We start from the raw sequence: 56,725 nt of genomic DNA, 5'->3' as shown, positions 1-56,725 counted from the left end.
ATCCGGACGCCCGGGCCGAGCTGGACTTCACGACGCCGCTGGAGCTGCTGATCGCGACGGTCCTCAGCGCGCAGACCACCGACGTCCGCGTCAACGCGACCACGCCCGAGCTGTTCGTGATGTACCCGGACGCCCAGGCGTACGCGGAGGCGAACCCGGAAGAGCTCGAGGAGATCCTGCGGCCGCTGGGCTTCTTCCGGGCCAAGGCGAAGGCGGTGATCGGGCTGGGCAAGGCGCTCGTCGAGCGGTTCGACGGCGAGGTCCCCGGCCGGCTGAAGGACCTGGTGACCCTGCCTGGGGTAGGGCGCAAGACGGCGAACGTGGTGCTCGGCAACGCGTTCGGCGTCCCGGGGCTGACCGTGGACACGCATTTCGGCCGGGTGGCGCGCCGGCTGGGCTTCACCGCCGAGGAAGACCCGGTGAAGGTCGAGACCGAAGTGGGGAAGCTGTTCCCGAAGAAGGACTGGACCATGCTCAGCCACCACCTCGTGTGGCACGGGCGCCGGGTGTGCGTCTCCCGCAACCCGGCGTGCGGGGCCTGCAGCATCTCGCACCTGTGCCCGTCGTACGGGGCGGGCGAGACCGACCCCGGCAAGGCGGCGAAGCTGGTGCGACCGGCACCGGACCGCTCGCCGACGGCGGGCCTACCCCTCGTCAGATGACTTCGGCGCGGGGGATACGCGGGACAGCCAGGTCAGGAGGATCTGGTTGACCTCGTCCGGGGCCTCCTCCGGCAGGTAGTGGCCGGCGCCCGGGATCAGCTCGTAGCTCAGGTCCGGTGCGAGGGCGATCGCATCGAGGTCGGCGCGCTCGGGGCGGACGAACCCGTCCCGGCCGCCCTGCAGCTGCAGCGCGGGAACGTCGAGCGGACGGCGCAGCGCGGTGCCGAAGCGGCGTCCGTCCATCCGGGGCGTGGACCGCACGGCCCAGCGCAGCGCCTCGGCGGCGGAGTGGGCGGCGAACGGGATGCGCATGACGCTCTTGTACAGCTCGACCGCGTCGTCGGGCAGCGGGGTGGCCGCGCCCAGCGCGAGGGTGTGCTGCACGAGGTCGCCCCGGGCCAGCGCACGTTCCGGCAGTGTCGGGAGCTGCAGGTACGCGAGCTCACGCAGGGCCGCCGTCGTGAACGCGGCCCGGCTGCGCAGCCGCACGCGGGCGGGGTGCGGGCTCGCCAGGACGGCGACTGCCGACGTCGTGCCGGGGTGCAGGGCAGCCATGGCCCAGGCGATGGTGCCGCCCGTTCCGTGCCCCACGACCACCGCGCGCTCGCGCCCCAGGGAGCGCACGACGCCCGCGACGTCCGCCGCCCGGGCCGGAACCGCGTAGCCCGACGGCGGCTTGTCCGAACCGCCCGCACCGCGCACGTCCATCGCGGCGACGCGGTAGCCGGCGTCGGCGAGCGCGGGGATCTGCGCGCGCCACGCCCACCAGAACTGTGGGTACCCGTGCAGCAGGAGCACCAGGGGAGCGGAGCGGCTCTCGGGACCGGCGACCGCCACGTGGAAGCGGGAACCACCCGACGAGACGAACTCGTGCCGCCACGGCCCTTCGACCAGGGCGCATGTGTAGTCACTGGTGGCTGCCGTGCGTACGGCCGGTCTGGCCGAGAGTGCGGTCACAGGTAAGAACCTACGCGCTCCCGGTTGGGTCCGCGCGGTACCGCGGGCCCGGCCTGCGCGCCGCCTCAATGGCCCGTCTGCGCGACCCGCTTCCCCGCGGGACCCGCGTTGGGGTCGTCAGTGGGGTTCGTGTCCGACGCCGAGGCGGCGGCTGCCGAGGTGTCGGCGGAGCCGCCCGGCAGGACCGCGGCCGCCGCGGGTGCGGGCGGCATCGGAGGCTCCTCGACCGGACGCTGCTCCTTGGGCGGGTCGAACCGGTAGCCGACGTTGCGCACCGTGCCGATGAGCTGCTCGTGCTCCGGCCCCAGCTTGGCCCGGAGCCGCCGTACGTGAACGTCCACGGTCCGGGTGCCGCCGTAGTAGTCGTAGCCCCAGACCTCCTGCAGGAGCTGGGCGCGGGTGAACACGCGGCCCGGGTGCTGCACCAGGTACTTGAGGAGCTCGAACTCCTTGTAGGTGAGGTCGATGGGGCGGCCGCGGAGCCGGGCGGTGTACCCGCCGGCGTCGATCGCGAGCTCGCCCGCGGAGATCTCCTGCTGCGACTCCTCCGCGGGGCCGCGCGCCGAGCGCTCCACCACCAGGCGCAGGCGGGCCTCGACCTCGGCCGGCGACGCCGACTCCAGCAGCAGGTCGTCCGCGCCCCACTCGTGGGTGACCACCGTGAGGCCGCCCTCCGTGAGGATCAGTACGAGCGGCACGGTGAGCCCCGTGGCGTGCAGCAGGCGGCACGTCGTGCGGGCAGCGACCAGGTCGCGGCGAGCGTCCAGCAGGACGACGTCCGCATCTGGGGCGTCGACGAGTGCCGAGGGCTCCATCGGGAGCACCCGCACCCGATGGGACAACAGTCCCAGTGCGGGCAGTACCTCGGCAGACCCGCCGGTGGCGGGTGTGAGGATCAACAGCTCTGCCATTGACGCACCTCCTCTCGGAACCGGCGTCTTGCAACCGTCCCTGGCTCGGGTCTCGCTGTCACGAGACGTCCCGTCGCGTCCAACTGGCTTTGCGGAAGTCTGCCCTGTTGCTTGTTGCGTGCATGTTACACGCCCTTTTCCTGGACACCACCATGCTGCTCAGCCCCCGTGACACTCACATGACGCGAGTGTTGCTCGTCTCTCTCCTGCCCCGGAATCAGCCGCGAAAGGGCTGCTGAAGGGCTGCGATTGAAGGAACATGGACAGACTCTGGAAAACTCTGGATCGTGTCCGTCTCCACTCGCGCCGTGACGACTGCTGCCCTCGCGGCCCTCGTCGCCGCCGCGTCCTACGTCCAGCCCCGGCCGCTGCCCCTCGTGGCGGCGGTGGTGGTCCTGGTGATACTCGTCGCGCTGGGCTGGCCGTCGCTGCTGCGGCTCCCGGCGGCGGGGAGCACGCGCGTGGTCGTGGCGCTCTGCGGTATCGGCGGCACGGCTGCCACCTACTTCACTCAGGGCGAGCCGGTGCTGCGGCACCTGCCGACGGTCCTGGGCGGGGCGGTGCTGCTCTCGTTCATCGCGCAGATGCTGCGGCGTGACGGGCGGCCCCAGCTCACCGAGTCCGTGTCGGGCACGGTCGCGGGGGTGGTCGCCGCGATCGTCACCTCGGGCTGGATCGCAGCCGCCCGGTCCGACGCCGGGGCCGCACTTGTCGTGACGAGCGCCGTGGCGCTGGCGGTCGCGGCAGCCGTGTCCGCGCTGCCGGTACGGGGCTGGGTGGCGCTGGGCATCTCCGCGGTCGCCGCCGTCGTGGTGGGTGGCGCGGTGGGGACGCTGCTGCCGAACATCGACACCGTGAGCGGCCTGTGGTGCGGGCTCGTCGCGGGCATCGTCGTGGGTGCGCTGCACCTGCTGCTGGAACGGTTGCCGGCGCGCGGAGCGCGGCTGGCCGGGCTCGCGGCGAGCGCGCTGCCCGTGGCGGTGTGCGGCATCTTCGTGTTCGTCGTGGGCCGCATGGTCATCCTCTGACGCGACCACGACGCCGTCCGGCCCGGGTCAGGACTGGCGGATCATCTCGCCGGCGATCTCGATCCGGACCTTCTTGGCGACCAGGACGCCGCCCGCCTCGAGCGCGACGTTCCAGAGCAGGCCCCACTCCTCGCGGTCGATGTCGCAGCTGCCGTGGAAGCCGAAGATGTCCTGGCCGTAGGGGTCGTGGCCCACTCCGCCGAACTCGCACTCGAGCGTGACCGGGCGCGTGACGCCGCGCACCGTGAGCAGGCCGTCCATCACGAACTTCGTGAACGAGCCGTCGGGCTGCTGTGGGTCGTGCGGACGCCGGCCCGCGGTGCCGGCCTTGAGCCGGGCCCAGGAGAAGATGGGGTCCACCTGCGTCTGCATCCGGAAGCCGGTGCTGCGGAACTCGATGGTGGGGTGGTTCTCGACGTCGAGGAAGTCCGGGCCGGACAGGTGAGTGTCGCGGTCCACCACATGCGTGTTGATGGACGCCGCCTGGATGGTGCAGCTGACCCGCGACAGGAGGGGGTCGTCGCCGACGACGACCGTCGCCTCACCCTCGGCGAACTCGCCGCGCACCGGGCTGACCATCATGTGCATGGCGAGAAAGCCGAGCCGCTTGTGGTTCTGGTCGAGTGTGTACATACCGGCGGCCGGAATGGTGATGCCATTCCAGGTGCGAGTTGGCAAAACTTCCATCTTAGCAAATTCTCCCATATATGCGGATGCATCAACGCTACCACCGGGACGGCATGGACTTGGTAGACATTTCGGCACGAGAAATACTGCTCGGGTCGGTGGTCCTGTCAAGGAAGTCACCCGTCCCGGTCAGCGAGGAAGCCGGCCGCCCGCGGTGTGACGGGCGTCATTGCAGGTGAGGACTTGTCTGGACGAGCAACTCACGGCATCGTGGGTTAAATGTTGGGACAGGTGATAGCGCTGGTCGTGCTCGTGCTGGGTACTGCCGCGCTCGGAGTGTGGTGGTCAGCACGTCAGGGTGCTGTGCGCGCGCCCCGGGAAACGCCGGCCGGAATCGATTGGGTGGGGTCAGGGGTCGCGCTCGCCGACCGGGTGACGTTCGTCCAGTTCTCGGCCGAGGTGTGTGCCGCGTGCCGGTCCACCTCCCGCGTGCTCGGGGGCCTCACGGGGTCGAGCGCCGACGTCGGGCACCGTGAGCTGCTCGTGGACGACCACCTCGACCTCGTTCGCGCCCTGGGCGTGCTGCGCACACCCACGGTGCTCGTCGTCGACGGCGGCGGGCGCGAGGTGGCCCGCATGAGCGGCGTCGTCTCCGACACACAGGCACGTCAGGCACTGAACCGGGTCCCCACTGCGGTGGCCGAAGCGGACGGGGAAGGGCAGTCATGAACATGAGCAAGGGGATCGACCCGCGCGGACCGCGCGTGGGGGCAAGCATCACTGCGGTGCTGCTTGCGGCCGTAGTGCTGCTCGGCGCGAGCACCGCCGGCCTGTGGCTGCTGACGTTCATCATGCTGAGCTTCCTGCTCGGCACGCTGCGTGGCTCCGAGGGCTCGTGGCAGGGCCTGCTGTTCAAGAAATTCATCCGCCCGCGCCTGGGCCCGCCCGCCGAGATGGAGGACCGGCGCCCGCCGCGCTTCGCGCAGGCAGTCGGCCTATTCGTCACGGCGGTGGGCGTGATCCTCGGCTTCTTCGGGGTGCTCCCGGCGGTGCCGATCGCGGCGGCTGTGGCGTTCGTCGCCGCGGCGCTGAACGCAGTCATCGGGCTGTGCCTCGGGTGCGAGCTGTACCTGCTGATGCGCCGAACGGGCCTGGTCCGGGCCTGACGGGTCAGTACACGAGCGCCTGGGCGCCGTCCCGCAGGATCTCCTCCGTGAAGAGGGCCGAGCCCGCTATGCGGATGCCCGGGAGCACGTCCGCCTCGGTGATGTCCCGGCGTGCGGCGCACTGGGTGCAGAGCGTGACGGTCCCGGCGGTCAGGACGACGTCCAGCAGGTCGGGCAGCGGCGTCGCGTGCTCCAGTGCGAGGCCCGCCGCCCGGCCGGGCAGCGCGAACCAGGCCGACTCGCCGGTGAGCCAGAGGCTCACCTCGGCCCCGGACGCTACGGCGGCCGACGCGACGGTGAATGCCTGGTTGGTGGCCTCGGGCCGGTCCAGGCCTGCAGTGGTCTTGATCACGAGCTGGCGCATGCCGCTGACTGTATGCCGTGGACCGTTAGGATCGACAGCATGTCGATCCATGCCCTTGAGCTCATCTTCACCGGCCTCATCGTTGCCGTGGCCGTCGCTGTCGCCTGGTTCGCCGGCTACGTCGTCTACAAGCTGTACACCGGCCAGCGCTGATGACGTTCACCTTCCCTGACGGCCTCTCGCCCGAGGTATATCCGCTGGCCTGGCTGGTGGGCCGATGGCGCGGTGAGGGTGTGATCGAGTACCCGACCATCGGCAAGAAGACGTTCGTGCAGGACCTCGTCTTCGACCACGACGGCGGGCCGTACCTGCGGTTCGAGTCCACCCTGCGGGTGCTCGACGGCGCCGTCCCGGACAAGCTGCCCGACCCCGGCGAGTGGCCGGCCCCCGTGCCGGACCCGACGGAGTCCGAGGCCGAGCTCGCGGAGGCTGCCGGGGCTCCCGACGTCGCCGCCACCGGCACCGTCTGGTCCACCGAGACCGGCTACTGGCGGGTCTCCACCGACCGCCCCGACGGGCTCGAGGACGACAAGCACGCGCTCGAGGTACTCGTGGCCGACGCCTCCGGGCGGATCACGGTCTACATCGGCGCCGCGGGCAACGGGCGGATCGACCTGGCGTCGGACGCGATCGCGCGGACGTCGACGGCGTCCGAGGTGCGGGCGTCGAAGCGGCTGTACGGCCTGGTCCAGGGCCGCCTGCTGTGGGTGGAGGAGCTCGCCGCGTTCGGTGAGCCGCTGCGCTCGTACGCGTCGGCGGAGCTGGACCGGCAGTAACGACGCGGGCGGGAATGCCTCGCCCGCCCCCAACGCTGCACCTGAGGTGAGCATGGATTACGAGAGCCCCCTGTTGAGCCGGCGCGGCGCGGTCGCCGCCTCCGGCCCCGACGCCGGCGTCGCCTGGCACTACGGTGACCCGACGGCCGAGCAGCGCGCGCTGTCGCGCGGCGGTGCCGTGGTCGATCAGTCGCACCTCGGGATCGTGCGGGTCGCCGGCCCGGACCGGCTGAGCTGGCTGCACTCGATCACGTCGCAGCAGCTGGAGGGCCTGGCCCCCCGAACCAGCACGGAGCTGCTCGTCCTCTCGCCGCAGGGCCACGTCGAGCACGCCGCCGGCGTCGTCGACGACGGCGAGGCCACGTGGCTGATCACCGAGCGTGAGTCGGCGCCAGGCCTGGTCGGCTGGCTCGACCGGATGAAGTTCATGCTCCGCGTCGAGATCACCGACGCCACGGACGACTGGGCGGCGATCGGCGAGCCCGTCGCCGCCGACGGCATCGAGGGCGAGCCGGTGACCTGGCACGACGCCTGGCCGAACGTGCTCGGCGGAGGCACGCGGTACGGGCCGCCCGAGTCCGAGCACCCGGGTGCGGCGCGCCCGTGGCGGCTCGTGCTGGTGCCTCGCGCGGACCTGGAGGCCGAGGTCGCGGCGCGGGAGGCAGCCGGCTGGCCGCTCGCCGGTACCTGGGCCACGGAGGCCCTCCGCGTCGAGGCGTGGCGCCCCCGGTACGCGCGCGAGGTCGACGAGCGCACGATCCCGCACGAGCTGGACTGGCTGCGCACCGCCGTCCACATCAACAAGGGCTGCTACCGCGGCCAGGAGACAGTCGCGCGTGTGCACAACCTCGGCCGGCCGCCGCGCCGACTGGTGATGCTGCACCTCGACGGCTCGCAGCACCTGCTCCCCGAGCCGGGAGCAGAGGTGCGCCTCCCGGCGTCGGACGGCGGAGCGGGCAAGGTCGTCGGGACGCTCACCTCGATGGCCCGCCACCACGAGCTGGGGCCGATCGGCCTCGCCGTGCTCAAGCGCAACGTCCCCGAGGAGGCGGAGCTCCTGGTCTCCGGCGAGATCTCGGGCCAGGGCATCGAGGTGACGGCGGCCCAGGAGGTGGTGGTCCCGGGCGACGGCGTATCGGCCGACCGCCCGGAGTCCCACGGCCCCCTCACGAGAGGCCTCCGCGGCCCTACCAGCTTGATCTGACCCAGTCGGTTCATTGAGTGCGGGATCTTCGCCCTTCCGAAATCCGGAAGAGGGCGAAGATCCCGCACTCAACTGAGGCGCGGGCGGATGCGAGGATGCACCCGTGAGCTCACTGCCCGGTCCGGCCGACGAGATGTGGCGCAAGGCCATGCGCACGCTCATGCTGCGCACCCGGTTGCGGCAGGGCTGGACGCGCGCGCGGGCGGGCCTGATCCCGATCGCCCAGGCCTCGCTCGCCGCCGGCGCCGCCTACCTCGTCGCGCGGTACCTGCTGGGACACGAGCAGCCCTTCTTCGCTCCGGTCGCGGCCTGGGTCCTCCTCGGCTTCTCCGCGCAGCGGGACGTACGCCGGGTGTCCGAGATGGCCGTGGGGGTGGCGGTCGGCGTCGGTATGGGTGACCTGATCGTGCACCTCATCGGGTCCGGCTGGTGGCAGCTCTCCCTGGTGCTCTTCATCTCGGCGATCGCCGCCCGGTTCATCGACCGCGGCGCCCTTCTCGTCACGCAGGCGGGCGTGCAGGCGATCATCGTGGTGGGCCTGCCCTCGGTCTCCGGCGGGCCGCTCGGGCGCTGGACGGACGCTCTGATCGGCGGCGCCGTCGCTCTCCTCGTCGCGCTGCTCACGCCCGGCGACACTCGCCGCCGCCCGCGGGCGCTCGCGGAGCGGGCGGTGACCGAGCTCGCCGAGACCCTGGAGACGCTGGCCCGGGGCCTGCGCTCGCGCGACGTGGACGACGTCCGGGCCGCGCTCGTGCGCGGCAGGGCCTCCGAACCGGTGCTCGCCGAGTGGCAGGAGGCCGCCCGCGGAGCGCGCGAGCTGGCCCGGATCTCCGTGGGGCGGGTATACCGCGGGGAGCTCGGCCGGCTGGAGGACCAGGCAGTGCTCGTGGACCGCACCATGCGGTCGGTCCGGGTCCTCGCCCGCCGGGTGCTCCCGGTCGTGGAGGGGGAGCACGACGTCGAGCCGGTGGCCGAGCTCGTCGAGGGGTTCGCGTCGGGTGTGCGGCAGCTGGCGTCCGACGTCGGCTCCGGGGGCGACGGCGCGCGTGGACGAGACGTACTGACCACCGTCGCGTCCCGGGTGGACCCCCGAACCGTCGGCGAGGGCGACTGGCAGGTCCAGTCCCTGGTGATGTTGTTGCGTTCGCCCGTCGTCGACGCGCTCGAGGCCGCTGGGGCGTCCCCGGGCGAGGCGCGCGACGCGCTGCCGGAGCTGTAGGCGTCGCGTCGCGCGCTGACTCGGGTTTACTTGCGCTGGCTCAGAGGGCGGCGAAGGCTTCCTTGTGCTCGGTGAGCCATGCGGTGAAGGTCTTGAGCTGCGGGTTGAGCTTGCGGACCTCGGCGAGGTCGCGGCGGCCGGTGAACTCGTCGTCGAACTCGGCGTAGAACTGGAACATGTTCCCGATGTCTTCGGCGCCGGGGAATCCGGCTGAGCGGAGGCCTTCGAACGGGACCGGGTAGTAGTGGACCGGCTCGCCGAGGAGCTGGGAGAAGGCCGCGGCGTACTCGGCACCCGTCAGGTGCTCGCCCGCGATGCTCACGGTTTCGCCGACGAGTGCCTCCCCACGCTTGAAGATCCCGTGGGCGGTGCGCCCGATGTCCTCGGAGGCGATCCCGGCGAGCTTGCTGTCGGCCATCGCCATGGCGAGGACCAGGCTGCCGTCCTCCTGGCGCTTGGGCGGGAAGATGCTGAGGAAGCCGTCCCAGTAGAACGTGGTCTGCAGGAACGTGGTCGGCACGCCTGCATCAACGAACAGGGCGTTGGCCTCGCCCTTGACGTCGAAGTGCGGGACCTTGTACTCACCCATCAGTGTGGGCATCCGGTCGTCGTCGAGCGGCACGGACTTGCGCGTGTCCTCCAGGGTCGACCAGATCGCGTGCTCGATGCCCGCCGTCTTGGCGGCCTGGGCCAGGTTGCGGGCCTGGGTGTACTCGCGCTCCGGTGAGCCGTGCTCCCAGAAGTTGGTGACGAAGTACGCCCCGTAGGCGCCGTCGAGAGCCTTGGCGACGCTGGCCTCGTCGTCAAGATCGGCCGTGACCACCTCGGCGCCGAGTCGAGCGAGTGCCTGGGCCTTGTCGGAGCCCGGGTTACGGGTGAGCGCGCGGACGGTGAACTCGGAGCCGTGGTCGGCGAGGATCGCGTGAGCGAGCCCGCCACCCTGAGCCCCGGTCGCTCCGACAACTGCGATGGTCTTCTGCTCTGTCATGTTCGTTTCCCTTGCCGGGTGGTGACCGTGTAGATGTCACGTCATCTAAATTCTCGAGGAAATAGATGACGTGTCATCTGGTTGATCTGCCGACCGTAGCACCGGATAGATGATGTATCAACTACCGGTAGACTGGGCGCCATGAGCAACGACGTCCCGTGGCTGAGCGCGGAAGAGGAGCGGTCCTGGCGCGCCTTCATCCACTTGTACCAGAAGCTCACGAGGCGCCTGGGCGCCGACCTGCAGGCGCAGTCGGGTCTGTCCGGTGCTGACTTCCAGATCCTTGTGGCGCTCACCGACGTCCCTGGTGGCCGCGTGCGGTTTCAGGACCTCGCGGAGGAGATCGGCTGGGAGCGGAGCCGCCTGTCGCACCAGGTGGCCAGGATGATCAAGCGCGGCGTAGTGGCCCGCGAGGAGTGTGCCGAAGACGGTCGCGGCGCGTTCGTCGTGATCACTCCCCAGGGCCGTGAGGTCATCGAGGCCGCGGCACCCAAGCACGTGGTCACGGTCCGGCGGCTGGTGGTCGACGCCCTCAGTCCCGAGGACCTCGCGACGCTCGGGGAGATCTCGAGCCGCCTCCTCGAGCAGATGGACAGCGACCCGCGATAGCGGCCGCCCGGCGCGCCGCCGGCTGACAGACCCCAACACGCGTCGCACCATCGACTCCCTCCTCGGCCTGAAAGGCGAACGCCGATGAGTGACAGCACAGGACCTGCGGCGGTGCGGCACGGGCTCGGGCAGCGACCCGAGTCCGTGCCGTAGGCTCGCGGCGTGGGATTCTTGCAGTGGTTCGTGATGGCCGCACTCGCGCTCGTGGTCTTTGTCGTGCAGGTCGTCGCGTTCGTCGACGCCGCACGCCGACCGGACAAGGGCTACCGGGCCGAGGGCCGGGTGCCGAAGGCCGGCTGGCTGGCAATCCTGGGCCTCGCCGCGGCCCTGGGCTTCCTCGGCCTGCCGCAGGGCTGGCTGCAGGGCGGGTTCATGTTCGGCTCGTTCCTCAACATCATCGCCGTGGCGCCCGCGATCATCTACTGGGTGAGCGTGCGCCCGCGCCTGCAGCCGTACGGCACGGGCAACAGGCCGCGCGGCCCGCAGAGCGGCTGGTGACGGCGCACATGCCGTCCGGGCGGGCCGCGTCGACGATGCCCCGGACCGGCAGCCCGGCGTCCGGCAGCGTGCTCGACGACGCCGCGCCGCTGGCCGAGGTGATCCGCGGCGACCTCGTGGAGTCGGTGCACCTGGGGCACCTCGTGGTGCTGGACCCGTCCGGGCGGCCGGTCGTCCAGGTGGGTAACGCGACCACGCCCGTCTGGCCGCGGTCGTCGCTGAAGCCGGTGCAGCTCGTCGCGATGCTGCGCGCGGGCCTGGAGCTGCCGGACCGCCTGCTCGCGCTGGCCGCGGCCAGCCACAACGGCGAGTCGTTCCACCTGGACGGCGTGCTGCAGATCCTCGGCTCCGTGGGCCTGGGCTCCGGCGCGCTGCAGAACACGCCGGACCTGCCGATCTACCCGCCGGCCGCGCTCGAGTGGCACATGGCGCCGCACAACGGCGGGCCGGGCCCGGCGTCGCTCGCGCAGAACTGCTCGGGCAAGCACGCGGCGATGCTCGCCACCTGCCTCACGCAAGGCTGGGACATCCAGACCTACCTGTCGCCCGAGCACCCGCTGCAGCGCGCGATCCGCGCCACCATCCTGGAGATGACCGGCGACGCGGAGGTGGTCATGCGGACCACCGTCGACGGCTGCGGCGCGCCCCTGTTCTCCACGACGCTGCTGGGCCTGGCGCGCGCGTTCTCGACCCTGGGCGCCGCGCCCACCGTCGACGTCCGCTCGCACGAGGCGCGTGCCGCCCGCGCGATCTCCGCGCACCCCGACATGCTGGGCGGCACGGGCCGCGACGTCACGCTCGCCATGCAGGCCGTGCCGGGTCTGGTCGCGAAGGACGGCGCCGAGGGCGTCTACGCCGCAGGCCTGCCCGACGGCTCCGCCATCGCGTTCAAGGTGCTCGACGGCTCCGCACGGGCCCGTCCGGCGATCCTCGCCGCCGCCCTGCGCGCCGCGGGCGCGGCCGGACTGCCGGGCGTGTATCCGGGTGGCCTCGACGGGCTGGGTCGTGTGCCGGTGCTCGGCGGTGGACGTCCGGTCGGCGAGGTCCGGGCGGTCTTCGCCGACGCCTACACCGAAGGCCACCGATGAGGGCGGTGCTCCAGCGCGTCACCCGCGCGTCGGTGGTGGTCGACGGCGAGGTGGTCGGCGCCATCGACAAGCCCGGGATCCTGGCGCTGGTCGGCGTCACGCACGACGACGGCGCGGCCCAGGTCGAGACGATCGCCCGCAAGATCGCCGACCTGCGGATCCTGCACGACGAGCAGTCCGTGGCCGACGTCGGCGCGCCCGTGCTCGTCGTCAGCCAGTTCACGCTCTACGGCGACGCCCGCAAGGGGCGCCGCCCGACCTGGAACCAGGCGGCGCCCGGGCCCGTGGCGGAGCCCCTCGTGGACGCCGTCGTCGCCGCGCTCCGGGGACGCGGGCTGACGGTCGAGACCGGGCGGTTCGGCGCCGACATGCAGGTCGAGCTGGTCAACGACGGCCCGGTGACGATCCTCCTCGAGGCGTAAACCCTCAGCCCCGCAGCGCCAGCACCGCAAGCTCGGTGCGGGAGCGCACCCCGAGCTTGCGGAAGACCCGCCCCAGGTGCACCTCCACGGTGCGCACCGACACGTAGAGGGTCGCGGCCACCTGCCGGTTGGTGCGGCCCTGCACCACCAGGCGTGCCACATCGAGCTCCCGCTCGGTGAGCAGGCCGTTCCACTGTCCGCACAGCTCCTCCTGCCCGAAGGCGGGGTCTCCCGCCGTCTCGCCGGACGCTTCGGCCGAGCCGTCGGCAGGGCCCGTCCCTCCCGGAACGGCCCCCGTCCCTCCGGCGGTCGAGCCTGTCGAGACCCGGCCCGCCGGCACGAGGCCCGGCGTCTGCAGCGCCTGCCCGGCGATGTGCTCCCAGGCCTTCGCGCCGGACTCCTCGAACAGCTCGTGCGCGCCGAGCAGGTGCGCGGCGGCGTCACCGGGCAGGCCGAGGCGCGCGAACGCGCGGGCGGCGACCAGCTCGGTGAGCCCGCGCTCGAACGTGGAGCCCACGCGGAGCGACGCCTCCACCGCCCGCTCCCGCGCCCGGTTGACGCCGGAGGCGTCGGCGAGGGCGAGCTCGGCGCGCGCCAGGTCGAGCCGGCGCCGGCGTACCGGGCCGCCCGGCGTCTCCGTCCCCACGGACGGCAGCACGCGGAGCCGTAGGCGCTCGTGCGAGCGGCGCGCGGCCCGGTCCTGGCCGGCGAGCACCAGCAGCTCCACCGGGTCGGGGGTGGGCAGCCAGAGCCGGCGCAGGTCGTCGCCGCCGCGTTCGGCGGCGAGCCCGAGCAGGGTGGCCGCCTCGACCCAGCGGCCGTCGAACACGGCGGTCTGGGCGCGGTCGCCGAGCGTCGCCGCGCGCACCACTGGCGCCACCTGCCCGGGCACCGACGCCTCGAGCGCGGCTGTCGGCCGGCTCAGGTGTCCGTCCCGGACCAGGTCGAGGCGACGCGCGAGCGCGATGCCGAGCCCGCCGAAGGCGATGGCCACGGGGAGGCGTTCGACGGCGTCGCCGAGCACGGAAGCCGCCTCGGTGATGTCGCCGAGGCGCAGGGCCAGGTACGACTGTGCCACCCGCAGGTGGGCCTCCGCGAGCGGCGTCATCGCCTCGTCGGGGCCGTCGAACCACCAGCCCGGCGGACGCGCCGGGGCCAGCTCCGCGACCTCGGACAAGATCGCAACCGCGTCCCCCGGGGCGCCGTCGAGCAGGCGGATCGTCCTGCGCGCGGCGGCGATCGCCGCGCGGTCGGGCCCGCAGGCGTCGTCGGGCAGCACGGCGTCGGGCCGCCCCTCCAGGAGGGAGAGCGCTATACCCAACGGGCGTGCGGCGTCGGGCGCACCGCTCGTGGACCCGTTGCCGGACGGGTAGGTGGCGCGGCGGAGGTGCGCGACGGCGTCGTGCACGTGCCCCGCCCACAGCGCGGCCCGGCCGGCCACGGCGAAGGCGCGTGCCCGCACCTGGTCGGTGCCGTGGCTCGCGGCCTCGCGGGCCACCTCGTGCGCCCGGTGGACATCGCCTCGCGCGAGGTGCTGGTCCGCGAGCTCGACCAGGCCGTCGGCGAGCAGCGGATCACCCGCGAGGGTGCTCAGGGCCGTGTGCCACATCGCGATGAGCGGCTCGTCGGCCTTGCGGTGCACGTCGGCCAGCGCGACGTGGGCTGCGGTGCGGGTGGCGAGGTCGGCGTCCTCGTGCACGATCGAGCGGATACGCGGATGGTGAAACCGGAACCGGCCGCCCACGAGGTGCAGGTGGCGTCCGGCCGGGCCGGCCATGAGGATGTCGATGTCGATGCCTGACGCGGCGAGCAGCACCTCGGTGCGGTCCACCACGGCGACGGCGGCGATGAGCAGCACCCGGCGGGCGTCGTCGTCGAGGCCGAGCGGGCCTACCGCCTCGCGGACAGCGCGCGCGGCGGGGAGCGGGTCCGGCATCAGCGCCGTCCCGAGGAGATGCTCTTCGTCGAGCATCCGGGCTGTCTGGTCCACACATCCAGGTTCGTCACCCACCACTCGGCTGAGCTCGCACGCGACGTGGGGTGCCACGGTGCGGTCACCGAGGGAGAGCGGAAAAACGACTTGCAGCGGCAGCGCGGTCATCGTCGAGCCTCCCGGATTCGTTCACGGTGCTCGCAAGTATGACCGTCAGAGGTTTCACCCGCATCAACCTGAGGGCATGACTTTTGCTGCGATACGGCGTGCTACCTGCGATCCTGTCCCGCCGCGGTGGCCGAGTTACCTGATACCGCAGCAGGTTGTTTCGGCAGCAAAGGATGCATGCCGAAAGATCCACGCCTGGGCGGCCGGGTTCCACTACGTAGTCCTACCGTGTGGAATTCCCTTATTTCCCCTTAACGCAGGTTTCCTTACTTTTAACGGAGCGTGACCCAGCGCGACCCCGTTACCGGAACAGAGCGACCGGACCAGAGAGGGAAGACGATGGACTCGACGTACGAACCGCCGTCAGGCATCAGCAGGACGGGCCGACGAATCCTCGCGGGGGTGGCCGCGCTCGCCGTGGCGGCCTCCGCCGCCGTGGCCGGTGTGGGCCTGCGGGACGCGAACGCGGCGGAGCCCGCGCCGGCGGCCGCGGCCGCCGGCGAGGCGAGCGCCGCCTCCGCGATCAACGGCTTCCGCAGCGTCGGCTACTTCGCCCAGTGGGGCGTGTACGGGCGTGGGTACCAGGTCAAGCAGATCGACACGTCCGGCGTGGCCGACGAGCTGACCCACATCAACTACGCCTTCGCGAACATCCACCACCAGAACCTCGAGTGCTTCGAGGCCAACAAGGCGCAGGGGGAGGGCCCTAACGGGTCCGACGGCGCGGGCGACGCCTGGGCCGACTACGGCATGGGCTACACGGCCGCCAACTCGGTGTCCGGCGCGGCCGACAGCTGGGACCAGCCGCTGGCCGGCTCGTTCAACCAGCTCAAGCAGCTCAAGGCCAAGCACCCCGACCTCAAGGTCATGATGTCGATCGGCGGGTGGACCTGGTCCAAGAACTTCTCGCTGGCGGCCGCGACGGACGCCTCGCGCGAGAAGTTCGTGTCGAGCTGCATCAACATGTTCATCAAGGGCAACCTGCCGGTCATCGACGGCCGTGGTGGCGCCGGTGCCGCCGCGGGCGTCTTCGACGGCTTCGACATCGACTGGGAGTGGCCGGGTTCGCAGAACGGCAACGTCGGCAACCATGTCGACGAGGTGAACGACGCGCGCAACTTCAAGCTCCTGCTCGCCGAGTTCCGCGAGCAGCTCGACGCCCTCGGCGCGACGACGGGCAAGGACTACGAGCTGTCCGCGTTCCTGCCCGCCAACCCCGCCGACATCGAGGACGGCGGCTGGAACGACCCGGAGATCTTCGAGTATCTCGACTTCGGCAACGTCCAGGGCTACGACCTGCACGGCGCCTGGGACCCGGCCCTGACCGGGCACCAGGGCAACCTTTACCACGACCCTGCCGACCCGCGGGAGCCTGCGCGGCAGTTCAGCGCCGACCTGGCCGTGCAGTCGTACGTGGACGCCGGGATCGACCCCGCGCAGGTCGGCCTCGGCCTCGCGATGTACGGGCGCGGCTGGACCGGCGCGACGTCGTCCGAGCCGTGGGGCACCGCAACTGGTCCGGCCTCAGGGCAGTGGGAGGCGGGTATCAACGACTACGACGTCATCAAGAACGTCGGCACCGGGCACTACGACGCCGAGCTGGGGGCCGCCTGGCGGCACGACGGCAACACCTGGTGGTCGTACGACAACACGCAGTCGGTCACCGCGAAGGCGAACTACATCCGGGAGCAGGGCCTGGGCGGGGCCATGTGGTGGGACCTGTCGGGTGACCGCTCCGGCACGCTGACCGGCGCGCTGCAGGGCGTACTCGGCACCGGGACGCCGGGGCCCGTGGAGGACGGCGGCCCGACCGACCCGACCGATCCGCCCACGGACCCGCCGACCGACCCGCCGACCGACCCGCCGGGTGAGGCGTGCGCCTCGGCGGCCTGGAGCGCCTCGGCGGTGTACGTGGGCGGGAACACGGTGTCGCACGGCGGGCACGAGTGGCGCGCCAAGTGGTGGACGCAGGGCGAGACGCCGGGCACCACCGGTGAATGGGGCGTATGGCAGGACCTCGGCGCCTGCTGATCCCCCTTGCCGAGGTAGGACTGTGGCGAGGTAGAACCCTGGCGAGGTGGGACCGTGCACCTGCTGCGCTCCTACCTCGCCACAGTCCTACCTCGCCAGGGTTCTACCTCGCGTGGGTCGGGGTGCAAGGAACCTGGCATTCACGACAGAGTGGGGGCGTGGACGACAGCCCCGGCGCCCCCCACGAGCCGCCGCACGACCGGCCCGCGCACGACGAAGCCTGGTTCAGCGCGCTCTTCGACGCGCACTCGCGAGCCCTGTACTCGTACTTCGTCCGTCGGCTGCCCGACGGCGGCCGCGCCTCCGACGCCGAGGACCTCGCCGCCGAGGTGCTCGCCACCGCGTGGCGCCGTCGTGATGACGTGCCCGACGGCGCGGAGCTGCCGTGGCTGTACCGCACCGCCGGCTACGTGCTGGCGAACCACCGGCGCAAGATGCGGGCGCTGCCCGTCGCGATCGTTCCCGACGAGCCGGACGACGTGGACCCCGCGACGTTCGCCGCCTCCGACGACGCCGTGCGCAGCGTGCTGGCCACGCTATCGGCGCGCGACCGGCGCATCCTGTTGCTGGTCGCCTGGGACGGGCTGTCCGGCGACGATCTGGCCCGGGTGCTGGGCGTCTCGCGGGGTGGTGCCGACGCGGCGCTTTCCCGCGCCCGGGCCCGCCTCCGCGACGCGTGGGACGCCCACGAGCAAGCGGTGGACGCATGAGCACATGTAGAGGGTGTGCACGGCGGGCAGCTGGGCACGGCACACGGCACGGCCAACGGCACGGAACGCGGCACGGCGCGGGGTACGGCAAGGAGGGACTGCGATGAACGAGCACGAGCGACTGGGGGACCCGGCGTTCGACCGCCTGGCGGCGGCGGACCCCGCGAAGCGCGCGCCCGAACCGGTCCAGGGCGTGCTCCGGGCCAAGGTGGACGCGCTGATCGCCGAGCAGACCGAGCAGGGGCCGGCCGGCGGCGCGGAGCGTGGCACCGCCCGACGCGAGTCGGCCGGGTCCGCGGAGCCCACCGAGCCCGCCAGCCGCGAGCGGGCGGACGAGCTCGCGCTGCGGCGGCATCGGCGTCGGGCGCCGTGGCTGGTCGCGGCTGCCGTAGCCGGGATCGTCGCGGCGGGCGGAGGCGGCTACGTGGCCGGGGAGTCGGGACTGGGGTTCTCACCGACGGCGGACACGGCTGCCGAGAGCACGACCGAGCAGGCGCCGTCGGTCATGGGAGAGCCGGAGGGCGCCGACACCGAGGGCGATGCCGAGCCCGGCGCCGAGGACGCGACCGAGGACGACAGCGCGGCAGCGACCGGAGGCGTGCAGCCGCTCCACGCCACGGGTGACCTGCCGACGGCCACCGGGGTCGTGTTCCACGCGGGCGCCGCGCTCTCGGACCGGCCCACGACGGCGGAGGTGCGCGTCGCCGGGGCGGGCGGCGAGAGCCTTGGCTCGTATCCGGTGGTCAGCGAGGTGGAGGCGGTTGACCGGCTGGGCGACCCGCGGTTCGCCGGCGCGGTGCTGGGCTGGTCCCGGCAGGGCTCTGCGCAGGACGAGGCCGGACCGCCAGCCACGAGGACCACGCCCGCGCCGGGCGGTCCGGTGGCGTGGCCTGTCGAGGACGTGACCATCGTCTCGGCGGCCCTCACGGAGGCGCGCTACACGCTGTCCGACGGCGCAGTGCTCCTCGTTCCCGCCTACGACCTGACCGACGAGGACGGCAGCCGGTGGACCGTCATGGCCGTCGACGAGGAGCTGCTCGACTTCGCACCGTGACGCGTGGGCGGTGACGCGACTGCCCGGCGGGCGTCATAGGGTCGGGCACGCAGGGTATTCATCCGGATGACCAAGGAGAGCACCATGGCAGTACGCACCGCCCGCACCGCCTGGAACGGACCCTTCCAGGAGGGTTCGGGCCAGGTCGAGATGTCGTCGTCGGGTGTCGGGACGTTCGACGTGTCCTGGCCGTCCCGCATCGCCGACGAGGCCGCGGGTGTCACCAGCCCCGAGGAGCTCCTCGCGGCGGCGCACTCATCGTGCTTCACGATGGCGTTCACCAACGAGCTGGGCCAGGCCGGTGCCACGCCGGAGCAGATCGAGGTCACGGCCGATGTGACGCTCGGGCCGGACCCGGCCGGCGGCGTCCGCGTCACCAAGAGCGCGCTGACCGTGCGCGGGTACGCCAGCGGTATCGACGAAGCCGGCTTCAAGGCGGCCGCCGAGGCGGCCAAGAGCGGCTGCCCGATCTCGAAGGCCCTCACGGGCGTCGACCAGATCACGATAGACATCACGTTCGAGGGCTGACCCCCGCTCTGTTGAGTGCTGGGTATTTGTTGGTTTCGTAGCCAGAAAACCGCGAATACCCAGCACTCGACGGCTGGTCGGACAGGTGCGCGGGGCGCCGCCTTGGGGTGCGAGAATCGCTGGGTGCCATCGCAGACCCCCGACGCCCCGTCCCGGAACGGTATGAACGACGACGAACGCGTTGCGCACGGCTCCACGGGCCACACCGCTGACGACGCCGAGGCCGCCCGCGCCGCGCGCGAGAAGGCCGAGGCCCGCGCCGCCGAGGAGGCGGAACGCCGCCGCGCCGAGAGCGAGGAGCGGCGCAAGGCCGCGCGCCGGGAGGCGGACCACGCCGCCGAGGCCGCGCGCGACGCCGTCGCCGACGCGCTGCGCACCGCAATAACCGGCGTCGTCGATATGAGCACGCGCCGTCGCGCCGAGTACTCCACGGACGCGTCCAACTACCGCGTGGTCCCCGAGGGCGTGCTCTTCCCGGAGACGACCGACGACGTCGTCGCGGCGCTCCAGGTGCTGCGCGAGCTCAAGATCCCGATCACGGCACGCGGCGCCGGCACGTCGGTCGCCGGCAACTCGGTGGGGCCCGGTGTCGTGCTGGACCTGGGCCGCAACCTCAACCGAGTGTTGAGCATCGACCCCGCGGGCCGCACGGCGCGCGTCCAGCCGGGCACGATCATGTCCACTCTCCAGGGGGAGGCCAAGGCGCATGGCCTGCGTTTCGGCCCCGATCCCAGCACCCAGAACCGCGCGACGCTCGGCGGCATGATCGGCAACAACGCGTGCGGCCCGCACGCGGTCGCGTACGGGCGCACCGCCGACAACGTGGTCTCGCTCGACGTGATCGATGGCTCCGGACGCCGGTTCACCGCGGGCTCCGGGGACCCCGAGTTCACCGCCGTGCCGGGCCTCAAGGAGCTCGTCCGGGACAACCTCGCGCTGATCCGCACGGAGTTCGGCCGGTTCGGGCGCCAGGTGTCGGGCTACTCGCTGGAGCACCTCCTGCCCGAGAACGGCTCCAACCTCGCCCGCGCGCTCGTGGGCACGGAGGGCACGCTCGTCACTGTCCTGGAGGCGGAGCTCAACCTGGTGGAGACGCCGGGCGCGCCGACGCTCGCCGTCCTCGGTTACCCCGACATGGCCACGGCCGCGGACGACGTCCCGCGCCTGCTGGACCACAAGCCGCTCGCGATCGAAGGGCTGGACGCCCGCCTGGTCGATGTCGTCCGGCGCGCCAAGGGTGCGGAGTCCGTCCCGGCGCTGCCCGACGGCGCGGGCTGGCTCATGATCGAGGTCGGCGGCTCGTCGCAGGCCGAGGCCCTGGGCCGCGCGGACGCGATAGTCGCGGTGTCGACGGCGCTCGACTCCGTGGTGCTGCCCGCCGGGCCGGACGCCACCAAGATGTGGCAGATCCGGGCCGACGGCGCCGGGCTCGCCGGCCGCACGCCCGCCGGGGAGCAGGCATGGCCCGGCTGGGAGGACTCGGCGGTGCCGCCCGAGAAGCTGGGGCCGTACCTGCGCGACCTGCAGGCGCTCATGGACCGGTACGGCGTCGACGGCCTGCCGTACGGGCACTTCGGCGACGGGTGCGTGCACCTGCGGATCGACATCCCGCTGGAGACGTCGGGGTCGGTGCTGCGTACCTTCATGACCGAGGCGGCGGAGCTCGTCGCGAGCTATGGCGGGTCGCTGTCCGGCGAGCACGGCGACGGCCGGGCCCGGTCCGAGCTGCTGCCGCTCATCTACTCGCCCGAGGCGATCGCGCTGATGGAGCGGTTCAAGGCCCTGTTCGACCCGAAGGACCTGCTCAACCCGGGTGTCGTCGTCCGGCCGCGGGCCGTGGACGTCGACCTGCGCCGCCCTCAGGCGGAGCCAGTGCGTACGAAGCTGCCGATGGCGGGCAAGGGCTCCGCGCACGGCGTCCGGCGCAAGGCCGGATACGAGGGATTCTCGTTCGCGCACGACCACAACGACCTGTCGACGGCGGTGCACCGCTGCGTGGGCGTGGGCAAGTGCCGGGCCGACACGTCGGCGTCGGGCGGCTTCATGTGCCCGAGCTACCAGGCGACGAAGGACGAGAAGGACGTGACCCGCGGGCGCGCCCGCGTGCTGCAGGAAGCGGTCAACGGAACCCTCGTCGGCGGCCTGGCGGCGCCCGAGGTGCGGGAGTCGCTGGACCTGTGCCTGTCCTGCAAGGCGTGCTCGAGCGACTGCCCGGCCGGCGTCGACATGGCGCAGTACAAGTCGGAGGTGCTGTACCGCACCTACCGCGGCAAGCTGCGGCCCGTCGACCACTACGCCCTGGGCTGGCTGCCGCGCTGGGCCCGCCTGGCCGGCGTAGTCCCCGAGCTGGTCAACCGCCTGCTGGGCGTGCAGTGGATCGGCAAGGCGGTGCTGTGGGCGGGCGGCATGGACACGCGCCGGTCGATGCCGAAGTTCGCGGAGGTCCCGTTCCGCCAGTGGTGGGCGCGGGGCGGGGCGACGCACGGCGTGCCCGGGCTGCCCGTCGTGGCCGAGGAAGGCCTCGGCGTGCCGGGGCGCGAGGGGGCCACCGCGGCCCGGCTCGCGACCAAGCCCAAGGTCGTGCTTTGGACCGACTCGTTCAGCGACTCGCTCTCGCCGAGTGTGCCGCAGGCGGCGCTGAAGGTGCTGACTTCCGCGGGGTTCGACGTCATCGTGCCCGACGAGCAAGCATGCTGCGGCCTGACCTGGATCTCGACGGGGCAGCTCGACGGCGCCCGGCGCCGCCTGCTCAAGCTGCTGGAGGTGCTCGGGCCGTACGCCGTGAACGGCATCCCGATCATGGGGCTGGAGCCGTCCTGCACCGCGGTGCTGCGCTCCGACCTGCTCGACCTGTTCCCGGACGACCCGCGCGCCCAGGCCGTCGCGCGCATGACGCGGACGGCGGCCGAGCTGCTGACCTCTGACGACGTCCCGGACGAGTGGGAGATGCCCTCCCTGGCGGACGTGTCCGCGGTGGTGCAGCCGCACTGCCACCAGCACTCGGTGATGGGGTACCAGGCGGACCAGAACCTGCTGGAGAAGGGCGGGGCGCAGATCGAGGTTCTCGCGGGCTGCTGCGGCCTGGCCGGCAACTTCGGCATGCAGAAGGGGCACTACGAGACGTCGGTGGCGGTCGCCGAGAACGCGCTGCTGCCCGCGCTGCGGGACGCCGCCCCCGGGACCACCTACCTGGCCGACGGCTTCTCCTGCCGCACGCAGGCGCTGGACCTGGCGGGCGTGGAGGGCAAGTCGCTGCTGGAGGTCATCGCGGACCGGCTGTAGGTCGCGCTGCCGGAACTCCTTCCTCGGGTGGAGGGGCTTCCGTCCGGTGGGTGATCCGTGGGGCGGCGTCCGTCGCCAGGATGGGAGCACCGCCGAGACGAAGGAGACTCCCCATGGATCGCACAACCCGCCGGGCAGCGCTCGCCCTGAGCGCGACCCTGGCGCTCGTGGCGCCGCTGGTCGCCGCCGGTTCCGCGCACGCCGTGAGCACCGCCGACCGGCCTACGCCGTCCGCCACCGCTGATCTCCCGGACCCGGTTGCGGCCGACGTCCCCGAGATCATGCACGACGTCGTCAGGGACGCTGCCCGCGATGCCCGGCGCGACGTCGCCACGAACAGGGCGCTCGCGCAGGGCACGAAGATCTCGGGTGCCGAGCTCGATGCGGCCCTGGACGCCCTCGTGGCCGACGGCGCCATCGGGGTGACGGCGCGCGTCGAGAAGGGCGCCCGCACCTGGAGCGGTGCCGCGGGGAGCAGAGAGCGCACGGGTGACGCGCCCGCCAAGCCGGGTGACCGGTTCCGTGTGGCGAGCAACACCAAGCCGATGATCGCCACCCTGGTCATGCAGGAGGTGGAGAAGGGCACTTGGACCCTCGACACCCCGGTGGAGGACGTGCTGCCCGGCGTCATGCCGGCGGGCGTGACGATCGAGCAGCTGCTGAGCCACCGCTCCGGCGCACCGACGGCAACCGACTGGATCCTCGCCTCGCGGATGACCGACCCGGAGTCGTTCGACGAGTTCTTCGCGGTGATGGATCAGGAGGTCACCACTGCCGACTACGTCGAGGCACTGCGGTCCGCGCCCTGGGTCGGCGAACCCGGGGCCAAGTACTCCTACTCGAACGCGGGATTCGTCGTGCTCGGCATGATGCTGGAGGAGGTCGCCGGGCGCAGTGTCGAAAACCTGCTGCAGTACCGGGTGTTCGCACCGGCCGGCATGTGGCAGAGCGCCTACCCGGACGACCCGGGTGTGTACGGGCCGTTCCTCCACGAGTCGGCGTACACGGGTCCGGAGGGCGCCGGCTGGTACGACCTCGATCACTGGGACCCGAGCCTGTTCGGCGCTTCCGGTGCGGTCACCAGCACCACCGAGGACCTCGCCGACTTCACCGAGGCACTGGTCACCGGGCGGCTGGTCGACGCGGAGACCACCGCCGACATGCTGGAGCCCCGCACCGTGGACCAGGAGGACGCTCCCGAGTACGGCCTGGGCGTCTACCGCGTCCCGGACCCGTGCGTCCCCGGCGGCTGGCTCTACGGGCACGACGGCGGCTCGTACGGCACGATGTCCATCAACCTGACGTCGCCGGACGGCGAGCGGCAGGTGTCGATCGGCATCACCGGGAAGGACCTCGTCTACCCCGTGCTCACGGACGAGCCGCTGTTCGACCCGACCGCCCTGCTGACGCTGATGATGCGGGAGACCTGCTGACCGTTCACTCGAGCCACTCGGTCTCGAACCGGTCGTTCGCGTGGATGTGGACCGCCTCGTAGAGGTCGGCGCCGAGGGTCCGGAACTTGTGCGGCACCATCGCCTGGACGACGAGGATCTGGCCGCCCACGGCCTCGAACTCCTTGCCGTCCACGGTGAACAGGGCCCGGCCGGACCGGATCACGAAGGTCTCGGAGTAGGGGTGCCGGTGCAAACGGGGGCCCGTCCCGTCCTGGGCCACCCGCTCGAAGATGACGGAGATCTCCGAACCGTGGAGGTATCCCTCGAAGTTGCCGTGCGGCAGCGCTGCCTGCTCGATCGCCTGGAGAGTCATACGTTCAGGCTGGCGGGCGCGCTGCCGCACGGCAACAGGGTTCGCGGGTCGCCGAAGGTAGCCGGGCCGGAGGCCGCAGGGTCCGGGTCGAGAATGGGCCCATGGAATTCCAGGACGTCGTCCGCAAGCGCCGGATGCACCGCAAGTTCACCGACGAGCCGGTGTCGGCCGAGTCCGTCGATCGCATCACGCGCAACGCCGTCCGCGCCCCCAGCGCCGGGTTCAGCCAGGGCTGGGCGTTCGTCGTGCTGGAGACGGCGGCCGACCGGGAGCGGTTCTGGGCGGCGTCCACGCCGCAGGCCGAGGAGCGCTCCGGCCGTGACATGTCGGGCTGGCTCGCCGGGATGCGGACCGCGCGGGTGATCGTCCTGGCGCTCGCCTCCAAGGAGGCCTACCTGCGGCGGTACGCCGAGAAGGACAAGGGCTGGACGGACCTCGACGAGGCCCGCTGGCCGGTGCCGTTCTGGCACATCGACGTCGGCATGGCATCGCTGCTCATGCTGCAGACCGCCGTCGACGAAGGGCTGGGCGCGTGCTTCTTCGGCGTCCCGCCCGAGCACGTGGCCGCCGTCCGGGCCGAGCTGGGTATCCCGGACGAGTTCGAGATCACCGGCGTCGTCGCGATCGGGCATCCGGCCGTCGGCGGCGCCAAGGGCTCGCCCACCCGCCGCCCCCGGAAGCCCCAGGAAGAGGTGATCCACCGAGGCGGCTGGTGACAAAGCTTTGGTTGTGGGCGTGATCGTTGCGCCTAAAACGGGCGCGTAGTCGCAACGATCACGCCCACAACCAAGAAGGTCGGGCGGGGAGGTCAGGCCGCGTCCAGGCGGGCGCGGATCTCCTCGTCCAGGATCAGGTCCGCCGCGCCGAGGGCCTCGTCGAGCTGGGCCACGCTGCTCGCGCCGAACACCGGGATCACAGGCACCTCGCCGCCCAGGAGCCAGGCGAGGGCCACCTGGTTCGGCGTCGCCCCGAGCTCGGCCGCCACGGCGCGCAGCTCCGCGATCCGCGCCCGGGACCCGGCGTGGTCCGCCCCGTTGAAGAGCGACTTGTCGTCCCGCGTGAACACCCCCTGGTGCAGCGGGGAGTACGCCATCACCGTGAGCCCGGGGCGGCCGGCAGTACCCGTGGACGCGGCATAGCCGAGCAGCTCGGGCGTGGCCCAGTTGGTTCGGATCGGCTGCGGCCGCGGGTACACGTAGCTGTAGCTCTGCTGCACCGCGCCGTAGGGCGCGACGCCCAGCCGTGCGGCGGTCTCCCGCGCCTCGACCACCCGCCAGAGCGCGACGTTCGAGATGCCCGGGATGCCGACCACCCCTTCGTCGACGAGCTTGCCGAACGCGCCGACCGTCTCCTCGAGCGGCGTCTCCAGGTCGTCGACGTGCCCGTACAGGAGGTCGATGTGGTCGATGCCCAGGTGACGCAGGCTCTCGTGTGCCTCCCGGTCGATGGTCGAGGCGGCCAGCCCCTGGTAGTTGGTGGGCGGCGTGTTCGACAGCGGCAGGTTCGGGTCCTTCTTCGCCGCGCCGAGCTTGGTCGCGATCCGCAGGTCGTCCCGGTTGCCCCGCGCGGCGAGCCAGCGGCCGAGCACGTCCTCGGAGTCACGGCCGTAGCCGCCGACCCAGGCGTTGTAGTTGTTCGCCGTGTCGAGGAACGTGCCCCCGGCCTCGACGAACCGGTCCAGGATCGCGAACGACGTCTCCTCGTCGGTCCGCGTCCCCATGAACATGGTGCCCAGGCACAGCGTCGACACCTCGAACGACGTGTGCCCGTTGTCCAGCGTGCGGTACTGCATGGTCAGCTCCTTCGGCTCGTCCCGGGCCTCCGCCCGGCACCCACCACGCTAGGCAGCAATCGGTCTGGTGCTACGGTCCAATGACATGGCACCGGACCAGACCAATTCCGCGGACGAGGTGCTGATCACCCTCGCGCCCGGCCCGGGCGCGCTCCGGCACCGGCTGGAGCAGGCGATCCTCGAGGACATCGCCTCGGGCCGCCTCGCCCCGGGCACGGCCCTGCCGCCCAGCCGGATTCTGGCGGACGCCCTCGGCATCTCCCGCTGGGTGGTCACCGAGGCGTACGGGCACCTGGTGGGCAAGGGAATCCTGGAGGCCCGCACGGGTTCGGCGACCCGGGTCGCGGCGCCCGTGCCCGACGGCGTCGCGGGCACGCAGGCGGACGTCGCACCCGCGCGCCCGGGCACGGGTGCCCCGACGACGGCGGGCGCAGGGCCGCCGTCGGACCCAGGCCTGGAGCGCGCCGCTCAACGCGCCACCCACGACCTCGCGCCCGGCGTCCCCGACCTGCGGCACGTGCCCCGCGAGGCCTGGCTGCGGGCGGCCCGGGACGCGCTCGCCGAGGCGACCAACCAGGACCTGGGCGGGCAGCCGGCCGCGGGGCACCCAGCGGCGCGCGCCGCGGTGGCGACCCACCTGCGGCGCGCGCGGATCATGTCCGGACCGGACGGTGCCGTGGTGCTCACCCGCGGCGCCACCGACGGCATGTCGCGGATCACCGCCGCGCTCGCCGACGCCGGGCACACCCACCTGCTGGTCGAGGACCCGAGCTGGGCCCCGCTGCGCGACGTCGCCGCGGCCGCCGGCCTCACCCCGGTCCCGGTCCCCGTGGACGACGCCGGGATCGCCACGGAAGAGCTGCGCGCCGCGGCCGAAAGCACGGGCGCCCGCGCCGTGCTGATCACCCCGGCGCACCAGTTCCCGCTGGGTGCCGTGCTGTCGGACGACCGGCGGGCGGTGCTGCTCGCCTGGGCACGCGAGGTTGACGGGCTCGTGATCGAGGACGACTACGACGCCGAGTTCCGCTACGACCGCCGGCCCGTGCCCGCACTGCAGGGGCTCGACCCCGACCGGGTGCTGCTCCTCGGCTCGACGAGCAAGACGCTGGCGCCGGCGTTCGGGATCGGCTGGATGGTGGTGCCGCAGCGCTGGCGCGCCGCGGTGCTCGAGGTCTCCGTCCGGCGCGGACCCACCCCGGGCCCTGCGACGCTGGACCAGCTCACGCTCGCGCGGTTCGTCGCCGGCGGCGCGTATGCGCGGTACCTGCGCGCCGCCCGCACCCGCTACGCCCGACGCCGCACCGCTCTCCTGGCCGCCCTCGGCCGCGAGCTGCCCGGCGCGCCGGTCGGCGGGATCGCCGCCGGGATGCACGTGACGGTCGACCTGGCCCGGGTCGGCCTGCCCGGCGTCGACCCGGCAGGGCTCGACGCCGCCGCCGTCGTGCGGGAGGGAGCCGCGCGCGACCTCGCGCTGGTCGACCTACGGCGGTACCAGGCGGCGCCGTCGGCCAGGTCGACCGTGCTCGTGGTGGGCTACGGCAACCTGGCCGACGCGCGCCTGGAGGAGGCGGTCCGGACCCTGCGCGCGGCGGTCGAGGCCGCCGCGCGCTGACGGCTCACGCCGGGCCGGCGCGACACAGCCCGGGCACCTGCTGGCCGACGGCGGCGCGGACGTCATCCGGGAGCTGCGACCAGTCATCGGCAGTGTCCAGGTCGACGGCGGTGCCAGGACGGTGCACCACCACCGCACCCAACCCCCGCGCGTCCGCCTCGTCGAGATGCGCCGCGAGCGACCCGACGCCGAACCGGAACCGGAAGGCCTGGCCCGCGTCGTCCTCCGGGCGGAGAAGGAGGAGGTTGGTGCCCGAGCGGTAGCGATCCGTCGCGACCACCAGCGGCGCGTCCCTGGCGAGCAGCGCGGCGACGTCCGCGGGGGACAGCGCGGGCAGATCGGCGTGCGCCACCAGGAGCGGCCCGGGCGCCACGAGCACCTCACGGGCATACTCCAGGGCGGCGTTCAGCCCGGGCCGCTCGGCCGGCTGCTCCAGCACCTCCACGTCCAGCCCGGCCAGGGTCTCCCGCGCGAAGGCCGGGTCCGCCGTCACCACGACCACCCGCCCGATCCCGTCCGCGACAAGCAGCGTCGTCACCACGTGCCGCGCCAGTACCCGGACGAGCCGCCGCCGCGAGCCGGCGTCGAGCACCGCGGCCAGCCGCGACTTGCCGGAGACGCCGTCCCGGAGTGGCACCACCGCCGTCGTCGCCGGGGCAGGCCGCGGGACGCCGCCCGTCACGGCAGCGCCAGCAGCTCGCCTGCCAGGCGCTCGCGGCCGGCCGGGCCGCCCATGACGGTATCGGTGACGTGCACCCCGAGGCCGAGGTCCGCGACCGGTCCGGCGAGGGCCGCGTCGCGTTCGTCGATCACCATCACGTCCACCAGGTCGGCGTAGATCCGGGCCACGCCGAGGGCCGACACCTCGTGCCCGAGGCTCTCCAGGATCTGGGCCGCCGGGCCCTTGATCGCCTGTCCGCCCACGATCGGGCTCACGGCCACGCGGCGGCCGGGGGCCGCCAGCAGCGCCTCGCGGACGCCGCGTACCGCGAGCAGCGGCTCGATCGACAGGAACGGGTTCGACGGCGCGAGCACCACCAGCTCGGCGGCCAGCGCGTCGAGGACGCCGGGGGCGGGGCGGGCGTCGTCGGCCCCGTCGAAGTGCAGGCCGAGGACGGCGTCCGCATGCTGCCGGCCCACGAAGTACTCCTGGAAGCCGAGGCGGCCGGACGGCGTGTCGACGAGGGTCGCGAGGCGGTCGTCGGTGGCGGGCAGGATCCGCGGGCGGACTCCCATCGAGCGGGCCAGGTGCGCCGTGACGGCGGACAGCGGTTCGCCGTCACGCAGTCGCGCGGTGCGCACGATATGGGTGGCGAGATCGCGGTCGCCGAGCGTGAACCAGGTGTCCTCGCCGAGCTCCTTCAGCGCCGACAGGGTCGCGTAGGACTCGCCGCGCAGGCCCCAGCCTCGGTCCTCGTCGTTCAGCCCGGCGAGCGTGTACAGGACGGTGTCGATGTCGGGGGAGATGGACAGGCCGTGCAGCTCGGTGTCGTCGCCGACGTTCACGACGACGGTCAGGGACGGTGCGTCGAGTGCGAGATCCAGGCCGTGCGCCAGCCGCGCACCGCCGACTCCACCCGCGAGGAGGGTGACGTTCACGCGTCGAGCCTACGCGGGGCAGACTGGGGGCATGGCTCTCTTCGCGTTCTCCGTCGCCCCCATGACCGCCGGCGAGTCCGTCGCCGACGCCGTCGCCGAGGCGGTCCGCCTCGTCCGGGAGTCCGGGCTCCCCAACCGCACGACCTCGATGTTCACCGAGATCGAAGGATCATGGGACGAGGTGATGCCCGTGATCCAGCGCGCCACCGACGCCGTCGCCCGCGGCGGGCACCGCGTGTCGCTCGTCATCAAGGCCGACATCCGCCCGGGTGCGCCGGCCGGGCAGATCGACAGCAAGATCGCCCGGGTCGAGGAGCGCCTTGCGGCCGACGAGTCGGAGACGGGCCACTCCTGACCCGTTGGTTCTGGGCGGGATCGTTGCGCCCATAACGGGCACGTAGGCGCAACGATCGCGCTCACAACCAAGGCCCGGCGGCCAGCACCATGAGCACGATGGCGGACGCGACCCGCAGCGGCCCCTCGACCGGCTGCACGGGCAGGGCGACGGCGTACCCGGCCACGATGCCGGCGACCAGCGCGGGCCACAGCGTCGTCAGCGACGCCGCGGCGCTCATCGCTGTGCCCGGTGGCACCTCCCCGCGCCGCGCACCTGCTGGCCGGCGACGGAACGTCGCCGGGACAGGAACGCAGGAGCATGGATGGTCATCATGTCCGAAACGGTAGGCGGGACCAGCACCTCGTGACAAGTGTCACGACACCTTCACTCCCGTGTTTCTGGTCCCTTGCCCCCGGCCTTTAGGCTAGGGCGGACCGATGCCGCAGGACCCCGGGGAGATCACGAGATGCCATTGTTCGAGGTCGACACCCAGCGGCCCCTCCTCGTGACGTCCGCCAAGGGCGCCGGCGGGTCGGAACCGGGCCTGAAGACCACGGCGAACCAGGTGGTCGACTCCCACATCGACGGTCTCCTCGGTGAAGAGGTCTTCCCGATCGCGCAGGGCTCGGGCCCGGACGAGCCGCACCTGCTCGCGCTCGACGCGTCCGGTTCGCCCGTCGTCGTCGAGCTCGTGGCGGACCTCGACCGGGAGAACCTCGCCAAGGCGCTCGACCACGCCGGCGCCGCCGGCCGGCTGACGCGCGCGGACCTCGCGGCGCGCTACAGCGGCGGGGCGAGCTCCTTCCAGCACGACGTCGCCGCCTTCTACGACAGCGTGCCCATCACCCGCACGCAGGCGGGGAAGAACAGCGGTAACGGCGCGCGGCTCATCATCATCTGCCAGAACGCGCCCGACGAGATCCTCAACGCCGTCGACTTCCTGCGCCAGCCCACCATGCCCGTCGAGGTGCTGAAGATGGGCGTCGTGAACTCGGACGACGGCCGCAAGTTCCTCGACGTCTCGCCGCTCGTGGTGCACCTTCCGCCGGGGCTGCCCGCGCCCAAGTCGGCGCCGATCGGCGGCGCGATCACCAGTTCCATCACGGGCGCCAGGGACAGTGCGGTCAGCACCTCGATGGACACCGGCGTCACGGGCGGCGTCGCGGGCGGCTCCACGCCACCCAAGGACGCGTTCGAGGAGGGCGTCAAGGTCGGCTACGCCCTTACCGGCAAGATGCCGGTCATCGCGCAGGCCCCGCAGTCCCGCTCCGACCGGACGCCGCAGGCGCTGCAGTCCCGCTCCGAGCGTGCGGCGCAGCAGGGCAAGCAGCCGAACCGGGCCGGTAGCTCGCCCGCGCCGCTCGCCGACAACCCGCCGTCGGGCCCGACCAACGCGGCCACCGGCCTGCGGTCGAGCCTCCGCAGCGGTGGCTCGCGCGGCAGCACGCCCGAACGCACCGTCGGCACCCGTGCCGCCCGCCGGGCGCAGGCCGCGGCGGCCTCGTCCGAGAGCGTCCCCGCGCCGGCCTCCGGCCCGACCGGCCCGAGCAGCGGCAGCGCGCCGGTCTCCCCGGCACGTCCCGGCGCCGACTCCCGCCCGACGCCGACCACCCCGCCGCGGCTGGCCCCGAGCCGTTCCTCGCTCGGCGACGCCGCCGCGCCGACGCCGCCCGCGGTTCCCGCCCCGCCTCCGGCCCCGGAGCAGACTCCGTCCGTGCGGCGCCGCTCGCGTACCGACCGGTTCGCGGCGTCCACGCAGCCCGACGAGCCGATGTCTGCCTACCCGCCGTCCAACCCGACGCCCTCCGCCGAGGCCACCTACCCGCCGCCGCCACAGCCGCAGGTGGAGGAGAACCTCTGGCAGCCGACGTCGTACGGGGACGATTCCAGCTATGCGGCGCCGTCCTCCGACGAGCCGGTCGACTTTGACATCACCCGGCCGCGTTACACGCCGGAGCCCGCGTACAGCGCCGAGTCGAGCTTCGCGCCCGCCGCACCCGCGTACGGCTACCCGCCTGACGCCCCGGCCGGGTACGCGGACCAGGGCGGTTACGGCTACGGCGAGCAGTCCGGGTACCAAGCGCCCTACGCCGACGCGCCGGCCCCGGTCGCCACGGAGCAGAACCCGTGGGAGTCCGGCGGCTACATGGCCGGGCCCGAGGACGGTTACGGCCAGACGACGTTCGCCGCGGACCCGTACCCGTCCAGCGCCCCCGAGGCGCCGGCCCGGCCCGTGCCGCCGGGCGAGAGCATTCGGGCCAGCACCCCGATGCTGTTCGAGGAGGAGGACGACCCGGACCTGGAGGCGCTCGCCCGCAGCATCGGCACCCCCACGCGCATCGTGTGGTCGCGTCCCCGTCGCAACCAGCACTTCGAGGCGATGCTCCTGCCGGACGGCGCCATCGAGCTCGCCAACGGCGCGCGCTACCGGCACCCGGACTCGGCGGCCACGGCCGCGTCGGGCTCGTACACGGCCGACGGCTGGAGCGTGTGGCGCATCGGAGACACCGGCCCCACGCTGGTCGAGGAATTCTCCCGCCGGTTCTCCTGACCCCTCGGGGAGTCAGGGGCGGACGACGACCTTGCCGAACTGGGTGCCCTCCTGCAGCCGGGCCAGGCCTGCGGCGGCCTGCGTGAGCGGCACCTCGGCGTCGAGCACCGGGCGGACGCCGGTGCGGGCGCAGAACCGCGCGAGCGCGCCCAGGTCGTCCCGTGAGCCCATGGTGACGCCCTGTACCCGGATCTCCTGGAAGAAGATGCGGGTCAGCTCGGCCGGTGCGGCGTCGCCCGACGTCGCACCGCAGACCAGCACCGTGCCGCCCGGTCGCACCGAGCGGATCGAGTGGCCCCAGGTCGCCTGGCCCACGGACTCCAGCACGGCGTCGACGCGCGCGGGCAGGCGCGCGCCCACCTCGACGGCGCCCGCCGCGCCCAGGGTGACGGCCCGCTCCCGCTTCTCCGCGGACCGGGACGTCACCCAGACCTCCAGGCCGGCCGCTACGCCCAGCGTGACCGCGGCCGTCGCGAGCCCGCCGCCCGCGCCCTGCACGAGCACGCGGTCACCCGGCGCGAGGCCGCCCGCCGTGAACAGCATGCTGTAGGCGGTGAGCCACGCGGTCGGCAGGCACGCGGCCTCCTCGAACGACAGCTCCGCGGGCTTGGGCACGAGGTTCGCCGTCGGCACGGAGACCCGTTCGGCGAGGGTTCCGGGGTAGCGCTCCGACAGGAGTGAGCGTGGTTCCTTCGGCCCGACACCGTGGCCGTCGGCCCCGATGACGCCGTGCACGATCACCTCGGTCCCGTCCGGGGCGACGCCGGCCGCGTCGGTGCCGAGGATCATCGGGAGCTGCTGCTCCTTCAGGCCGACGCCGCGCAGCGAGAACAGGTCGTGGTGGTTCAGGCTCGCGGCCCGGACGTCCACCGTGGTCCAGTGCTCCCTCGTGTCCGGTTCCGGTCGGTCACCCACCTCCAGGCCGTCGAGCGGGCTGTCGGGCGAGAAGCTGGTCACGTAGGCGGCAAGCATGCAGTCAACCTACCTGTGCCGTGGCGCCGGACCAGCCGGCCGGGACGGTGCCCAGCCGCACGCGCTGGGGATGGTCGCCCACCGGCACCGATCCGATCTTCTGCCCGGTCTCGAAGTCGATGGACGTCACCTGGTCGGCCTCCGACTCGGAGACGACGCAGGCCGCACCGTCGCCGGTCACGGTGGTCCAGTACGGCTTGGCGACGTCGACTAGCGGCCCCTCGGCGAGCGTCGCGCGGTCGACGACCACCGCGTAGTCGTCCATGGTCCCGGCGACGCACAGGTGCTCGCCGGTGGGTTCCATGGCCAGACCGTGGTGGCGCGAGTCGTTGACCATCTGGTCTCGCCGTCCCTCGAACACGCGTGGCAGCGTCTTGACCCGCGTGATCCGGTCGCTCGCGACGTCGTACTCCAGGAACCCGCCGAAGAACGACACCTGGAAGTACAGCTTCGACTCGTCGGGGCTGAACGCGGCGGGGCGGACGGCGTCGGACAGGTGGTCCAGCCCGGCCTCGTCGAGCCGCTCGCGCATGTCGATCTCGCGCACCACCTCGAACGTCTCGGCGTCGGCCACCGTGATGACGCGGTCGCCCTTGAGGAAGTCGAGCGCGGGGGCGTCGAGGTCGTTGTTGACCTCGCCGATCGACATGTTCCAGATGAGCCCGTCGGACGTGTAGACGTTCTCGTGTGGCTTGTCGCCGGTGGGGAACGAGCCGGCCTCGGCGCCGGTCTCGATGTCCAGCACGTGCACCCGGTTGCCGGTCGACGCCGAGACGGCGACCTGCGTCCCGTCGGGGGAGACAGCCATGTGGTCCGCCCGCAGGCCAGAGACCGGGAACCGCCACTCGACCTCGCCGGTGGCGAGGCTGATGGAGACGACGTCGGCGAAGCTCGGGCGCGACACCACCAGGGAGGAGCCGTCCGGCGTGGTGTACATGTCGTCGGCGAACTGGTCGTGGCCCTCGCCCACGGTCTCCCGGATGACCAGGAAGGCGGCCAGCCGGACCGGGTCGCGGTAGATCTCGCGCATCCGCTGCTCGCGGTCGGGGATCACGTCGATCTGACCGACCGGGGTGAGGTCGGCGCCCGAGGACAGCACGGAGGCGGTGCCGTCCCAGTTGTTGGCGACGAAAAGCACCTCCTGGGCCGTTGGATCGGCGTGTGCCGGGGTGGACGCGCCGACCGCGCCCGACGTCACCAGGCCCAGCGTGGCAAGGATGGAGAGTGCACCGCGTCGTGTCACTGCTGCTCCCTTCGTCGAGCTGATCAGCCATGATCAGCTCGACGAAGGCTACTGGAGACAGGTTCAGTAACGGAAGATCACCCGGCGGTTTGCTCGGTAGCGACGTCGAACATCCAGGAGACGCCGTACTTGTCCGTGAGCGCCCCGTAGTAGTCGCCCCAGGGTGCAAGCTCGAACGGCTGGCCCGGCGTCCCGCCGTCGGACAGCTTCTCGAAGGCGCCCTTGATGTAGTCGTGGTCGTCCGGGGTGCCCGTCAGGGCGACGGTCACGCCGGACGAGGGCGCCACGTACTCCATGAACGACGGCGTGTCCGCCGCCATGATCGTGAGGCCGCCCGGGGTGTCGAGCTGCCCGTGCATGACGAGGTCCTTGTCCTCGTCGGGAGTGGGCATCCCCTCCATCGGGGTCCCACCGAACGTGCTGACGTCGAGCTCTCCGCCGAGCACAGACTGGTAGAAGGCCAAGGCTTCCTTGGCCTCGGACTTGAAGCTGAGGTATGGGTTGAGCTTTGCCATACGGCCACGCTAGCCCCGGGACCCGCACCGCGCTGGATGGTTACCCGAGGAACTCACTGACCATCGGGCCGATCTGGTCGGCCTCGACCAGGAACCCGTCGTGGCCGACGTCGCTGGTCACGATCCGCAGGGGCTCCGCCCTCGGGATCCACTGCGCGAGCCGCGCGGACTGCGCCGGCGGGAACAGCCGGTCGCTGTCCACCGCCACCACCAGCGTCCGGGCGGTGATCTGGGAGAGCGCCGCCTCGACGCCGCCGCGGTCGCGGCCCAGGTCGTGCGACAGCATCGACTCGGTGAGCACGAGGTAGGAGTTGGCGTCGAACCGGCGGGCCAGCTTGTCGCCGTGGTGGTCCAGGTAGGACTGCACGGCGAACCGGCCGCCCGCGAACGGGTCCTCGCCGCCCTGTGGCAGCCGCCCGAACCGCTGGTCCAGCTCGTAGCCCGTGCGGTACGTCGTGTGCGCGATCTGCCGGGCGATGCCCAGGCCGGTGTGCGGGCCGTCGTCGTCGGCCGCGTCGTAGTAGTCGCCGTCCCGGAAGCGGGGGTCGACGCGGATCGCGGCGAGCTGCGGGTGCGCCCACGCGATCTGGTCCCCGCCGGTCTGGGCGGTCGTGGCGATGGCCGCGACATTGCGGACGTCGATGCCGGCCTCGGGCCCGAGCAGTGCCCACTCCAGCACGCGGAGCCCGCCCATCGAGGCGCCGATCACCAGCTCCCACGAGGCGATCCCGAGCTCCCGGGACAGCGCGACCTCCACGGCCACCTGGTCGCGCGTGGTGATGTACGGGAACCGGCCGCCCCACGGGCGGCCGTCCTGCGCCGTCGACGACGGACCGGTGGTGCCCTGACACCCGCCGAGCGCGTTGGGCGCCACCACGAAGTAGCGGTCGGTGTCGATGGGCTTGCCCGGGCCCACCATCTGCGCCCACCAGCCGTCGGTCACGTGCCCAGGTCCGGCCTCGCCCGTCACGTGCGAGTCGCCCGTCAGCGCGTGCAGCACGAGGACGGCGTTGGTGCCGGTGTCGTTCAGGGTGCCCCAGGTCTCGTAGGCCACGCGGACGGCGGGCAGGCGGCCGCCGGCCTCCAGGTCGAAGGCGCCGACGTCGGCGAACTGCCGGCGTCCGGGGTCGTCGCCGTCCCGCCACGCGCCGCTCGCGGGCACCGGCGGCTTGCTGCGGGAGCGCGAGGTCTGGACCGGGTCGGCGGGGCTCGGCGGGGCGCCGCCCTCCGTGCCGAGCGCGCTGTCCGGTGCCGGAAAGGGTACGAGCGCCGAGCGGACCTGTTGGCCCGGGACGTCGTGCGCGGCCCTCGGTGTGGTGATGGCCATCATTTCTCCTGCGGCTCGGGGTGGGTGGCGGGGCTTCTGGCGAACTGGCCGAGACATGCCCCAGGGGCCTGCGCATCAGGAGGTGGGTCCGCGGCGGTCGGTGCGCACGCGGAGTGTCGGCCGAGCGGGCCGAGGGCAGGCGAACGTGCGCTGTTCAGCAGCTACACATTCGACGAGTCATGGGTGAGACCGTAGACGGCGGTTGCCGGGGCCGATAGGGATGTCTTGCATTTTGAGATCTGGAAATGAGACGGCGCGCGGGATCGGCGGGCCTGATCCGCTCTTGGCGGACTGTTTGCCTTCCGGTAGCGCGAGCCGACACCTTGGGTCACATTGGACCGGTGACACGGGAGTGATTCACAAGATCTGCGCAAGGCGACACGCCGGAAGTGCGCTGATCGGGAGGGGGATCATGGGACAGGTCCGAGGTGGGGACGAGCCGACCGGTCGCTGGGCCGGGCTGGTGGGCGGCTCGGTGGGCGGCTCGGTGGGCGGCTTGGTGGGCCGGGCCGCGGGACGGCACACGGCGGCGCCCGACCGGCACGGTCATGGCACGGTGCTGGCGCTCCGGGCGTTGGGGGCGGCGGTGCTCGCGCTCGGGCTGGTGATCCCGTGGGGCCCGGTCGCCGAGGCTGACCCGCCCGCCGATCCGCCGTCCGCCGAGGAGGCCCAGGCGGCCCGGAATGCGGTCGCCGCCGGGACCCTCGACGTCCAGCAGGCGGAGGCGGCGCTGGTCGCACTTCGTACGGAGCTGCGGGCCAGCCAGGTCCGCGTGCAGGTGGCGGCGGCCGACTACGCCGAGGCACAACAGGCCGTCGAGGAAGCCCGGCAGGAGGTCGCCGAGGCGCGGTCCGCCGCCGAGAAGGCGCACCAGGGCGAGGTGACGGCACGGGCGAGCCTGGCGGAGGTGTACCGGGCGTCGGCCCGAGCCGCTGACCTGGGGCCGCTCGGCGTCGCCCTCGAGGCGGACTCGGTTCCCGACCTCGTGGGGCGCAGTGCCGCGGAACGCGCGGTGCAGCGCAAGCTCGGGGGAGCCCTCGCCGACTACCAGGAAGCGCGCGCGTCGTCGGAGTCCGCCGACGCGCGCTGGACCGCCGCGAAGAAGCAGCGCGACGTGGCCGCCGCTCAGGCCCGGGCGGCGTACGACGACGCCCAGGCGGCGGCCGCCGATCTCGAGGCGCGGACGCAGGCTGCCGAGATCCAGCGAAGAGCCCTTGTCGAGCGGCTCGCGCAGCTGCGGCAGACCAGCGTGCAGATCGAGCAGGAGCGGGAGGCGGCCCGCGCCGCGGCGGCCGAGGCTGCCCGCGAGGCCGCGGCGAAGGCGGAGCTCGAACGGCAGCAGCAGGCCAGGGCCGCGGCTGGCGCGGAGGCTTCCGGTGCTATGGCCGAGGTCCCCGCTCCCGCGGATGTGTTGGCGCCCTCCGGTGAGCAGCCGGCGCCGGCACCCGCGCCCGTGGGCCCGCCGACGTCCGGGGTGACGAACGGGTCGGAGGCCCGGGGATACGGCGCGGTGGCCTGGGCGCGGACCAAGCTCGGGGCGCCCTACCTGCTCGGGGCGGCCGGGCCGGCGTTCTACGACTGCTCGGGCCTGACGATGATGTCGTGGGCCAGCCAGGGCGTGAACATCACACGGACGTCGCGGTCGCAGTACCTCGTGGTCGGCAAGGTGGACTACGGGTCGCTCCGGCCGGGTGACCTGATCTTCTACGGCTCGGACCCCAGCGACCCGTCGTCGATCTATCACGTGGCCATGTACACCGGCGGCGGCATGATGATCGAGGCGACGCTGCCGGGCCAGCCGCTGGGGGAGCACCCGCTGCGCCTGGCGGACGCGATGCCCTACGCGGGCCGTCCCTGACCGCATTGTTGTGGGCGTGATCGTTGCGGCTAAAACGGGCAGGTAGTCGCAACGATCACGCCCACAACAAAGGTTCAGTGCTTGTCGTAGTAGCCCGTGTCCTTGGCGCGCTGGATCGAGCGAACGATCTCGGCCTCGGCGTCGGAGCGACCCACCCAGTGGGCGCCCTCGACTGACTTGCCCGGCTCGAGGTCCTTGTAGACCTCGAAGAAGTGCTGGATCTCCAGGCGGTGGAAGTCCGAGACGTCGTCGATGTCCTGGCGCCATGCTGCGCGCTGGTCGCCCGTGGGTACGCAGAGCACCTTGTCGTCGCCGCCGGCTTCGTCGCGCATGCGGAACATGCCGAGGGCGCGGCACTTGATCAGGCAGCCCGGGAACGTGGGCTCTTCCAGCAGGACGAGTGCGTCCAGGGGGTCGCCGTCCTCACCGAGGGTGCCCTCGATGAAGCCGTAGTCGTCCGGGTAGCGCGTCGAGGTGAAGAGCATGCGGTCGAGGCGGATGCGTCCGGTCTCGTGATCCACCTCGTACTTGTTCCGCTGACCCTTGGGGATCTCGATCGTGACGTCGAACTCCACGCCGATGTGCTCCAGTTCTCGATGATGGTCGCTGCAGGCTGTTGCTGCGGCGGCGGTATTGCGCCTGTCCAGTGTGCCATGTGTCTTGTATCCGGACCGTTACCTGTGGTCAGAACCACTCTCCGCGTTGGGCATAATTCGCAGCGGGCGCGTCGCGCGCGCGAATCGGGTGCGCGAGCGGGTGAAATTTCCCGTGAATCGCCGCTGCCGTACCCGTCGCGTGGTTTGCCGCGACTAGAGTTGGCTATGGCTTTTACATGACGATCGAGAGGATGCCCATGGAGTGGGGGTTGCGCTCCGGCGCTGCCGTCGCCGCGGTCGTCGCGCTGTTCGGTGGATACCTGGTCGCCGACGCGTACGACATGGTCCCCGGCATGCTCACCACCGCCGAGCCGTGGCCCGAGCCCAGCCCCTTCCCGTCCGCGCCCGGCGCGGTCGAGGGACCTGCTCCCGCGGCCTTCCTGCAGGGCCTCCCGGACGACGCGCCGGTGCCGGACAGCGTGGAGATGCAGCGCCTCGTGACCAGCCTGGCCAAGGACAAGCGGCTCGGCTCCCGCGTCGGCGTCGTGGTCGCCGACGGGCAGTCGGGCCAGGTGCTCGGCTCGTCGAGCCCGGACAAGCTGATGACCCCCGCGTCCACGCAGAAGCTGTTCACCGGCGTCGCGGCGCTCTCGTCGTTCCCCGCGGACTCCACGCTGGACACCCGCGCCGTCATGGCCGACGACAACACCGTGGTCCTCGTCGGTGGCGGCGACATGATGCTCTCGGCAGGCCATGGCGACGCCGACGCGGTCAACGGTCGGGCCGGCCTGGCCGACCTCGCGCAGCAGGTCGCGGCCAAGGTGAAGGTGACCGGCACCACCGAGGTGCGCGTCGCGCTCGACGACTCGCTCTTCACCGGCGACGACATCGCGCCGACCGTGGCGAGCCCGGACATCGCGGCGGGCTACATCGCGCCGGTCGCGTCCCTCGGGATCAACGTCGGTCTGCTGTCGGACGGCTACGGCGACAACGGGCCCCGCGCGTCCGACCCCGGCAAGTACGCCGCCGAGGTCTTCTCCGCGGCGCTCGAGGACGAAGGGCTCAAGACCGCCGGTGCCGTGGTGAGCGAGACCGCCCCGGACGACGCGCGGGTGCTCGGCGAGGTCAGCTCCGCTCCGCTCGCCGACGTCGTCGGGTTCGCCATGCAGTACTCCGACAACACGATCACCGAGGTCCTCGGGCGTCTCGTCGCGGTCGAGGCGGGCCTGCCCGGCTCGAACGACGGCGCGACGCAGGCCGTGATCGCGAGCGCGAGGCGGCTCGGCGTCGACATGACCGGCGCCCGGCTGCGCGACTGCTCCGGTCTCGGGGACGGCTCGTACCTGAGCACGCAGCAGCTCGTGGACCTGCTCGGGGTCATGGTCGATCCCGCGAACGCGGAGCTGCGCAGCGAGGCCGTCGGCATGCCGATCGCGGGCCTGTCGGGCACGCTGGACAGCGGCCACGGGCGGTTCACCGGGGACAACGCGGCGCGCGGCCTGGCCCGCGCCAAGACCGGCAGCCTGCCCAAGGTGCGGGCGCTCGCCGGGACCGTGGTCACCGCCGACGACCGGCTGCTGGTCTTCTCGGTCCTTGCCGACTCGATCCCCGCGGACCGGACGGTAGGGGCCACGTGGATCTACGACGCGTTCGTCGGCGACCTCGCGGCGTACTCGGTACAGGGCTGACGCGGCACCGGCCGTGACGGTTACCGTGGTCGGGTGACCCAGGCCCCCACAGCCCCGCAGATCGTCGACTGGTCGGCGGCAGCACAGATCGCCGGGCGCCTCGCCGCGCCTGGCCCACAGGCGCCACGGGAGGAGCTCGACGCCCTGGTGCGGGGCTTGCGCGGCGCGGCGGCGGACGCCGTCGGGCACGTGCTGGAGACCACGCGGATGACGCCGTTCGACGGCGGCGCGGCGCTGAGCCCGGTCGCGGTGGTGGACCGCGCGACCTGGGCACGCGCCAACACGCGGTCCATCGCGGTCATGACCGACGGGATCGGCGCCGCCGTCGCCGAGATCTCCAAGGCGGCCACCTCGCCCGGTGCCCAGATGGCCGGGGCCGCCGAGATCGGGGCCGTGCTCGCGCTGCTCAGCGGGCGGGTGCTGGGCCAGTTCGACCCGTACTCCTCCGGGTCGGGCCGCCTCCTCCTCGTGGCACCCAACGTGCTGCAGGCGGAGCAGGCGCTCCGCGTCCCGGTGCGCGACTTCCGGCTGTGGGTGTGCCTGCACGAGCAGACGCACGCCCTGCAGTTCGGCGCGGCACCGTGGCTCTCGGACCACCTCAGCGGCCGCATGCGGCACCTGGTGACGGGCATGGCGCGGACGTCGGCCGAACTGGCCAAGGCCCGGTTCGACAGGAAGATCATCACCATCGGGCGGAACGTGCTCGCCACCCTGCGCGGCGAGAACGGCACCCTGATCGACGGCATGCTCACGCACGAGCAGAAGGACGAGCTCGCCGACATCACCGCGGTCATGGCCCTCCTGGAGGGGCACGCGGACGTCATGATGGACGCCGTCGGGCCGCGGGTGGTGCCGTCCGTGCGCCGCATCCGGGCCCGGTTCGAGCGGCGGCGCGACGGCGAGGGGCGCAACTCCTTCGACATGGTCGTGCAGAAGCTGCTCGGCATGGACGCCAAGCTCGCGCAGTACCGCGACGGCGCGGCGTTCGTGCGGTCCGTGGAGCGGACGGTGGGCCGAGACGGGCTCAACGCCGTCTGGGCCGCTTCGGAGAACCTGCCGAGTGCCCGGGAGATCGCCGACGCCCGCGCGTGGGTGCGTCGGGTGCACGGATGAGTGCGGGTGTGCGGGTGAGTGCCGGTGTGCGGGCGAGGCCCGGCGTACGGATCACGGCGGCGGGTGCGGCGCTCTCGCCGTCCGACGACGGGGACGCCTGACCGTGGCTCGTGTCGACCCCGCTGTCGCCGCGGCCCGGAACGCGGTGCGGGCGGTGGTGGCCGGGCTCGGCCCGGACGACCTGGTGCTGGTCGCCTGTTCCGGCGGCGCGGACAGCCTCGCGCTCGCCGCGTCGGCGGCGTTCGAGGCCCGGCAGGTGGGCCGCTCCGTCCGGTCGCGCGGGTACGCCGTGCGGGCGGGCGCCGTGATCGTGGACCACGGGCTCCAGCCGGGCTCTGCCGAGGTCGCCGAACGGGCGGCGGAGCAGTGCCGCGCCCTGGGCCTCGACCCGGTGCTGGTCCGGCGTGCGGTGTGGCCCGGGCGCGCCGGCGCCGAGTCCGTGGCCGTCGAACGTAGGACTGGGCGCGGTAAGAGCGCCCATAAGGCAACGAGGCCTACGTTCGACAAGGTCGGGCCCGAGGCAGCTGCCCGGGATGCGCGGTACGGCGCGCTGGAGGCGGTCGCGGAGGAGACCGGGGCCGCGCTGGTGCTGCTCGGCCACACCCTCGACGACCAGGCGGAACAGGTGCTGCTGGGGCTGGCCCGGGGCGCCGGCGCACGGTCACTGGCCGGTATGCCGCGCGAGCGGGGCATCTTCCGCCGACCGTTCCTGGGGCTGCGGCGCGCGCAGACCGAGGCGGTGTGCAAGGCGTCGGGCCTGGAGTTCTGGACCGACCCCACCAACCTGCTGCCCGACGCCGCCGCACCCGCATCAGATCGCGGGGAGTTCACGCCGCTGCGCTCGCTGGTGCGGGGGCGGGTTCTGCCCGTTCTGGAGGAAACCCTCGGGCCCGGCGTCGCCGAGGCCCTCGGGCGCAGCGCGGACCAGCTGCGCGATGACGCCGACCTGCTCGACACCCTCGCCGCGGAGCTCCTGGAGCGGGCCCGCGAGGTCGTGGCCGCCGGGGAACCCGACCCCGAGCACGTCCTCGACGCCGGCGTCCTGGAGCGGGCCCATCCGGCGCTCCGGCGTCGTGCCCTGCGGCTCGCCGCGCTCGCCGTGGGCTGCCCGCCGTCGGACACCACCACGCGGCACGTCGACGCGCTGGACGCGCTCGTCGTGTCCTGGAGCGGTCAAGGCACCGCCCACCTCCCGGGCGGCGCACGAGCCCGTCGCGTGTATGGCAGGCTTTTCCTGCGCGCCGCGCCGAACGGTCTCCCGGGCGGCGAGACCGGCGTCCGACCCCCCAGCACAACCCAGGAGTAACTCGTGGACCAGTCCGACGTCGGCCCCGACCTCGCAGAGATCCTGCTCACGGAGGAGCAGCTCACCAAGAAGCTCGACGAGATGGCCGTGCAGATCGATGCGGACTACGCGGGCAAGGATTTGCTCCTGGTGGGTGTCCTCAAGGGCGCCGTCATGGTGATGGCCGACCTGTCCCGGCGCCTGCACCACAAGGCGCAGATGGACTGGATGGCCGTGTCGTCGTACGGCTCGGGCACCAAGTCCTCGGGCGTGGTCCGGATCCTGAAGGACCTCGACAGCGACCTGACGGGCCGCAACGTCCTCATCGTCGAGGACGTGATCGACTCGGGGCTCACCCTGTCCTGGCTCGTATCGAACCTGCGGTCGCGCGGTCCCGAGTCCGTCGAGATCGCCTCGATGTTGCGCAAGCCGGACGCCGCCCAGGCCGACGTCGACGTGAAGTACCTGGGTTACGACATCCCGAACGAGTTCGTGGTGGGCTACGGCCTCGACTACGCCGAGAACTATCGGAACCTGCCGTTCGTTGCCACCCTGGCACCGCACGTCTACGGCGGCTGAGAGAGCGGCTGACGCTCTCGGCACCGCTCGGCGCCGCGCGTGTCCGTCCCGGGCGGTTCGTCACGTCCGGGCGAGCTGTGGCCCAGGCATCACATGCTCTGGGCGAACACTCGGGGCTCCTGTCAGGGAGACCATGTAGTTTCGACGGAAACATACTGCGCGAGCGGAGGGAAACGGGGCTCGGTCCCCGTCGCCGATGAACATCAAGAAGCTTCTGAGTGGGCCTGTCATCTGGATCCTGGTCGCCTTGGTCGTGGTGACGCTGGCCATCTCGGCACTGAACCAGCCCAATGTCTCGCGAATCGAGACATCACAGGGAATTGAGCTGCTCAACGGCAGCACGGTCGAGCATGCCCTCATGGTCGACGGCGAGCAGCGGGTCGAGCTGGAGCTCTCGAAGGCGTACAAGTCGACCGAGGGTGAGGGCGACGCCGCCGAAGAGGTCGACCACGGCACCACGGTCGAGTTCTTCTACACCCTGCCGCAGGGCGACCGCGTCGAGGACGCCATCGTGAAGTCCGCCCCGGCCGACGGGTTCGACTCGGAGGTGCCGCAGCCCAGCTTCTGGTCCTCCATGCTGTCGGTGCTCATCCCGTTCCTCCTGATCGGCGTCGTGTTCTGGTTCCTGCTGTCGCGGGCCCAGGGCGGCGGCAACCGGGTCATGGGCTTCGGCAAGTCCAAGGCCAAGCTGGCCAGCAAGGACACCCCGCAGGTGACCTTCTCCGACGTCGCTGGCGCGGACGAGGCGGTGGAGGAGCTCCAGGAGATCAAGGAGTTCCTGCAGGAGCCCGCCAAGTTCCAGGCCGTCGGAGCCAAGATTCCCAAGGGCGTGCTGCTGTACGGTCCGCCCGGTACGGGTAAGACGCTCATCGCGCGCGCCGTCGCCGGTGAGGCCGGCGTGCCGTTCTACTCGATCTCCGGCTCGGACTTCGTCGAGATGTTCGTCGGCGTCGGCGCCAGCCGCGTCCGCGACCTCTTCGAGCAGGCCAAGCAGAACTCGCCGGCGATCATCTTCGTGGACGAGATCGACGCCGTCGGCCGGCACCGTGGTGCGGGTATGGGCGGCGGGCACGACGAGCGCGAGCAGACGCTGAACCAGATGCTCGTCGAGATGGACGGCTTCGACGTCAAGACGAACGTCATCCTCATCGCCGCGACCAACCGTCCCGACATCCTCGACCCGGCGCTGCTGCGCCCGGGGCGCTTCGACCGGCAGGTCGCCGTGGAGGCCCCCGACCTCAAGGGCCGCGAGGCGATCCTCAAGGTGCATGCCCAGGGCAAGCCCATGGTCGACACCGTGGACCTCGAGGCGGTCGCCCGCCGTACGCCCGGCTTCACGGGTGCGGACCTGGCGAACGTGCTCAACGAGGCCGCGCTGCTCACCGCGCGCAGCGGCGCCCAGCTGATCGACGACCGCGCCCTGGACGAGGCCATCGACCGCGTCGTGGCCGGTCCGCAGAAGCGCACCCGCGTCATGAACGTCAAGGAGCAGAAGATCACGGCGTACCACGAGGGCGGGCACGCCCTCGTCGCCGCGGCGATGCGCTACACGGACCCCGTGACCAAGGTGACGATCCTGCCGCGCGGCCGCGCGCTGGGCTACACCATGGTGATGCCGCTCGAGGACAAGTACTCGACCACGCGCAACGAGCTGCTCGACCAGCTCGCGTACGCGATGGGCGGCCGCGTCGCCGAGGAGATCGTGTTCCACGACCCCACGACGGGCGCCTCGAACGACATCGAGAAGGCCTCGGCGATCGCCCGCAAGATGGTCACCGAGTACGGCATGAGCGAGAAGGTCGGCGCCATCAAGCTCGGCACGAGCGCCGGCGAGCCGTTCCTCGGCCGCGACTACGGGCACGAGCGGGACTACTCCGAGTCCGTGGCGGGGACCATCGACGACGAGGTGCGCAAGCTCGTCGAGGCCGCGCACGACGAGGCGTGGGAGGTGCTGACCCAGCACCGCGACGTGCTCGACGAGCTGGTGCTGCGTCTGCTCGACAAGGAGACGCTCAACCAGCACGAGCTGGCCGAGGTCTTCGCGCCCGTCGAGAAGCGCCCTGCCCGCGACGTCTGGCTGTCCAGCGAGCAGCGCACCGTGCACACGCGCGGACCGGTGCTCACGCCCAAGGAGCTGGCCGCGCAGAACGGGCACTCCACAGTCATACCGCAGGACGAGGCGGTGCTGGACTCGGCGGCGCCGTCGGACGCTGCGCCTGACTCGCCGAACTGAGCAGCGACGAGGACCGGAGCAACACCATGACCGACAGGTCACTCACTCCCGTGACCGCGCCCGTGCGTCGTGCGGCGGACATTCCGCCGTACGACGCCGCGCGGGCCGAGGCCGCGGTGCGCGAGTTCCTCCTCGCCGTCGGCGAGGACCCTGAGCGGGAGGGCCTGCGGGAGACGCCGGCCCGCGTGGCCCGGGCGTACCGGGAGATCTTCGCCGGCCTGCGGCAGGAGCCGCAGGAAGTGCTGACCACCACCTTCGACCTCGGGCACGAGGAGATGGTGCTGGTCAGGGACATCGAGGTGTACTCGACCTGCGAGCACCACCTCGTGCCGTTCCATGGCGTCGCGCACGTGGGGTACATCCCGAACGTGGACGGCCGCATCACCGGCCTGAGCAAGCTGGCCCGCCTGGTCGAGGTCTACGCGCGTCGTCCCCAGGTACAGGAACGCATGACCACGCAGATCGCGGACTCGCTGCTGGAGCTCCTCGAGCCGCGCGGTGTGCTCGTGGTGGTCCAGTGCGAGCACCTGTGCATGTCGATGCGCGGCGTGCGCAAGCCGGGCTCACGGACCATCACCTCCGCGGTGCGCGGGGTCATGAGGGACCCTGCCACCCGAGCCGAGGCGATGAGCCTCATCCTCGGGAAGTGACGGTGGCTCCCCCCGCCGGCCATCCCTCCCGGGACGCCCGGGTGCTCGGCCTGCCGGAACTCACCGGCGTGGGCCGCACCCTGGTGATGGGTGTCGTCAACGTCACGCCGGACTCGTTCTCGGACGGCGGCGAGTGGTTCGAGCCGTCCGCCGCCGTCGCGCACGGGATGGAGCTGCTCGGCGAGGGTGCCGACATCCTGGACGTGGGCGGGGAGTCCACCCGGCCCGGGTCCGTGCGCGTCCCGCAGGACCAGGAGCTGGCCCGCGTGCTGCCCGTGATCGAGCAGCTCGCGGCGCACGGCGCGATCGTGAGCGTGGACACCACCCGCGCGGCCGTCGCGGAGCGGGCGGTGGCCGCGGGGGCGCGGATCGTGAACGACGTCTCGGGCGGCCTCGCCGACTCCGAGATGGGCCGCGCGGTGGCCGAGACCGGCGCCGCCTACGTGGCCATGCACTGGCGCGGGCACGCGGACGTCATGGACTCCCTCCAGGTGTACGACGACGTGGTGGCCGACGTCCGCGACGAGCTCACGGCCCGCATGGCCGCCCTGCACGACGACGGAGTGCGGGCCGAGCAGGTGGTCCTGGATCCCGGGCTCGGCTTCGCCAAGGCCGGTGCGCTGAACTGGCCGCTGCTGGCTCACCTCGACGCACTTCACCAGCTGGGCCGCCCGGTGCTCGTGGGCGCGTCCCGCAAGCGGTTCCTGGGTCACCTGCTCGCGGACTCGGCCGGGCACATGGCACCGCCGCGCGCCCGAGATGACGCCACGGCCGCCATCTCGGCCCTCTCGGCCGCCGCGGGCGCCTGGTGCGTGCGCGTGCACACGGTCCGGGCCAGCGCGGACGCCGTCAAGGTGGCGGCGGCGTGGACTGCCGCGGCCGCTGAGCCCCGGGTAGGGTCACCGGGTACCTCTCCCCAATCCGCACCGGGGGCATTGACTTCCACCGTGGCCTTGACCACAGAATCGTGGACGGCCGGGGAACAGGACATGCCGACCTGGCAGGATTCCGGTGCACGTAAAGACGACGGGGGGAGACCACGGTGACCACAGCGTTCGGAACGGGCGTTACGGGCCCGGACGGCCGGTCGCTGGACCAGGTCCAGCTGACGGGCGTGAGCGCGCGGGGGTACCACGGTGTGCTGCCGTCGGAGCGACAGACCGGCCAGGAGTTCCGGGCCGATGTCGTGCTGTACCTGGACACTCGCCCGGCTGCCGCCGGCGACGACCTGGCGCAGACGGTGAGCTATGCGGACGTGGCGAGCGACGTCCACGACATCCTGACGGGCGAGCCCGCCGACCTGGTCGAGACGGTGGCCGAGCGGATCGCCGCCGCGGTGCTTGCCCGGCCGCAGGTCGAGGCGGTGGACGTGCGCGTGCACAAGCCGCAGGCGCCCATCCCGGTGCCGTTCGCCGACGTCGAGGTGACGATCCGCCGCGACCGCGTCCACGCGCCGGTCGTGGCCGCGCCGGCGACTCTGGCCCGCTCCGCCGAGGCCGTGGGCCCGGCCGCGGGCGCGGATGCGCTGCAGAAGGCGCACGACGCCCTTCGGCAGAGCCAGGAGCCGTCCGAACTGGCCTATGAGCCGAACCAGCAGGACACGTTCCGGACCGAGCCGCCCGTCGACTCGTGGAACGAGGCCGCCGAGCGCTCACGGAGCGGGTCCGACGCCGCGTCGTTCGCCGCCGAGCCCGTGCAGCAGGACTTCGAGCCGATCGGCCGTCCGGCGACCGACGAGCCGGAGCCCTTCCAGCCCGAGCCCTACCGGCCGCCGGAGCCGTATCAGCCGGAGCCGTACCAGCCCGAGCCGGCCGAACCGGTACAGCAGCGGACGGAGTCGTCCTTCGAGGCGGAGCCGCTCGTCGAGCGGGTCCCGGCCTCGGTGCCGTCCGCCGCGCAACCGCCCGTCGAGATGCCGGAGCCCCGGCCCGTGCCCGAGCTGATCGCGCCCGAGCCGCTCCAGGTGGTCCCCGCGGCGTGGGACCTGCAGCCGGACGCACCGGCACCGGCCGAGCAGCGGGACCAGCGCGCGCAGGAGCCGGTGTTCCAGCCGGAGGAGCAGTTCCAGGCCGAGCCGGTGTTCGAGCCGGTCCAGCAGTACGAGTCGGTCCAGGGCCTCGACCAGCGGCAGGCCCCCGACCGGTCGAACGGCTTCGAGCAGCAGTACGACCCGTTCGCGCAGCCGGAGCAGGCCCAGCCCGAGCAGCAGGGCCAGCGGTTCGAGCAGCAGGGCTACGAGCAGCCGCAGCAGTACGACCAGCGGCAGCAGCAGGGTTACGACCAGCCTCAGCCGGTCGACCCGCAGCAGAACCAGTACGACCAGCTGTTCGAGCAGCAGTACGACCGGGGCGAGATGGAGACCACCCGGGTATCGGGGGCCGTCCCCGACTCCGCCGTCGGGCAGCCGGAGCAGTACGCCCAGGAGCAGTACCAGCCCGAGGGGTACCAGCAGGAGCCGCGCGACCGGTTCGACGAGGTGCCCGCCGGATACGTGGAAGTGGTCATCGCCATCGGCGCCAACCTGGGCGATCCGCAGGCGACCATGCGGTCCGCGGTCGCCGAGCTGGACCGGCTGCCCGGCCTGCAGATCACCGACGTGTCCCCGCTGGCCCGCACGGCCGCCGTCGGGGGCCCCGAGGAGCAGCCCGACTACCTCAACGCGGTGCTGCTCGCCCGCACCACCCTCTCGGCCCGCGCGCTGCTGCACGCGTGCCAGGAGGTCGAGAACGTGCACGGCCGCACCCGCGAGGAGCACTGGGGCCCGCGCACGCTGGACGTCGACCTGATCACCTACGGCAACCTGACCGACTCCGCGGACGACCTCGAGGTGCCGCACCCCCGTGCGCACGAGCGGGCGTTCGTCCTGGAGCCCTGGTCGCAGATCGCGCCCGACGCCGTGCTGCCCGGCCTGGGCGGCGGCCCGGTGGCCCAGCTCGCGGCCACGGCGCCGGACCGGGCCGGCATCCGCTGGCTCGCCCTCGACTGGCTGACCGACCCCGAGCCCGAGCAGGGCGGCGGCGGCGCGGGTGCCACGCACCCGACCGCGCCCGACGACGGCGGACAGCCGCCGGCGCAGGACGCGCACGTCGCCGAGATGCCGCCGACCCTGCCGCCGTCGCTCCCGCCGAGCGGTCGCCCGCAGGCCTCGCCCGGCGGTCCCGTCGTCGAGGTGCCGGGTGGCGGTCACCCGCAGGGGCAGCACAGCGGCCAGGTAGACCTCGACCGCCAGGTGCCCGGCGGCGCACCGCAGCAGGAGGGGTACCCCGGCGGCCCGCACCCGCAGGCTCACTCCAGCGGGCCGGTGCCGGGCTCGGGCGGCTCCGTGCCGATCCCGCAGCAGGTGTCGCAGGCCGCACCCGCCACGCCGCGCGCGGCGCCGCCGGCCGGGATGCCGGGCAGCGGGTCCGCCGTTCCGCCGCCGGAGGAGGCGCTCGTGCCGGCGCCGCCCGCACCCATCGCACCCCGCGCGGTGCGCGACACGGCGCACGAGGAGCCCGAGCACGAGCCGCTGCCCCAGCAGACGCCGGCCAAGCCGGTGTTCGCGCCGGTCAACCCGTCGCGCCAGCAGAGCGGTGTCTTCCCTCCGGTGAACGGTGGCGGCGCCCAGGAGCCGGCGGCCCCGGTGTTCGCCCCGGTGAACACCCCGCCGAACGGGATGGCCGATTTCGGCCAGAACGGCCTGCCGAACGGTCAGGTCAACGGGCACGCCAACGGTCAGCCGGACGGCTACGACAGCGACCACACGGTCATCCGGGTGCCGGGCTTCGTCGGTGACCGGCAGGCCGCGCCGTCGGACGGCCCGATCGACTCGGTCCCCTCGTGGGTGCCGGTCCGGGACGAGCGGGGGCGCGACGCCTGACATGCGCAGAACGCCGATCGGTTCCCTGATCGCGGTTCTCGTCGCCGTCGCGATCGTCGGCTGGCTCGTGCTGCGCGCCCTGGAGGGGCGCAGCGTGTACCTGCCCGTGGTGCCCTGGCTGGTCGACGTCGCGATCCTGGCGCTGGCCGGAGCCGTGTTCTGGTCGGGCTGGGCCGTGCGGTCGTACCAGAAGGGCAAGCGGCCCTCGCTCGACGGCGTGCGGGCCGCCCGGACGCTCGTCCTGGCGAAGGCCGCCGCGCTGACCGGTGCGCTGCTCGGCGGCTGGTACCTCGCCCAGGTGCTGGTGGTGCTGGGCGACCTCGCCGTCGAGCCGCGGCGCGACCGCGCGGTGGCGGCCGGCATAGCCGTGCTCTGCTCGGTGGTGCTCGCCGTCGTGGGCCTGATCGTGGAGAAGTTCTGCGAGCTGCCGCCGTCGGACAAGGACCGTGCCAGCTCCGACGAGGGCGAGTCTCCGGCCCCGGCCTGATGCCCGCTGTCCAGCACTTGCCCACTGCGGAAGAATGGCCATCATGACCAGCCCCTTCGAACCGCACGACGTGACCTGGAACCGCGTGTCCCCGCGCCTCGTGACGGCCATGCTGGTACCGGCCGCCATCAGCCTCGGTATACCGGCGGTGGTCGGCGTCGTCCTCGCCACGACCGTCAGTTCCTGGTTCTGGCTCCTCGCCGGCTTCCCGGCCCTCTTCCTGGTGTGGTCGATCCTCCTGGTCCCGCGCCAGGTCAGGGCGATCGGCTACGCCGAGCGCGACGACGACCTCCTCATCCGCAAGGGGGTCATGTTCAAGTCCATGGTCGTGGTCCCCTACGGCCGCATGCAGTACGTGGACGTCGAGGCCGGCCCGCTGGACCGCAAGCTGGGGCTCGCCAAGGTGCAGCTCCACACGGCGTCCGTGGGCACGGACGCCCAGATCCCCGGCCTGCCCCCGGACGAGGCGGCGCGGCTGCGCGACCGCCTGGCGTCCCGTGGTGAGGCCCGTCTGGCGGGGCTGTGAGCACGCCGGAGAACGGGCTCGACAAGCGGGAGCCGGGTCTCGACAAGCTCGACCAGCGGGGCGCGCCCGACCAGCCGGGGGTGCCCGATCAGCCCGCGGCCGAGGATCTCGAGTGGCGGCGCGTCCATCCGATCACACCGCTGGTCCGGGGCTGGGCCGTGGTCGGCGCGGCGATCGTGATCCTGGGCCAGCAGAGCCTCGACGGCGGGCCGCGCGGCGGCCTCATCGCCCTGGTCACCAGCGAGTACTGGTGGACGCTGTTCGCGGCGCTCGCCGCCATCGCCCTCGTGGGCTGGGGCTACTCGGTGCTGGCCTGGCGCATGACCACCTTCGCGATCGGCGAGGAGACCGTGCACCTGCGGCGCGGCATCCTGTTCCGCCAGCAGCGCCACGCCCGCCTGGACCGGCTGCAGTCGGTCGACATCCGGCAGCCGCTCGTCGCGCGCTTCTTCGGGCTGTGCGAGCTCACCCTGGAGACCGCGGGCGGCACCGACTCCGGCGTCGCCATCGGGTTCCTGAAAGGGTCCGACGCCGACGAGCTGCGCGCCGAGCTCCTCGCCCGCGCGGCAGGCCTCAAGGTGGCCAGGAAGAGTCCGGTGGCCGACGCCCGGTCGCGCACCACGCCCGGCACCGTGACCGCCCCCGCCGGTACGGGCGTGGTGGGCGCGCCCGTACCGGGCACCCAGGACGCCGGGACCCAGGACGCCGTCGAGCAGGCTGGGCCCGGGCTACCGGGCGCGCCGGAACCCACGGCGCCGGCCAGTCTCGAAGCGCCGCAGGTCCCCGTCCTGACCGTGCCCCTGGGCCGGCTGATCGCCTCGGTCGTGCGCTCCGGGGCGACGATCACGCTTCTCGTGTGGGCCCTGGGTGTCCTGGTGGTCATGATCGCCACCGGCGAGCTCGCCGTCATCTCCGCGTCGCTGCCCGCTGTGCTCGGCGCCGGCGGCTACCTGTTCGGCCGCCTCACGGGCGAGTTCGACTTCCGCGTGGCCATCTCGCCCGACGGCGTCCGGCTGCGCCACGGGATGCTCGAGACGCGCTCGCAGACCATCCCGCCCGGGCGCGTGCAGGCCGTCCGCCTGGTGCAGAGCGTGCTGTGGCGCGGACGCGACTGGTGGCGCGTGCAGGTCAACGTCGCCGGCTACGGGGGCGAGAGCGAGGAGAAGAACAGCGTGCTGCTGCCCGTCGGCACGCGCGACGAGGCGCTAACCGTGCTCTCCCTCGTGCTGCCCGACCTCGGCGTCGACGAGCCGCGTCGGATCCTCGACGCGGGGCTCGACGGCGACTCCCGGGCGGAGAGCGCGTACGTCACCGCGCCCCGGCGGACCCGCATACTGGATCCGGTGGCGTGGCGCCGCAACGGGTTCACCGTGACCGGGCGCGCACTGCTGCTGCGGCGGGGCCGCATGGTGAAGATTTTGGACGTGGTGCCGCACGAGCGGACGCAGTCGCTGGGCCTGAGCCAGGGTCCCTGGCAACGCCGGCTCGGAGTTGCCTCGTTCCAGGTGCACTCCACCGAGGGCCCGGTGCACCCAGAGGTGCCCCACCTCGGCGCCGACGACGCCGCGCGGCTCATGGCGGACCAGGCCCTGCGCGCCCGCACCGCCCGCGCGTCGGCGGGTCCCGAACGATGGATGGAGCGACAGGACGAATGACCGGACCGGTGGGTGAACCCCAGGAGCCGGCCCGACGGCCCGGCCGGCTCGGTGTCGGCGTCATCGGTGCGGGCCGCGTGGGCGCGGTGCTCGGCAACGCCCTTCGCGCGGCGGGGCACGCCGTGGTCGGCGCGAGCGGCATCTCGGAGGACTCCCGGGAGCGCATAGCCACGCTCCTGCCGGGTGTCCCCAACCTCGAGGTGCCCGACGTCGTCGAGCGCGCCGAGCTCGTGCTCCTCGCGGTCCCCGACGACGCCCTGGGCCCCCTGGTCTCCGGCCTCGCCGACACGGGGGCCTGGCAGCCGGGGCAGCTCGCGGTGCACACGTCCGGCCGCTTCGGGACCGCCGTGCTGGAGCCCGCCCGGCTCGGCGGCGCCATCCCGCTGGCCGTGCACCCCGCCATGACGTTCTCCGGCACGTCCCTGGACCTTGCGCGTCTGGAGGGCTGCACCTTCGCCGTGACCGGCCCCGCGCCGGTGCTGCCGATCGGGCAGGCCCTCGTGGTCGAGATCGGCGGCGAGCCCGTGATCGTGGACGAGGCGGCCCGCGGTCTCTACCACGCGGCCCTCGCCCACGGTTCGAACCACCTCGTGGTGCTCGTCGCGCAGGCCGCGCAGGCGCTGGAGGCGGCGGGCATCGAGTCGCCCGGGCGGGTGCTCGCGCCGCTGCTGTCCGCGGCGCTCGAGTCGGCCACCCGGTCCGCGGACGCGCGCGCCGGCGTCGGGCCGGGGGCGATCTCCGCGCTCACCGGGCCGGTCTCGCGGGGCGACGTCGGCACCGTGCGCAGCCACCTGACCGAGCTCAGCGCGCTGGCCGCCGCCAGTGGCGCCACCGACGTGCCGGACAGCTACACCGAGCTGGCCCGCGGGGCCACGCGGCGCGCGCTGGCGAGCCACCGCATCGACGACACGGCGGCTCAGGCGCTGCTGGATGCGCTGGACAACGCGACCGGGGAGTCGCGCGCAGGAAGGAAGACACAGTGATCATGCAGGCCGCCTCTAGCCCTCAAACTCCACCCGATGCGGAATCCGCGCAACAGGCCCCCCTGGTTGTTCGCACCCGCTCCGAGCTGCGCGACGCGCAGATGCGCTGGGCCATCGGGGGGCCCCTGGAGCCGGCCGGACCCGACGCGGGTCCGGGCAAGCGCGCCGTCGTCATGACGATGGGCGCCCTGCACGACGGGCACCTGGAGCTGGTGCGCCGGGCGCGCGCGGAGGCCGGCGCGAACGGCCAGGTCGTCGTCACGATCTTCGTGAACCCGCTGCAGTTCGGCGCGGGCGAGGACCTCGACACCTACCCGCGTGACCTGGACGGCGACGTCGCCAAGCTCGCCGGCGTCGGGGCGGACGTCGTGTTCGCGCCCACGCCCGACGTCGTCTACCCGGACGGCGACCCGGTGGTGCGCGTTTCCGCGGGGCACATCGGCGACGTGCTCGAGGGCGAGCACCGGCCCGGGCACCTGGACGGCGTGCTCACCGTGGTGCTCAAGCTGATGCACCTGGTGCGGCCCGACGTCGCGCTGTTCGGCGAGAAGGATGCCCAGCAGCTGCTGGCCGTGCGCCGCATGGCGCGCGACCTGGAGGTGCCGGTCGAGGTGCTGGGCGTGCCCACGGTGCGGGAGCACGACGGACTGGCCATGTCGTCGCGTAACGCGTACCTGTCGGCGGACGAGCGGGAGCGCGCCGTCGCGCTGTCTCGCGCGCTGCGTGCCGGAGCGGCGGCCGCGGGCAGCGGCCCGGCGGGTGTGATCAACGCCGCGCGCCAAGTGCTGGACGAGGCCGACGGCGTCGTGGTCGACTACCTCGCGCTCGTCGATCCGGTGACCGTGGACGCGGTCGCCGACGACTACTCCGGCCATGCGCTGCTGCTCGTGGCCGCACGGGTGGGTAGTACCCGCCTGATCGACAACCAGGCCGTCGAGGTCTCGCCAGACCAGAGGTAACGCCATGAGCTCCACCCCGCACCGCCCGCCCGTCGGCCGCCCCGCGTCGCTGCAGCGGCCGATGATGATCGCGAAGATCCACCGCGCCACCGTGACGCAGGCGGACCTGCACTACGTCGGGTCCATCACCGTGGACGCCGACCTGCTCGACGCCGCGGACCTGGTCCCCGGCCAGCAGGTCGACGTCGTCGACGTGACGAACGGTGCCCGCCTGACCACCTACGTCATCCCTGGTGAGCCGGGTTCCGGCCAGATCTGCATCAACGGCGCGGCGGCCCACCTGGTCAGCCCGGGCGACGTCGTCATCCTGATCGCCTACGGCATGCTCTCCGACCACGACGCGCGGACCTTCCTGCCGAACGTCGTGTTCGTCGACGAGAAGAACCACATAGTCGAGGTCAACGACGAGCCCGGACACGTGCCGGACGGGTACGGCCTGGAGGAGAGCGGCCTCGCGATCGAGCCGTTCCAGCAGGCCGGCCTGGTGCGCACGGCGTCGGGCCGCGCGTGAGCCCCACCCCAGGACCTGGCCCTCGCCTCGCTCGTTCTCTCGCCGCCCAGGCGCCCGGCTGGACGGTCGAGGCCGACGCGGTGGTCGTCGGCTCGGGTATCGCCGGCCTGACGGCTGCGCTCGAGCTACGCACCCGCGTGCCACGGGTGGTGCTCGTGACCAAGGGCGAGCTCTCGTCCGGGTCCACGGTGTGGGCGCAGGGTGGCATCGCCGCCGCGCTCGACCCGTCCGACTCTCCCGAGGCACACCTCGCGGACACGCTGGTCGCGGGCGGCGGCCTGTCCGAACCGGAGGCCGTGCAGGTGCTGGTCACCGAAGGCCCGGAGCGCGTGCGCGAGCTCGTGGCGCGCGGTGCGGTCTTCGACAAGGCGGCCGACGGCGACATCGCGCTCACCCGCGAGGGCGGCCACCACGCCGACCGGATCGCGCACGCCGGCGGCGACGCCACGGGCGCGGAGATCTCCCGGGCGCTGGTCGCGCAGATCGAGGCGGTGCGCCACGACCCGGGCATCGAGGTGGTCGAGAACGCCCTGGTCCTGGACGTGCTGACGACGGTGGCCGGGCGGGCCTGCGGCGTGACCCTGCACGTGCGGGGCGCTGGCTCGCGGGACGGCGTCGGTGCCGCGCTGGCCCCCGCCGTCGTGCTGGCCACGGGCGGGATCGGGCAGGTCTTCCGGTCGTCGACCAACCCGGCCGGTGCGACGGGCGACGGGATCGCCGCCGCCCTGCGGTCGGGTGCGGTGCTGGGCGACCTGGAGTTCGTCCAGTTCCACCCGACGGTCCTCTGGCTGGGCTCGGGCGCCAAGGGCCAGCTGCCCCTCATCTCCGAGGCCGTGCGGGGCGAGGGTGCGCTGCTGCTCGACGTCGACGGGCACCGGTTCATGCCCGCCGTGCACGAGATGGCGGAGCTGGCGCCGCGGGACGTCGTCGCGCACGCGATAGTGCGGCAGATGGCCGCCACCGGGGCCGACAACGTGCTGCTCGACGCCCGCCACCTGGGCCGGGAGTTCCTCCGCACGCGGTTCCCGACGATCAACGCCCGGCTGCTGGAGGCCGGCATCGACTGGTCCGAGGAGCCGGTGCCGGTGGCTCCGGCGCAGCACTACCACTCGGGCGGTGTCGTGACCGACCTCGACGGCCGATCCTCGGTGGACGGGCTCTACTCTGTCGGCGAGGTCGCGTGCACGGGCGTGCACGGGGCGAACCGGCTCGCGTCGAACTCGCTGCTCGAAGGCATTGTGTTCGCCTCGCGCGCGGCGCGCGACGTTGCTGCCCGGTTCGACGCGGGCGAGCTCAAGCCGGGGGAGCCGGCCGAGCGCGCCGGCGGTTCCGCGCTGGTCGCGGCCGCCGCCCGGTCGCGGATCCAGAAGGTGACCTCCGCCGGGGCGGGCGTGATCCGGTCGGCGCGCTCGCTGGCCGAGGTCGACGAGCGGCTCGGCGCCGTCCGCGCCGACGCCCACCTGGCTGCCGAGGTCGTGGCCGAGCCCCAGGCCGCGGAGTGGGAGACCACCAACGTGCACCAGGTCGCGCGCGCCCTGACCCGCGCGGCCTGGCTGCGCGAGGAGACCCGCGGCGGCCACTACCGCACGGACTTCCCCAAGCCGGCCGAGGCCTGGAAGCGCCGGGTCGAGGTGTGGCTCGACGACGACGGGGTGCTCACGGCGGAGTGAGCCAGGTCGACATGGATCCGGCGCCGAACCGCAACTTGATGGTGAGCCTCCGGCGCCGAACCGCAACTTGCTGGTCGATCAGCGCCAGTATCGACGTGTTCGCTGCGGCTCCAACTTTGTCACCGCTGGCACG

General features: G+C 72.8%; 52 protein-coding genes and 1 pseudogene (1 of these 53 cut by a window edge). 37 read left to right on the top strand and 16 right to left on the bottom strand.

Features of this window, described 5'->3' with window-relative positions; all coding sequences use genetic code 11:
* A protein-coding gene (gene nth / locus EW117_RS09705; protein ID WP_129786112.1) for an endonuclease III crosses the window boundary here: on the top strand, positions 1-662 show its 3' portion. The gene continues 112 nt to the left of window position 1, outside the view; 662 of the gene's 774 nt are visible here — the last part of the coding sequence; the start codon falls outside the window, past its left edge; its stop codon occupies positions 660-662.
* Here nth and EW117_RS09700 read toward each other — a convergent pair.
* Positions 645-1,619 carry an alpha/beta fold hydrolase gene (locus EW117_RS09700; protein ID WP_129786110.1) on the bottom strand — a complete coding sequence of 325 codons (975 nt, stop codon included), beginning with the start codon at positions 1,617-1,619 and terminating at the stop codon, positions 645-647. The two genes, nth and EW117_RS09700, sit on opposite strands and share 18 nt — an antisense overlap.
* 218 nt (positions 1,620-1,837) lie before the next feature.
* Positions 1,838-2,530: pseudogene (locus EW117_RS09695) on the bottom strand (winged helix-turn-helix transcriptional regulator); the annotation flags it as partial.
* Positions 2,531-2,838: 308 nt separating this feature from the next.
* Here EW117_RS09695 and EW117_RS09690 point away from each other — a divergent pair.
* On the top strand, positions 2,839-3,558 hold the full coding sequence (locus tag EW117_RS09690) for a hypothetical protein (protein ID WP_242504198.1): 720 nt from the start codon (positions 2,839-2,841) through the stop codon (positions 3,556-3,558).
* 27 nt (positions 3,559-3,585) lie between these two features.
* Here EW117_RS09690 and EW117_RS09685 read toward each other — a convergent pair whose 3' ends face one another.
* Positions 3,586-4,191, bottom strand: a complete 606-nt coding sequence (locus tag EW117_RS09685; protein ID WP_129786104.1) for a YceI family protein — start codon at positions 4,189-4,191, stop codon at positions 3,586-3,588.
* 273 nt (positions 4,192-4,464) lie between these two features.
* Between EW117_RS09685 and EW117_RS09680 the strand changes: the two genes are divergently transcribed.
* Positions 4,465-4,914 carry a TlpA family protein disulfide reductase gene (locus EW117_RS09680; protein WP_129786102.1) on the top strand — a complete coding sequence of 150 codons (450 nt, stop codon included), beginning with the start codon at positions 4,465-4,467 and terminating at the stop codon, positions 4,912-4,914.
* Positions 4,911-5,351, top strand: coding sequence for a DUF4395 domain-containing protein (locus tag EW117_RS09675; RefSeq protein ID WP_129786100.1), 441 nt, complete (start codon positions 4,911-4,913; stop codon positions 5,349-5,351). Before EW117_RS09680 ends, EW117_RS09675 begins: the two co-directional genes overlap by 4 nt.
* Before the next feature lie 4 nt (positions 5,352-5,355).
* Here the strand turns inward: EW117_RS09675 and EW117_RS09670 are convergent, their stop codons facing one another.
* A complete protein-coding gene (locus EW117_RS09670) occupies positions 5,356-5,715 on the bottom strand; it encodes a DsrE family protein (RefSeq protein WP_129786098.1) in 360 nt (119 codons plus the stop codon).
* Positions 5,716-5,867: 152 nt separating this feature from the next.
* On the opposite strand from EW117_RS09670, the gene EW117_RS09665 reads away from it, so the two are divergent.
* The 3 genes from EW117_RS09665 (at position 5,868) to EW117_RS09655 (ending at position 8,914) form a co-directional block, all read left to right on the top strand.
* Entirely contained in the window at positions 5,868-6,491 is a 624-nt protein-coding gene (locus EW117_RS09665) for a heme-binding beta-barrel domain-containing protein (protein ID WP_129786096.1), read from the top strand.
* Between the two features lie 52 nt (positions 6,492-6,543).
* Positions 6,544-7,695 (top strand): CAF17-like 4Fe-4S cluster assembly/insertion protein YgfZ, encoded by a 1,152-nt coding sequence (ygfZ, locus tag EW117_RS09660; protein WP_129786094.1) that lies wholly within the window; start codon positions 6,544-6,546, stop codon positions 7,693-7,695.
* 103 nt (positions 7,696-7,798) lie between these two features.
* Positions 7,799-8,914, top strand: a complete 1,116-nt coding sequence (locus tag EW117_RS09655) for an FUSC family protein (protein ID WP_340641079.1) — start codon at positions 7,799-7,801, stop codon at positions 8,912-8,914.
* A gap of 40 nt (positions 8,915-8,954) precedes the next feature.
* On the opposite strand, the gene EW117_RS09650 is transcribed toward EW117_RS09655, so the two are convergent.
* Positions 8,955-9,902 carry an NmrA/HSCARG family protein gene (locus tag EW117_RS09650; protein ID WP_129786092.1) on the bottom strand — a complete coding sequence of 316 codons (948 nt, stop codon included), beginning with the start codon at positions 9,900-9,902 and terminating at the stop codon, positions 8,955-8,957.
* A gap of 141 nt (positions 9,903-10,043) precedes the next feature.
* Here EW117_RS09650 and EW117_RS09645 point away from each other — a divergent pair, with 141 nt between their 5' ends.
* From EW117_RS09645 to dtd, 4 genes are all read left to right on the top strand, one after another.
* A complete protein-coding gene (locus EW117_RS09645; RefSeq protein WP_129786090.1) occupies positions 10,044-10,511 on the top strand; it encodes a MarR family winged helix-turn-helix transcriptional regulator in 468 nt (155 codons plus the stop codon).
* A gap of 162 nt (positions 10,512-10,673) precedes the next feature.
* Positions 10,674-11,009, top strand: coding sequence for a DUF2516 family protein (locus EW117_RS09640; RefSeq protein ID WP_242504197.1), 336 nt, complete (start codon positions 10,674-10,676; stop codon positions 11,007-11,009).
* Between the two features lie 35 nt (positions 11,010-11,044).
* On the top strand, positions 11,045-12,097 hold the full coding sequence (locus EW117_RS09635) for an asparaginase (RefSeq protein ID WP_129786416.1): 1,053 nt from the start codon (positions 11,045-11,047) through the stop codon (positions 12,095-12,097).
* Entirely contained in the window at positions 12,094-12,519 is a 426-nt protein-coding gene (gene dtd / locus EW117_RS09630) for a D-aminoacyl-tRNA deacylase (RefSeq protein ID WP_129786088.1), read from the top strand. The genes EW117_RS09635 and dtd overlap by 4 nt, the downstream gene beginning before the upstream one ends.
* Before the next feature lie 4 nt (positions 12,520-12,523).
* Here dtd and EW117_RS30130 read toward each other — a convergent pair whose 3' ends face one another.
* Positions 12,524-14,509 (bottom strand): helix-turn-helix transcriptional regulator, encoded by a 1,986-nt coding sequence (locus EW117_RS30130; protein ID WP_242504196.1) that lies wholly within the window; start codon positions 14,507-14,509, stop codon positions 12,524-12,526.
* Positions 14,510-14,959: 450 nt separating this feature from the next.
* Here EW117_RS30130 and EW117_RS09620 point away from each other — a divergent pair, with 450 nt between their 5' ends.
* The 6 genes from EW117_RS09620 (at position 14,960) to EW117_RS09595 (ending at position 23,658) form a co-directional block, all read left to right on the top strand.
* Entirely contained in the window at positions 14,960-16,651 is a 1,692-nt protein-coding gene (locus EW117_RS09620) for a glycosyl hydrolase family 18 protein (RefSeq protein ID WP_165362618.1), read from the top strand.
* A gap of 158 nt (positions 16,652-16,809) precedes the next feature.
* On the top strand, positions 16,810-17,361 hold the full coding sequence (locus EW117_RS09615; RefSeq protein ID WP_129786084.1) for an RNA polymerase sigma factor: 552 nt from the start codon (positions 16,810-16,812) through the stop codon (positions 17,359-17,361).
* A gap of 103 nt (positions 17,362-17,464) precedes the next feature.
* Positions 17,465-18,415 (top strand): hypothetical protein, encoded by a 951-nt coding sequence (locus EW117_RS09610; RefSeq protein WP_129786081.1) that lies wholly within the window; start codon positions 17,465-17,467, stop codon positions 18,413-18,415.
* Positions 18,416-18,499: 84 nt separating this feature from the next.
* Entirely contained in the window at positions 18,500-18,943 is a 444-nt protein-coding gene (locus EW117_RS09605; RefSeq protein WP_129786079.1) for an OsmC family peroxiredoxin, read from the top strand.
* A 162-nt stretch (positions 18,944-19,105) separates the two neighbouring features.
* Positions 19,106-22,225: an FAD-binding and (Fe-S)-binding domain-containing protein gene (locus tag EW117_RS09600; protein ID WP_129786412.1), complete on the top strand. Its 3,120-nt coding sequence runs from the start codon at positions 19,106-19,108 to the stop codon at positions 22,223-22,225.
* Positions 22,226-22,338: 113 nt separating this feature from the next.
* Positions 22,339-23,658, top strand: coding sequence for a serine hydrolase domain-containing protein (locus tag EW117_RS09595; RefSeq protein WP_165362617.1), 1,320 nt, complete (start codon positions 22,339-22,341; stop codon positions 23,656-23,658).
* Between the two features lie 4 nt (positions 23,659-23,662).
* Here EW117_RS09595 and EW117_RS09590 read toward each other — a convergent pair whose 3' ends face one another.
* On the bottom strand, positions 23,663-23,992 hold the full coding sequence (locus EW117_RS09590; RefSeq protein ID WP_129786075.1) for a cupin domain-containing protein: 330 nt from the start codon (positions 23,990-23,992) through the stop codon (positions 23,663-23,665).
* Between the two features lie 101 nt (positions 23,993-24,093).
* Here EW117_RS09590 and EW117_RS09585 point away from each other — a divergent pair, with 101 nt between their 5' ends.
* Positions 24,094-24,708: a nitroreductase family protein gene (locus EW117_RS09585; protein WP_129786073.1), complete on the top strand. Its 615-nt coding sequence runs from the start codon at positions 24,094-24,096 to the stop codon at positions 24,706-24,708.
* Positions 24,709-24,800: 92 nt separating this feature from the next.
* Here EW117_RS09585 and EW117_RS09580 read toward each other — a convergent pair whose 3' ends face one another.
* Positions 24,801-25,784: an aldo/keto reductase gene (locus EW117_RS09580; protein ID WP_129786071.1), complete on the bottom strand. Its 984-nt coding sequence runs from the start codon at positions 25,782-25,784 to the stop codon at positions 24,801-24,803.
* Between the two features lie 85 nt (positions 25,785-25,869).
* On the opposite strand from EW117_RS09580, the gene pdxR reads away from it, so the two are divergent.
* Entirely contained in the window at positions 25,870-27,396 is a 1,527-nt protein-coding gene (gene pdxR / locus EW117_RS09575; RefSeq protein WP_129786069.1) for a MocR-like pyridoxine biosynthesis transcription factor PdxR, read from the top strand.
* A gap of 4 nt (positions 27,397-27,400) precedes the next feature.
* On the opposite strand, the gene cofC is transcribed toward pdxR, so the two are convergent.
* A complete protein-coding gene (cofC, locus tag EW117_RS09570) occupies positions 27,401-28,078 on the bottom strand; it encodes a 2-phospho-L-lactate guanylyltransferase (RefSeq protein WP_129786067.1) in 678 nt (225 codons plus the stop codon).
* Positions 28,075-28,995, bottom strand: coding sequence for a 2-phospho-L-lactate transferase (cofD, locus tag EW117_RS09565; RefSeq protein ID WP_129786065.1), 921 nt, complete (start codon positions 28,993-28,995; stop codon positions 28,075-28,077). Before cofD ends, cofC begins: the two co-directional genes overlap by 4 nt.
* A 31-nt stretch (positions 28,996-29,026) precedes the next feature.
* Between cofD and EW117_RS09560 the strand changes: the two genes are divergently transcribed.
* Positions 29,027-29,350 (top strand): thiamine-binding protein, encoded by a 324-nt coding sequence (locus EW117_RS09560; RefSeq protein WP_129786063.1) that lies wholly within the window; start codon positions 29,027-29,029, stop codon positions 29,348-29,350.
* Between the two features lie 61 nt (positions 29,351-29,411).
* Here the strand turns inward: EW117_RS09560 and EW117_RS29715 are convergent, their stop codons facing one another.
* Positions 29,412-29,570: a hypothetical protein gene (locus tag EW117_RS29715; RefSeq protein WP_207211825.1), complete on the bottom strand. Its 159-nt coding sequence runs from the start codon at positions 29,568-29,570 to the stop codon at positions 29,412-29,414.
* Positions 29,571-29,798: 228 nt separating this feature from the next.
* On the opposite strand from EW117_RS29715, the gene EW117_RS09550 reads away from it, so the two are divergent.
* Positions 29,799-31,883 carry a restriction system modified-DNA reader domain-containing protein gene (locus tag EW117_RS09550; protein WP_129786061.1) on the top strand — a complete coding sequence of 695 codons (2,085 nt, stop codon included), beginning with the start codon at positions 29,799-29,801 and terminating at the stop codon, positions 31,881-31,883.
* A 12-nt stretch (positions 31,884-31,895) separates the two neighbouring features.
* On the opposite strand, the gene EW117_RS09545 is transcribed toward EW117_RS09550, so the two are convergent.
* From EW117_RS09545 to metX, 4 genes are all read right to left on the bottom strand, one after another.
* Positions 31,896-32,855: a zinc-binding dehydrogenase gene (locus tag EW117_RS09545; protein ID WP_129786059.1), complete on the bottom strand. Its 960-nt coding sequence runs from the start codon at positions 32,853-32,855 to the stop codon at positions 31,896-31,898.
* Between the two features lie 4 nt (positions 32,856-32,859).
* Positions 32,860-34,098, bottom strand: a complete 1,239-nt coding sequence (locus EW117_RS09540) for a YncE family protein (RefSeq protein ID WP_207211824.1) — start codon at positions 34,096-34,098, stop codon at positions 32,860-32,862.
* A 77-nt stretch (positions 34,099-34,175) separates the two neighbouring features.
* On the bottom strand, positions 34,176-34,613 hold the full coding sequence (locus tag EW117_RS09535; protein WP_129786057.1) for a VOC family protein: 438 nt from the start codon (positions 34,611-34,613) through the stop codon (positions 34,176-34,178).
* 40 nt (positions 34,614-34,653) lie between these two features.
* Positions 34,654-35,940: a homoserine O-acetyltransferase MetX gene (gene metX / locus EW117_RS09530; RefSeq protein WP_129786055.1), complete on the bottom strand. Its 1,287-nt coding sequence runs from the start codon at positions 35,938-35,940 to the stop codon at positions 34,654-34,656.
* Between the two features lie 412 nt (positions 35,941-36,352).
* Between metX and EW117_RS09525 the strand changes: the two genes are divergently transcribed.
* Entirely contained in the window at positions 36,353-37,798 is a 1,446-nt protein-coding gene (locus tag EW117_RS09525) for a C40 family peptidase (RefSeq protein ID WP_129786052.1), read from the top strand.
* Positions 37,799-37,872: 74 nt separating this feature from the next.
* On the opposite strand, the gene EW117_RS09520 is transcribed toward EW117_RS09525, so the two are convergent.
* A complete protein-coding gene (locus EW117_RS09520) occupies positions 37,873-38,373 on the bottom strand; it encodes an inorganic diphosphatase (RefSeq protein WP_108493354.1) in 501 nt (166 codons plus the stop codon).
* Positions 38,374-38,630: 257 nt separating this feature from the next.
* Between EW117_RS09520 and dacB the strand changes: the two genes are divergently transcribed.
* The 15 genes from dacB to EW117_RS09440 all read left to right on the top strand — a co-directional run bounded on the left by dacB (position 38,631) and on the right by EW117_RS09440 (position 56,592).
* Positions 38,631-40,082, top strand: a complete 1,452-nt coding sequence (gene dacB, locus EW117_RS09515) for a D-alanyl-D-alanine carboxypeptidase/D-alanyl-D-alanine endopeptidase (protein WP_242504195.1) — start codon at positions 38,631-38,633, stop codon at positions 40,080-40,082.
* Positions 40,083-40,115: 33 nt separating this feature from the next.
* Positions 40,116-41,195 (top strand): zinc-dependent metalloprotease, encoded by a 1,080-nt coding sequence (locus tag EW117_RS09510; RefSeq protein WP_129786050.1) that lies wholly within the window; start codon positions 40,116-40,118, stop codon positions 41,193-41,195.
* A 103-nt stretch (positions 41,196-41,298) separates the two neighbouring features.
* On the top strand, positions 41,299-42,501 hold the full coding sequence (locus tag EW117_RS09505) for a tRNA lysidine(34) synthetase (RefSeq protein WP_129786049.1): 1,203 nt from the start codon (positions 41,299-41,301) through the stop codon (positions 42,499-42,501).
* Between the two features lie 3 nt (positions 42,502-42,504).
* Entirely contained in the window at positions 42,505-43,059 is a 555-nt protein-coding gene (gene hpt / locus EW117_RS09500) for a hypoxanthine phosphoribosyltransferase (protein WP_129786047.1), read from the top strand.
* 196 nt (positions 43,060-43,255) lie between these two features.
* Positions 43,256-45,292, top strand: a complete 2,037-nt coding sequence (gene ftsH, locus EW117_RS09495) for an ATP-dependent zinc metalloprotease FtsH (RefSeq protein WP_129786045.1) — start codon at positions 43,256-43,258, stop codon at positions 45,290-45,292.
* A gap of 26 nt (positions 45,293-45,318) precedes the next feature.
* Positions 45,319-45,942 (top strand): GTP cyclohydrolase I FolE, encoded by a 624-nt coding sequence (gene folE, locus EW117_RS09490; RefSeq protein WP_242504194.1) that lies wholly within the window; start codon positions 45,319-45,321, stop codon positions 45,940-45,942.
* Between the two features lie 86 nt (positions 45,943-46,028).
* Positions 46,029-46,988 carry a dihydropteroate synthase gene (folP, locus tag EW117_RS09485; RefSeq protein WP_165362637.1) on the top strand — a complete coding sequence of 320 codons (960 nt, stop codon included), beginning with the start codon at positions 46,029-46,031 and terminating at the stop codon, positions 46,986-46,988.
* Positions 46,985-49,801 (top strand): 2-amino-4-hydroxy-6-hydroxymethyldihydropteridine diphosphokinase, encoded by a 2,817-nt coding sequence (gene folK / locus EW117_RS30125; RefSeq protein ID WP_242504193.1) that lies wholly within the window; start codon positions 46,985-46,987, stop codon positions 49,799-49,801. The genes folP and folK overlap by 4 nt, the downstream gene beginning before the upstream one ends.
* 1 nt (position 49,802) lies before the next feature.
* Positions 49,803-50,288 (top strand): DUF3180 domain-containing protein, encoded by a 486-nt coding sequence (locus EW117_RS09470; RefSeq protein ID WP_129786041.1) that lies wholly within the window; start codon positions 49,803-49,805, stop codon positions 50,286-50,288.
* A 34-nt stretch (positions 50,289-50,322) separates the two neighbouring features.
* The gene (locus EW117_RS09465; protein WP_129786039.1) at positions 50,323-50,814 is read left to right on the top strand and encodes a PH domain-containing protein; all 492 of its coding nucleotides are present in this window, start codon (positions 50,323-50,325) and stop codon (positions 50,812-50,814) included.
* A complete protein-coding gene (locus EW117_RS09460) occupies positions 50,811-52,469 on the top strand; it encodes a PH domain-containing protein (RefSeq protein ID WP_242504192.1) in 1,659 nt (552 codons plus the stop codon). The genes EW117_RS09465 and EW117_RS09460 overlap by 4 nt, the downstream gene beginning before the upstream one ends.
* A gap of 8 nt (positions 52,470-52,477) precedes the next feature.
* A complete protein-coding gene (locus EW117_RS09455) occupies positions 52,478-53,452 on the top strand; it encodes a Rossmann-like and DUF2520 domain-containing protein (RefSeq protein ID WP_242504191.1) in 975 nt (324 codons plus the stop codon).
* Between the two features lie 101 nt (positions 53,453-53,553).
* Positions 53,554-54,411, top strand: a complete 858-nt coding sequence (gene panC / locus EW117_RS09450; RefSeq protein WP_242504190.1) for a pantoate--beta-alanine ligase — start codon at positions 53,554-53,556, stop codon at positions 54,409-54,411.
* 4 nt (positions 54,412-54,415) lie between these two features.
* A complete protein-coding gene (gene panD, locus EW117_RS09445) occupies positions 54,416-54,922 on the top strand; it encodes an aspartate 1-decarboxylase (RefSeq protein ID WP_129786034.1) in 507 nt (168 codons plus the stop codon).
* Entirely contained in the window at positions 54,919-56,592 is a 1,674-nt protein-coding gene (locus tag EW117_RS09440; protein ID WP_129786032.1) for an L-aspartate oxidase, read from the top strand. Before panD ends, EW117_RS09440 begins: the two co-directional genes overlap by 4 nt.
* The last annotated feature ends 133 nt before the right edge of the window (positions 56,593-56,725 follow it).

Source organism: Promicromonospora panici (assembly GCF_900608595.1).
Lineage (GTDB): Bacteria > Actinomycetota > Actinomycetes > Actinomycetales > Cellulomonadaceae > Promicromonospora > Promicromonospora panici.
The sequence above is the reverse complement of the archived record's forward strand: the minus strand, read 5'-3'. Positions and strand labels throughout refer to the sequence as shown.

Bases quoted from the DNA above. Each gene is read 5' to 3' on its own strand.
- EW117_RS09685 (WP_129786104.1), bottom strand. From the start codon at position 4,191: ATGTACACACTCGACCAGAACCACAAGCGGCTCGGCTTTCTCGCCATG.
- EW117_RS09680 (WP_129786102.1), top strand. From the start codon at position 4,465: ATGTTGGGACAGGTGATAGCGCTGGTCGTGCTCGTGCTGGGTACTGCC.
- EW117_RS09675 (WP_129786100.1), top strand. From the start codon at position 4,911: ATGAACATGAGCAAGGGGATCGACCCGCGCGGACCGCGCGTGGGGGCA.
- EW117_RS09670 (WP_129786098.1), bottom strand. From the start codon at position 5,715: ATGCGCCAGCTCGTGATCAAGACCACTGCAGGCCTGGACCGGCCCGAG.
- EW117_RS09665 (WP_129786096.1), top strand. From the start codon at position 5,868: ATGACGTTCACCTTCCCTGACGGCCTCTCGCCCGAGGTATATCCGCTG.
- ygfZ (WP_129786094.1), top strand. From the start codon at position 6,544: ATGGATTACGAGAGCCCCCTGTTGAGCCGGCGCGGCGCGGTCGCCGCC.
- EW117_RS09650 (WP_129786092.1), bottom strand. From the start codon at position 9,902: ATGACAGAGCAGAAGACCATCGCAGTTGTCGGAGCGACCGGGGCTCAG.
- EW117_RS09645 (WP_129786090.1), top strand. From the start codon at position 10,044: ATGAGCAACGACGTCCCGTGGCTGAGCGCGGAAGAGGAGCGGTCCTGG.
- EW117_RS09635 (WP_129786416.1), top strand. From the start codon at position 11,045: ATGCCCCGGACCGGCAGCCCGGCGTCCGGCAGCGTGCTCGACGACGCC.
- dtd (WP_129786088.1), top strand. From the start codon at position 12,094: ATGAGGGCGGTGCTCCAGCGCGTCACCCGCGCGTCGGTGGTGGTCGAC.
- EW117_RS09620 (WP_165362618.1), top strand. From the start codon at position 14,960: ATGGACTCGACGTACGAACCGCCGTCAGGCATCAGCAGGACGGGCCGA.
- EW117_RS09610 (WP_129786081.1), top strand. From the start codon at position 17,465: ATGAACGAGCACGAGCGACTGGGGGACCCGGCGTTCGACCGCCTGGCG.
- EW117_RS09605 (WP_129786079.1), top strand. From the start codon at position 18,500: ATGGCAGTACGCACCGCCCGCACCGCCTGGAACGGACCCTTCCAGGAG.
- EW117_RS09600 (WP_129786412.1), top strand. From the start codon at position 19,106: ATGAACGACGACGAACGCGTTGCGCACGGCTCCACGGGCCACACCGCT.
- EW117_RS09595 (WP_165362617.1), top strand. From the start codon at position 22,339: ATGGATCGCACAACCCGCCGGGCAGCGCTCGCCCTGAGCGCGACCCTG.
- EW117_RS09590 (WP_129786075.1), bottom strand. From the start codon at position 23,992: ATGACTCTCCAGGCGATCGAGCAGGCAGCGCTGCCGCACGGCAACTTC.
- EW117_RS09585 (WP_129786073.1), top strand. From the start codon at position 24,094: ATGGAATTCCAGGACGTCGTCCGCAAGCGCCGGATGCACCGCAAGTTC.
- EW117_RS09580 (WP_129786071.1), bottom strand. From the start codon at position 25,784: ATGCAGTACCGCACGCTGGACAACGGGCACACGTCGTTCGAGGTGTCG.
- pdxR (WP_129786069.1), top strand. From the start codon at position 25,870: ATGGCACCGGACCAGACCAATTCCGCGGACGAGGTGCTGATCACCCTC.
- EW117_RS09560 (WP_129786063.1), top strand. From the start codon at position 29,027: ATGGCTCTCTTCGCGTTCTCCGTCGCCCCCATGACCGCCGGCGAGTCC.
- EW117_RS29715 (WP_207211825.1), bottom strand. From the start codon at position 29,570: ATGAGCGCCGCGGCGTCGCTGACGACGCTGTGGCCCGCGCTGGTCGCC.
- EW117_RS09550 (WP_129786061.1), top strand. From the start codon at position 29,799: ATGCCATTGTTCGAGGTCGACACCCAGCGGCCCCTCCTCGTGACGTCC.
- EW117_RS09545 (WP_129786059.1), bottom strand. From the start codon at position 32,855: ATGCTTGCCGCCTACGTGACCAGCTTCTCGCCCGACAGCCCGCTCGAC.
- EW117_RS09535 (WP_129786057.1), bottom strand. From the start codon at position 34,613: ATGGCAAAGCTCAACCCATACCTCAGCTTCAAGTCCGAGGCCAAGGAA.
- metX (WP_129786055.1), bottom strand. From the start codon at position 35,940: ATGGCCATCACCACACCGAGGGCCGCGCACGACGTCCCGGGCCAACAG.
- EW117_RS09525 (WP_129786052.1), top strand. From the start codon at position 36,353: ATGGGACAGGTCCGAGGTGGGGACGAGCCGACCGGTCGCTGGGCCGGG.
- dacB (WP_242504195.1), top strand. From the start codon at position 38,631: ATGACGATCGAGAGGATGCCCATGGAGTGGGGGTTGCGCTCCGGCGCT.
- ftsH (WP_129786045.1), top strand. From the start codon at position 43,256: ATGAACATCAAGAAGCTTCTGAGTGGGCCTGTCATCTGGATCCTGGTC.
- folE (WP_242504194.1), top strand. From the start codon at position 45,319: ATGACCGACAGGTCACTCACTCCCGTGACCGCGCCCGTGCGTCGTGCG.
- folP (WP_165362637.1), top strand. From the start codon at position 46,029: ATGGGTGTCGTCAACGTCACGCCGGACTCGTTCTCGGACGGCGGCGAG.
- EW117_RS09470 (WP_129786041.1), top strand. From the start codon at position 49,803: ATGCGCAGAACGCCGATCGGTTCCCTGATCGCGGTTCTCGTCGCCGTC.
- EW117_RS09465 (WP_129786039.1), top strand. From the start codon at position 50,323: ATGGCCATCATGACCAGCCCCTTCGAACCGCACGACGTGACCTGGAAC.
- panC (WP_242504190.1), top strand. From the start codon at position 53,554: ATGCGCTGGGCCATCGGGGGGCCCCTGGAGCCGGCCGGACCCGACGCG.
- panD (WP_129786034.1), top strand. From the start codon at position 54,416: ATGAGCTCCACCCCGCACCGCCCGCCCGTCGGCCGCCCCGCGTCGCTG.